The organism is Providencia sp., from assembly GCF_003533305.1.
Classification (GTDB): Bacteria; Pseudomonadota; Gammaproteobacteria; order Enterobacterales; family Enterobacteriaceae; genus Providencia.
This window is the reverse complement of the sequence record NZ_DOEH01000004.1, coordinates 1-57671: the sequence shown is the minus strand read 5'-3', so window position 1 is coordinate 57671 and position 57671 is coordinate 1. Positions and strand designations below refer to the sequence as shown.

General features: G+C 40.3%; 41 protein-coding genes (1 of these 41 running past the window's edge). 19 read left to right on the top strand and 22 right to left on the bottom strand.

All coding sequences use genetic code 11. The annotated features are described in order from the left end of the window. From DD649_RS00985 to nagK, 4 genes are all read right to left on the bottom strand, one after another. Window positions 1-4609 carry the 5' portion of a DNA repair ATPase gene (locus tag DD649_RS00985; RefSeq protein ID WP_294101576.1) on the bottom strand. 332 nt of this gene lie to the left of the window's left edge, so 4609 of the gene's 4941 nt are visible here — the first part of the coding sequence; its start codon is at window positions 4607-4609; the stop codon falls past the left edge of the window. A gap of 149 nt (window positions 4610-4758) precedes the next feature. Continuing rightward, window positions 4759-6960 (bottom strand): hypothetical protein, encoded by a 2202-nt coding sequence (locus tag DD649_RS00980; RefSeq protein ID WP_294101572.1) that lies wholly within the window; start codon window positions 6958-6960, stop codon window positions 4759-4761. Window positions 6961-7035: 75 nt separating this feature from the next. Next, the gene (locus DD649_RS00975; RefSeq protein WP_336428650.1) at window positions 7036-7686 is read right to left on the bottom strand and encodes a ubiquinone biosynthesis protein UbiH; all 651 of its coding nucleotides are present in this window, start codon (window positions 7684-7686) and stop codon (window positions 7036-7038) included. A 334-nt stretch (window positions 7687-8020) separates the two neighbouring features. Beyond that, window positions 8021-8932, bottom strand: a complete 912-nt coding sequence (nagK, locus tag DD649_RS00970) for an N-acetylglucosamine kinase (protein ID WP_294101568.1) — start codon at window positions 8930-8932, stop codon at window positions 8021-8023. Between the two features lie 279 nt (window positions 8933-9211). On the opposite strand from nagK, the gene DD649_RS00965 reads away from it, so the two are divergent. From DD649_RS00965 to ykgO, 3 genes are all read left to right on the top strand, one after another. Beyond that, window positions 9212-9772, top strand: coding sequence for a DUF1440 domain-containing protein (locus tag DD649_RS00965; RefSeq protein ID WP_294101566.1), 561 nt, complete (start codon window positions 9212-9214; stop codon window positions 9770-9772). A gap of 178 nt (window positions 9773-9950) precedes the next feature. Then, complete coding sequence (locus DD649_RS00960; protein ID WP_294101564.1) at window positions 9951-10211, top strand: type B 50S ribosomal protein L31; 261 nt, start codon at window positions 9951-9953, stop codon at window positions 10209-10211. 2 nt (window positions 10212-10213) lie between these two features. Then, the gene (gene ykgO / locus DD649_RS00955) at window positions 10214-10354 is read left to right on the top strand and encodes a type B 50S ribosomal protein L36 (RefSeq protein WP_294101561.1); all 141 of its coding nucleotides are present in this window, start codon (window positions 10214-10216) and stop codon (window positions 10352-10354) included. Between the two features lie 89 nt (window positions 10355-10443). On the opposite strand, the gene yidZ is transcribed toward ykgO, so the two are convergent. Together yidZ and DD649_RS00945 are read right to left on the bottom strand one after the other, a co-directional pair. After that, on the bottom strand, window positions 10444-11424 hold the full coding sequence (yidZ, locus tag DD649_RS00950; RefSeq protein ID WP_336428645.1) for an HTH-type transcriptional regulator YidZ: 981 nt from the start codon (window positions 11422-11424) through the stop codon (window positions 10444-10446). After that, window positions 11417-12601 carry an MdtL family multidrug efflux MFS transporter gene (locus DD649_RS00945; RefSeq protein WP_294101556.1) on the bottom strand — a complete coding sequence of 395 codons (1185 nt, stop codon included), beginning with the start codon at window positions 12599-12601 and terminating at the stop codon, window positions 11417-11419. Before DD649_RS00945 ends, yidZ begins: the two co-directional genes overlap by 8 nt. Before the next feature lie 335 nt (window positions 12602-12936). Here DD649_RS00945 and asd point away from each other — a divergent pair, with 335 nt between their 5' ends. After that, window positions 12937-14043 (top strand): aspartate-semialdehyde dehydrogenase, encoded by a 1107-nt coding sequence (asd, locus tag DD649_RS00940; RefSeq protein WP_294101554.1) that lies wholly within the window; start codon window positions 12937-12939, stop codon window positions 14041-14043. A 16-nt stretch (window positions 14044-14059) separates the two neighbouring features. Here the strand turns inward: asd and DD649_RS00935 are convergent, their stop codons facing one another. From DD649_RS00935 to dnaA, 6 genes are all read right to left on the bottom strand, one after another. Beyond that, entirely contained in the window at window positions 14060-15685 is a 1626-nt protein-coding gene (locus DD649_RS00935) for a phosphoethanolamine transferase (RefSeq protein ID WP_294101552.1), read from the bottom strand. A gap of 304 nt (window positions 15686-15989) precedes the next feature. Continuing rightward, window positions 15990-18893 carry an autotransporter domain-containing protein gene (locus DD649_RS00930; RefSeq protein WP_294101549.1) on the bottom strand — a complete coding sequence of 968 codons (2904 nt, stop codon included), beginning with the start codon at window positions 18891-18893 and terminating at the stop codon, window positions 15990-15992. 438 nt (window positions 18894-19331) lie between these two features. After that, a complete protein-coding gene (gyrB, locus tag DD649_RS00925) occupies window positions 19332-21746 on the bottom strand; it encodes a DNA topoisomerase (ATP-hydrolyzing) subunit B (protein WP_294101547.1) in 2415 nt (804 codons plus the stop codon). Window positions 21747-21764: 18 nt separating this feature from the next. Beyond that, window positions 21765-22859, bottom strand: a complete 1095-nt coding sequence (recF, locus tag DD649_RS00920) for a DNA replication/repair protein RecF (protein ID WP_294101545.1) — start codon at window positions 22857-22859, stop codon at window positions 21765-21767. Window positions 22860-22868: 9 nt separating this feature from the next. Beyond that, entirely contained in the window at window positions 22869-23969 is a 1101-nt protein-coding gene (dnaN, locus tag DD649_RS00915; protein WP_294101543.1) for a DNA polymerase III subunit beta, read from the bottom strand. A 5-nt stretch (window positions 23970-23974) separates the two neighbouring features. Beyond that, window positions 23975-25369 carry a chromosomal replication initiator protein DnaA gene (gene dnaA, locus DD649_RS00910; RefSeq protein WP_294101540.1) on the bottom strand — a complete coding sequence of 465 codons (1395 nt, stop codon included), beginning with the start codon at window positions 25367-25369 and terminating at the stop codon, window positions 23975-23977. Window positions 25370-26235: 866 nt separating this feature from the next. Between dnaA and rpmH the strand changes: the two genes are divergently transcribed. The 5 genes from rpmH (at window position 26236) to mnmE (ending at window position 30170) form a co-directional block, all read left to right on the top strand. Continuing rightward, window positions 26236-26379 carry a 50S ribosomal protein L34 gene (gene rpmH / locus DD649_RS00905; RefSeq protein ID WP_068437925.1) on the top strand — a complete coding sequence of 48 codons (144 nt, stop codon included), beginning with the start codon at window positions 26236-26238 and terminating at the stop codon, window positions 26377-26379. A 21-nt stretch (window positions 26380-26400) separates the two neighbouring features. Continuing rightward, on the top strand, window positions 26401-26760 hold the full coding sequence (rnpA, locus tag DD649_RS00900) for a ribonuclease P protein component (protein ID WP_336428639.1): 360 nt from the start codon (window positions 26401-26403) through the stop codon (window positions 26758-26760). Further along, a complete protein-coding gene (gene yidD / locus DD649_RS00895; RefSeq protein WP_294101523.1) occupies window positions 26724-26984 on the top strand; it encodes a membrane protein insertion efficiency factor YidD in 261 nt (86 codons plus the stop codon). Before rnpA ends, yidD begins: the two co-directional genes overlap by 37 nt. A gap of 2 nt (window positions 26985-26986) precedes the next feature. Next, window positions 26987-28636, top strand: a complete 1650-nt coding sequence (gene yidC / locus DD649_RS00890) for a membrane protein insertase YidC (protein ID WP_294101520.1) — start codon at window positions 26987-26989, stop codon at window positions 28634-28636. 169 nt (window positions 28637-28805) lie between these two features. Further along, the gene (mnmE, locus tag DD649_RS00885) at window positions 28806-30170 is read left to right on the top strand and encodes a tRNA uridine-5-carboxymethylaminomethyl(34) synthesis GTPase MnmE (RefSeq protein ID WP_294101517.1); all 1365 of its coding nucleotides are present in this window, start codon (window positions 28806-28808) and stop codon (window positions 30168-30170) included. Between the two features lie 277 nt (window positions 30171-30447). On the opposite strand, the gene DD649_RS00880 is transcribed toward mnmE, so the two are convergent. Together DD649_RS00880 and fdhD are read right to left on the bottom strand one after the other, a co-directional pair. Then, window positions 30448-31611, bottom strand: a complete 1164-nt coding sequence (locus tag DD649_RS00880) for a hypothetical protein (RefSeq protein WP_294101514.1) — start codon at window positions 31609-31611, stop codon at window positions 30448-30450. Between the two features lie 48 nt (window positions 31612-31659). Next, a complete protein-coding gene (gene fdhD, locus DD649_RS00875; RefSeq protein WP_294101511.1) occupies window positions 31660-32490 on the bottom strand; it encodes a formate dehydrogenase accessory sulfurtransferase FdhD in 831 nt (276 codons plus the stop codon). 175 nt (window positions 32491-32665) lie between these two features. Between fdhD and fdnG the strand changes: the two genes are divergently transcribed. The 3 genes from fdnG to fdoI are packed head-to-tail and all read left to right on the top strand — an operon-like array spanning window position 32666 to window position 37325. Then, window positions 32666-35713 carry a formate dehydrogenase-N subunit alpha gene (gene fdnG, locus DD649_RS00870; RefSeq protein WP_336428635.1) on the top strand — a complete coding sequence of 1016 codons (3048 nt, stop codon included), beginning with the start codon at window positions 32666-32668 and terminating at the stop codon, window positions 35711-35713. Between the two features lie 11 nt (window positions 35714-35724). After that, window positions 35725-36669 (top strand): formate dehydrogenase subunit beta, encoded by a 945-nt coding sequence (gene fdxH / locus DD649_RS00865; RefSeq protein ID WP_336428634.1) that lies wholly within the window; start codon window positions 35725-35727, stop codon window positions 36667-36669. Next, complete coding sequence (gene fdoI / locus DD649_RS00860) at window positions 36666-37325, top strand: formate dehydrogenase cytochrome b556 subunit (RefSeq protein WP_294101499.1); 660 nt, start codon at window positions 36666-36668, stop codon at window positions 37323-37325. Before fdxH ends, fdoI begins: the two co-directional genes overlap by 4 nt. A gap of 69 nt (window positions 37326-37394) precedes the next feature. Here the strand turns inward: fdoI and DD649_RS00855 are convergent, their stop codons facing one another. From DD649_RS00855 to manD, 5 genes are all read right to left on the bottom strand, one after another. Continuing rightward, the gene (locus DD649_RS00855) at window positions 37395-38048 is read right to left on the bottom strand and encodes a YoaK family protein (RefSeq protein WP_294101498.1); all 654 of its coding nucleotides are present in this window, start codon (window positions 38046-38048) and stop codon (window positions 37395-37397) included. 117 nt (window positions 38049-38165) lie between these two features. After that, a complete protein-coding gene (locus DD649_RS00850; RefSeq protein ID WP_294101495.1) occupies window positions 38166-39653 on the bottom strand; it encodes a fructuronate reductase in 1488 nt (495 codons plus the stop codon). Further along, window positions 39634-41043 carry an MFS transporter gene (locus DD649_RS00845; protein ID WP_294101492.1) on the bottom strand — a complete coding sequence of 470 codons (1410 nt, stop codon included), beginning with the start codon at window positions 41041-41043 and terminating at the stop codon, window positions 39634-39636. Before DD649_RS00845 ends, DD649_RS00850 begins: the two co-directional genes overlap by 20 nt. A gap of 60 nt (window positions 41044-41103) precedes the next feature. After that, entirely contained in the window at window positions 41104-42117 is a 1014-nt protein-coding gene (locus tag DD649_RS00840; RefSeq protein ID WP_336428630.1) for a Zn-dependent oxidoreductase, read from the bottom strand. A 26-nt stretch (window positions 42118-42143) separates the two neighbouring features. Then, on the bottom strand, window positions 42144-43358 hold the full coding sequence (gene manD / locus DD649_RS00835; protein ID WP_294101487.1) for a D-mannonate dehydratase ManD: 1215 nt from the start codon (window positions 43356-43358) through the stop codon (window positions 42144-42146). Window positions 43359-43635: 277 nt separating this feature from the next. Between manD and DD649_RS00830 the strand changes: the two genes are divergently transcribed. Then, window positions 43636-44382, top strand: coding sequence for an FCD domain-containing protein (locus DD649_RS00830; RefSeq protein WP_294101486.1), 747 nt, complete (start codon window positions 43636-43638; stop codon window positions 44380-44382). 17 nt (window positions 44383-44399) lie between these two features. Continuing rightward, window positions 44400-45593 (top strand): mannonate dehydratase, encoded by a 1194-nt coding sequence (gene uxuA / locus DD649_RS00825; protein ID WP_294101483.1) that lies wholly within the window; start codon window positions 44400-44402, stop codon window positions 45591-45593. 174 nt (window positions 45594-45767) lie between these two features. Here the strand turns inward: uxuA and DD649_RS00820 are convergent, their stop codons facing one another. Together DD649_RS00820 and fumC are read right to left on the bottom strand one after the other, a co-directional pair. Beyond that, window positions 45768-47561, bottom strand: coding sequence for an NAD-dependent malic enzyme (locus tag DD649_RS00820; protein ID WP_294101481.1), 1794 nt, complete (start codon window positions 47559-47561; stop codon window positions 45768-45770). 69 nt (window positions 47562-47630) lie between these two features. Further along, window positions 47631-49100: a class II fumarate hydratase gene (gene fumC / locus DD649_RS00815; protein ID WP_294101477.1), complete on the bottom strand. Its 1470-nt coding sequence runs from the start codon at window positions 49098-49100 to the stop codon at window positions 47631-47633. 727 nt (window positions 49101-49827) lie between these two features. Here fumC and fdhE point away from each other — a divergent pair. The 4 genes from fdhE to DD649_RS00795 all read left to right on the top strand — a co-directional run bounded on the left by fdhE (window position 49828) and on the right by DD649_RS00795 (window position 55788). Continuing rightward, window positions 49828-50763 carry a formate dehydrogenase accessory protein FdhE gene (gene fdhE / locus DD649_RS00810; RefSeq protein ID WP_294101472.1) on the top strand — a complete coding sequence of 312 codons (936 nt, stop codon included), beginning with the start codon at window positions 49828-49830 and terminating at the stop codon, window positions 50761-50763. 29 nt (window positions 50764-50792) lie between these two features. Continuing rightward, on the top strand, window positions 50793-52184 hold the full coding sequence (gene selA / locus DD649_RS00805) for an L-seryl-tRNA(Sec) selenium transferase (RefSeq protein WP_336428623.1): 1392 nt from the start codon (window positions 50793-50795) through the stop codon (window positions 52182-52184). Next, window positions 52181-54049, top strand: coding sequence for a selenocysteine-specific translation elongation factor (gene selB / locus DD649_RS00800; RefSeq protein ID WP_294101468.1), 1869 nt, complete (start codon window positions 52181-52183; stop codon window positions 54047-54049). Before selA ends, selB begins: the two co-directional genes overlap by 4 nt. 74 nt (window positions 54050-54123) lie before the next feature. Next, window positions 54124-55788 (top strand): LTA synthase family protein, encoded by a 1665-nt coding sequence (locus DD649_RS00795; protein WP_294101465.1) that lies wholly within the window; start codon window positions 54124-54126, stop codon window positions 55786-55788. 64 nt (window positions 55789-55852) lie between these two features. Here DD649_RS00795 and DD649_RS00790 read toward each other — a convergent pair whose 3' ends face one another. Continuing rightward, on the bottom strand, window positions 55853-56281 hold the full coding sequence (locus DD649_RS00790; protein WP_294101461.1) for a TOBE domain-containing protein: 429 nt from the start codon (window positions 56279-56281) through the stop codon (window positions 55853-55855). Window positions 56282-56600: 319 nt separating this feature from the next. On the opposite strand from DD649_RS00790, the gene DD649_RS00785 reads away from it, so the two are divergent. Further along, window positions 56601-57602, top strand: coding sequence for an NAD-dependent epimerase (locus DD649_RS00785; RefSeq protein WP_294101458.1), 1002 nt, complete (start codon window positions 56601-56603; stop codon window positions 57600-57602). Window positions 57603-57671: the final 69 nt, after the last annotated feature.

Here is a 57671-nt window from a genome sequence, read left to right as displayed (position 1 = left end):
GCTCAGTACGGTATTTATCAGATTGTGCAGCACTGGCAATATATTGCTGATTCACTTTTAATACAATATTACGCAAGGTTATTAAGTGGCTGATTACCGCAGTTATTTCATTAATTTCCGCATCGGAATAAGGGTAGCTTAGGGTATTTGTTGAGACTGATTTTCCCATTGCTTTATCCACTAAAAGATAAAGGTCGTTTAAATCACGTAGTGCAAGAGGGGCCAGTACAGCGTTGGATGTTAAACTATTTTCGATATAGCTTAGTGCAAACGCTTCATCCATTCCCCCGAGTACTTCACCTAAGTTATAAATATCGGCACGGTTAGCTAGCATATCAGGAATACGGAATACTTCCCCTGATTCGGTATACGGGTTACCCGCCATAACAACACAGAATTTCTTACCACGCATGTCATAGGTCTTAGTTTTGCCTTTCCAGATACCCTCAATTCGTCTTGTTCCATCACATAACGAAATGAATTTTTGTAAGAATTCAGGGTGAGTATGTTGGATATCATCCACATACAGCATGACATTATTCCCCATTTCTAAAGCTAGGTTGAGTTTTTCAAGCTCTTGCCTTGCTGTCGCGTTAGGGGCTTGTTCAGGATCAAGAGATAAAACATCATGGCCAAGTGCTGGGCCATTGATTTTCATAAAAATAAGACCCAAGCGGTCGGCAACATATTCCATTAAGGTGGTTTTACCGTAACCTGGCGGGGAGATCATTAGTAATAATCCCATTAAATCAGTACGTTTATTTTCACCAAGCGCACCAATTTGCTTCGCCATATTGTCACCAATAATAGGCAGATAAACATCATTGATAAGTTTGTTACGGACAAATGAGCTTAATGGATGAGCTTTAAATTCATGTAGTTTTAGTCGATCACGTTCTTCGGTTACGATGCGTTGGCGTAGTCCTTGATATTGACGAAATGCAGGAATGAACTGCTTTCTTTGCTTGCGCATACGACCAAAGTAGCTATCTAAACTTAATGAAAGTGTTTGGTTTTCAATGGTCGGGTGTTCACCTAATAATCCACTGACTTTAAAGTAGAGATCAACCTCACTGTAGCGAGCTGATGCGACTTTATCTAAGATAATAATAGCTATTGCCCCCGGTACATAAGGCATGAGATGTGCAAATTCAGGCACAGAGCATAATCCTTGTAGCCAGTTTTGAATCAATGCCCAGCGCTGTGCATATCGTTCGCCAAGGTTTTGCTGTGAACGATTAAAATCTACCCACATATGGGCCGCTTCTAGGCGATTTTGTAATGCTGCCACAAGGTCTCTTGCATACTTACTATAAACCAAGTCAATAGATGGCCTTGCTAAGGCAAAACTTAAGTATTCAGCCGCTTGATTTTGTTCATAGCTTTGGCATTCAATTGGATTATCTTGTAAAAACAAGCTGATATCCGCTTCAATTTCTGCTTGTAGGTCGAGCAAGGCATCATCATTGTGAAATAGCTGTTGAATATTCATCGCCGTTCTAGCGCGTTCAGGCCATAACGCAGGGTAGGTTGCATTTTGTACTTGATCCCAGAAAATCGCTGCAATTGCGCGTGATTTTGGGTTATAACGTAGCAAATCGGCACTTTCACCAATAGGAATTAATTTTTTCAATATGGCGATGGCATCATGGTCATGAATACCTTTTTCGTAGCCTTCTTTATAACGCGGTGCGGCAAAGTCTCTGACTAATTTGTCTAATTTATCCGGTGCAGATAACGCACTTTTTAACGAATCATAATCAAGGCCGTCTTGGCGTTTTGCCGCGGCATAGATAATAGAATAAGCAAGGTATTCAGCACGATAAACACTATCTGATTCAGATTCTAGGGTTGCAGACCAATAAGGTTGTAGCGCTGCCAGTTCTGTATTTTCGATTGGTTCTTGGTAGTCTGTACCAGTCAAATACAACCAAAGTTGGTTATTTTTAGGTAAGATAGTCAGGTCAAGTTCTTGGGTATTTACACTAAAGCGGTGGCGAGGCCCCAATTTAATGATATTACCGCCATCTTCAAAAATATCAGTTTTATCGCGTAAAGTACGAATAGCTTGGTCACGAGATGATTTTAGCCGTGCATCAATATCATCAGCCTTAACGTTATCATTAATTTCCCGTAATTTTTCAATGATTTCACGGGTTTTTAAGGCTAACGGATCGGATGCGAAAAAGGCATTCAGCTCATCTTGAGACTGTAAACGAAGCGTTCTACGTTGTAGGCTTTCTAATAGGCGATCAGCGGCAGTTAATAGATTCTGTGAACGACGTTGGCGCTCATCAATTAATATTTGTTTATGAGACTCAAAGGTTTCGAATAATTCATCTCGCTTTGCCAGTATGTCATCAAGAAATTCATCGTGATTGCTAAATTGGCTTTCAAGCTCTTCTAATTGAACTAATAATCGAGATAACTGATCATCGCAACGTTCCGGTGACGTGGCAAGAGACAGCGCATTGGTGATCCCTTGACTAAATAAGCGAAATTGCGCGCCAAATTGTGCCACTGACTCAACGCTACTTTGTGATTTTCGTTTTTGCTGTAAGCGGGCACGAGATTGGTTGAGCTGCGCATAGATCTGCGAAATTGAATCAATGATATGAGTTTGTTGGGTCACATCGTTGAACGAGAGGGAAGCCATTAAGTTAGACAGCATATCCAAATCGGCTGACATTTTTTCCATGTCATTCATTGGCACATCTAACTGGGCACTATTTTGTGCGTTTTCAGTTTGTTCTTCGAAGGTGACTAGTTGAGCTTTAAAAGGCTGTAAAGCTTTATCGCTAGCAAGGAAAACGGCGGTAGCTTGAGAAACTTGTTGCTGAGCATCCGTAATCTCTGTTTCCATTTCACTGAGTTTGGTTAAATCCATATAACGGAATTCACGCAGTGAAATTAAGTGCCCACGCTGTGCACTTAGGGCATTGAGCCCATCGACAAATTGTTGAATATCGATCCAGCTTTCAGGCAGTGTGATGGCAAGTAATGATTTTTGGCGACTAATCGCCTCATTCATTGATTTGGCTGATTGCTGGCGAATACTCTCTACTTTTTCATATTCGTCGAGTACAAGTTCGCTAGTTTGGGTAATTTCTTTGAGTAATTTCCCAATATTTAGGCACTGTTCATCATTAAACCAGTAATAAATATCTAACAGACTTTTAGGTTGCTGACTAAGTTGTTCATAACGGGAAACAGAAACCTGATTACCTTCGATTTCTTTGGCAATATGTAATATTTCAGAAATACCACGAACTAAATCTGCATTACCGATACGACCAAAAAAGCCGCCACGGGGAGGTTGTTTATCCGCAAACTCTTCAGAGTAAAATGGTGTTTGCCAAACCTGCATCGGATGCACTCGCGTTGCTTCGTCGCCTTCCCCTTCAAACAAGACCATTTTACCATCTTCTAACATGGCATAGCCGTGACCAATCAATGGGATAGCGAGTTTTCGTTCAATTAAATTATAATTGAAAAGCGCGAGTCGACCATGATTAGGGGAATAGAATACATACAGGACATCTTCACCATTAGGTGAACGGCGCAGGCGGCGAAAACGCATCCCATCCATAGGTTGTTCAAAGGTTTTGTATTCGCCGTTTTGTAGATAGTAGCCACCCGGAAAAATAATACCGTGATCTTCAGGTAACTGCACACAGGCTTGGCCGATGGCGTCGATACGTTGAACTGACTCGGTTAGCGTGTTGTAAACCAAGTAACGCCAGCTCTCTTCACGATAAGGAAGGATTTTTAACAGAATCAAACTGCCAGTATGGGCGTATTCTATTTGTGCATCATCGAGAGATTGGTTTTTATCCAGTACTGCTTCACGATAGATGCCTAATCCATCTTCGGTATTATTTTCACACTTGATGGTGAGGTCACCACCAATAGTCTCAACAAATACAGTGTCGAGTATATTGATATGAGGAAAACGACCGTTAACGGTATCTTCTCGAGTGGTTCTGGTCCAATCAAAATCATAGGCGGGGGGAAGTTCAATATCTCGCTCGCCACGATTATCAATATAGTCGATTTTGTTTTTATCGCTGGAAATTGACCAACGGAAAACACGCACATCGGTGATACGGTCGCCAATTTGGAAACTGGCAAGAAGTTTGCCATCACGTTCTACAAGTTGAAGTAATTGTGTATTTTTATAGTAGGTATAGAGCTCAGTGAAATCTTGAATAAAGCGGTTGTCATTGAGAAAAGTATCTTCATAAGGCATGGCTTCAACATCAAATTCACCCTCGTTTTCAATTAAACGATAAAGTGAAAAGACATCTTCAAGATGGGTCTCTTTTTTGAGGCCAAGAAAAACATTATAACCAAATAATAGCCATTCACCGACACGAACAATATCTCTTGCTTGGCAATTATTTTCAGTACGAATACGGATGCGGCCAATGATGTCCATTTGGCTTTGACCAAATTCATCTAACCGGCTTTGATTTAATTGCGCGGCTTTTTGATGGAGCTGTTGTCCTTGCTCGGTAAGACGCTTACGTAAGATTTCATAAGCGCCTCCTTCAGCTACAGCACTATCGAGTATTTCTTGTTCGCGGTTAGTATCCTGAATATCTGGCATGGTATAACGAATTTCCTTGGCTTTGAACGAGTCATACCCGTTAGTTGCAAGCTACATGTATTTAGTTATGTAGCTTGGATTGTTTTAGGTATAACTAAACATTAATACAAGGCATTCCCTAACGGGATATGCCTTTAAATATGCATTAATTAGAGTTGATCATCTGCCGGTGGAATTGGTTTTGCTGCCACCGTTTTTGCTAGCTGACCCACACCTTTTGCCGCCATAAATCCGTTGATTAAATCTTGAACCTCTGGATTTTTCAGTAATTCTGCAACATCAATTTTTTTACCTTCGGTGCTGCGATTGACTAGTTTTTCAAAATTTTCTTTGGCAAAGCTGCTTTTATCCATAAAGCCATCTACCGCTTTTCCTAAGCTAAGTGCTTTAGAGAAGGTATTGAAGAAGCTGCCATCGCCACCCACAATTTCAATATTGGTTTTGGTCAGTGCTGCCGCCAATACATCCGCTTGCTCGCGAGCAATTTCTTTATTAGCTTCAATTGAAGCCATAGATTGTTCAAATTCTTTCTCAAGGCGCATACGGAACTCTTCGTGAGCGCGTGCGGTATCACTGAGGTGATCCATTGATTTGAATTTATCGGTTAAACCATCTGCCTCAGCTTTCAAGCGCTGGCGGATAACTTCGGCTTGCGCTGAACCTAACTGGCCTTCACCGCGTGCTTGTGCTGCAAGTTTTTCTTCTAGTACTTTAGCGTCAGCAAGACCCAATTTTTCTTTCGCATTGGCTTGTTGTTCGTCCCCTCGAGCTTGGGCGATCAGTTTTTCTTCTAAAATTTTCGCTTCCGCAAGGCCTTGTTGCTGCTCGGCTTGCGCTTTGGCTTCCATGACTTGCGCTTCGGATAAGCCTTTCTCTTTTAATCCACGCGCTTCTGCTAATAATTTTTCAGCGGTGATATTGGCTTGAACTAAACCTTCTTTTTCTTCAGCTTCGGCAGTGACTTGGCGAACGCGAGCTTCTGCAAGGCCTATTGCGGCATGTTCAGCTTCAATACCTTCTGCTAAGCGTTTTTTGGCTTCGGCTTGTTTAGCGGAAGCTTCAAGTTCAGCTTGAGCCATGGTGCTGATTTCTTCGGCTCTGTGTTTAGCACTAGCTTCGTCTGCCTCAGCTTTTTTCACTTGGCGAACCATTAACTCTTCTGCTTCAGCTTGGGCATTAATAACAGTGACTTGTCTTAAACGGTCAGCTTCTGAAATTTCACGAACTTCTTTAATTCGTTCTTCTTCTTGTGCGACACTTTTTTCAACCACAACGCGCTCACGAATTACACTGGAAATATTTTTACGCTCTTCTTCCAATGCTTTTTCTTTTTCAATGCGTTGTAATTCGACTTCACGCTCACGTGCGACAATTTCAAGATCACGAGCACGAGTGACGCGTTCTTCTTCGATAGCGACAGCACGAGTCCGGTTTTGTTGAGCGACTTCAACCTCACGCATCCGATTTTCTTCACGAATATCAATTTCTTGTTGGGTTTGAATTCTAGCTTGCTCAGATTTTAAACGTTCTTCTTCTTGTACTCGTAACGTTTCTGCGGTTTCACGAGAACGAATATTGTCAATTTCACGTTTTTGACGCGCTTCTGCGTCTGCTTGTTGACGTTCTAATGCCAAGCTAGCTTCACGGGTCTCAACATTTTTCTTTTGAATAGCCAGTTCTTGGTCACGTTCTTTTTGGTTGGTTTCGATGTTATGAATAGCGGTAATTTCAGTAATCTTACGAATACCTTCAGAGTCAAAAATATTGTTTGGATCAAGCGCTGATTTTGGCGTTTGTTCTAAATAATCAATCGCCACATCTTCGAGCGCATAACCGTTTAAATCTTTACCGATGACATCGACAATACGGTCGCGAAAGTCTTGCCTATTTTCAAATAAGGTCGATAAATCAAGTTGTTTACCAACCGTTTTTAATGCCTCAGAGAATTTCGCACTAAATAGCGCGCTAACGGCATTGTGGTCTGATGCACGTTCGACACCAATTGCTTTGGCGACCTTAAGGACATCTTCTGTGGTTTCATTCACGCGTAAATAGAAGGCGACGGTGATATCTGCACGTAGGTTATCATGACAAATCAAACCATCTTTACCACGGCGGTCAACTTCTAATGTCAAAAGAGAAATGCGCATAAACTCTTTTTTATAGATAACCGGATAAACCAGCGCCCCTGTGAAGTGAACTTTGGGTTGCGATGACATATCGTTAACTATCAGCGCCGTGCCTTGTGGTACTTTAATATAGAAGGCTTTGAATAGACCAAAGAACCCTAAAATAACTAGGATTATCCCTCCAATAATGGTTAAAAAAGGCATTAAAGCAGCCAAATCCATGTTAATTCTCCGTAGGTTCTGACGAGATCGTCATTTTTAATATTATTTATGAGTGAGACGTTATTTCGTGTTTTATCAATGACGAAATTCATCTTCGGTCACAACTTGATAACTGTGAGATTGCGCGTCATAGCTAATGATAACGACGCGATCACCTCGTTTAATATTGTCTATTGATGAAGCGCGGATCTGTAAAATCAAACCTGCGCCTCCATCTTCTAAAATTGCTTCACCTTTGTGTTCAGTGACTTCTCCTGAGCGAACTGTGGCGAGTTGACCGATTAATTGATGGACGGTTTTAGGTTTGTTTAGGCTCTTCAATTTATTACGGACAGGTCTGAGGCAAAGTGCAGTCAGATGAAGAGCGATAAATAGCGTGATGGCAAAGACGGCGAAACCGACGAGATAGCGCAGCAAATTTGTATCAATAAATCGAATAAATAAATGCACACAGAAGTAGGTGATCGTCCAGCCAAAAAGCGTGAATAGCGTTAAAATAATGGTCACCGGGATACCGGCTAGCCCCAATTTAGTTAACCAACCAGCGAAGCCTGTGGCGTCTATGCTATTACCATCTAGTCCGCCATCGACTGCGGTATCGACGTTAAATAGGTCAATATCTAATAAGCCAAAGGCCGCACAAAGCCAGTAAAATAGGACAATAATTAGCAGGCCGCTAAAAATAATAGTGGGAAAAGCTAGGCTGTTTTGAAAAAACAAACTCATAGAATTTTTCTCTTAATTTAACGTGGACTTTATTTTATTAGGGCACCGTTAATTTAATCATATAACTTAATAATATCGTTTCTAATAATTTGCTGTATCGGACAAATCTCTAATGTTATCTCGATGATTTTAATCAATAATTAAAAGCTGCGATTTTGAGTTAAATGTTATGATTTAACGTGATTGATTGGCGTGATGTTAACACTGATTTAGTGCAAATGATAATCACTATCAATAAAGAGGGGCGCTTTATTTTATTTTCAGACGAAATTTCGTTATAAAAAATTGCACTCTGGCATTAAAAAATAAAACAGAGTGCATACTTATTTATTGATTAATCAATTAAATTTAAAAAAGCAGCTCCTCTTGCACCACCTGAATCACCATAGCGCGCTTTTTCAATGGCTGGTAATGTCGCAATGCCATAGAGATATTGTGGCAGGACTTCAGGGAGCAGTTGATAGATAGCTTCAAATTGAGATAGCCCGCCACCAATAACCACTAAATCAGGGTCAAAGACGGTAACAACTTGTCCCATAAACATGCCTAGTACTGACATGTAGCGTTCAACATGCTGTTTTGCTTGGGTCTCACCTTGCTTATAAAGCTGAATTATTTCGATGGCAGAGCGTTTTTCACCGGTAAATGCAGCATAAATACGTTCAAAGCCTGGGCCTGATAGATAGGTTTCAAAGCAGGCAGTTTGACCACAACCACAAGTGATTTCGGGTACAGTATCGCCTAACAGTTTTGAGGCGCGAACACTGAGGTTCATATGACCGATTTCACCGGCAATGCCATTTTTACCTGATAACACTTTGCCATTGATGATAAAACCACCGCCTACACCAGTCCCTAAAATCAGGCCAAGCACGGTTGGGTAACGTTTAAATTCGGGGTCCCAAGCTTCAGATAACGCAAAGCAGTTAGCATCATTTTCAACTTTAACAGGACGCTGCAATATATTGGCTAAATCATGAATCAAGGGTTTGTATTGAGCGGCGGGAACATTGGTTGTAAATACCGTACCTTCTGCTTGGTTTACGATGCCAGGAACGCCAATGCCAATTTTCCCTTGGCAATTGAATTTCTCATCTGCTTCTGCGGTTAAATCACGAAAAGTATTAAGAAGAGCATGATAGTCCTCTTTGGGTGTTGGTACGCGTTTTTGCCATACTTGATTTAGTGCTTGATCGAATACAGCAAGCTCGATTTTTGTTCCACCCATGTCAAAGCCGTAATACATTGTCATCTTCCCTTTATGGTTATATTTATCATGGATAGTTGTCTATCTATTTGATAAATAATAAATGATGGTGTGCAATCCTTCAATTATACAAAAGTTTTCCGTGGGTTAAATTATCGTTTTGATATTTATTTTAGTTATATGACAAGACCACGCTTTAAAACACCTCTTTTTATTTATTTTCAGTGATTATCTTTTTATTGATACTCGTCATTTGCCAATCATTTAAAAACGATGTTAAATAAATAACAATTAACTTAAGTTAAATAGTGGTGATTTATGTCAAATGGTTTTTTTTATACGACTGAAAAGTATCGTCGTCGATATGGTGTGGCTTTTTTTGTCGGCATTATCGGGGGGATTGTTTCCGCTTTTGTGAAATGGGGAGCAGAGGTTCCTTTCCCACCAAGAACTTTTACCGGAGGAAGGGATGAATTTAATCCCCCGTTCCTTTTTTTGCGTGACTACCTTGGTATTGATCCAACTGCAACGGTTTATACTTTTTCAGAACACATTATTAACCCTGTGATGATAACGCATATTTTATTTTCATTGGTATTTGCCATTGGATATTGTTTAGTGGCTGAGATTTTTCCAAAGGTGAAAATGTGGCAAGGGGCGATGGCGGGGTTGCTGGCAACCGTCGCGGTTCACGGTGTGAGCTTCCCATTATTAAATTTAACGCCACCGTTATCTGAATTGCCATTCGATGAATATTTTTCTGAGATATTTGGACACGTTGTCTGGTTTTGGTCGATTGAAATTATTCGAAGAGATTTAAGAAATCGTATTACTCATCAGCCAGATCCTGAAGTATCGCTATCACAGAGTTATCGATAATTTAAACGTTAGTCATGAAACTCATTAGCGCAAAAGGCTAGTTAATTGAAAAACTAGCCTTTTTTATTTTCTGTTTTGACCTTACCCAATATTATTTCATTATCTTTGACATAAAAAGATTGCGCCATCATTTTAAATTAGATATTGTTATATTATAACATTACATTTGGTGGTCATTATGAAACAAGGAATACATCCACAATATCGCACTGTTATTTTTCACGACACCAGTGTTGATGCTTATTTTAAAGTCGGTTCAACGATTCAAACGCAAAGAACAATTGAGTATGAAGGGGAAACTTTTCCCTATGTGACACTAGATGTCTCTTCACAGTCACATCCGTTTTATACCGGCAAACAAAAGATGTTTTCTCAAGAAGGTAAGACGGCTCAGTTCCAGAAGCGTTTTGCTCGCTTTCTATCAAAAGGGGATAAATAAACGTGAAAGTATTGAGCTCATTGAAAACAGCAAAGCAACGCCATCCTGATTGCAAAGTCGTTCGCCGTCGTGGTCGCGTGTATGTTATTTGCAAAACGAATCCGCGTTTTAAAGCAGTGCAAGGCAGCAAGAAAAAACGTTAGTTTTTGTTTTTTCAATTGAATATACCCTACCTTTATATTTGTCCTGTTCAGCCATTACAGGTTATTGGTTCTGTAGTGGCTTTTTTTTGTCAGTCAATAATTTGTTGCGGATTAATAAAAGCGGTGATGCCATTCTTAATTTGTTCTCTTAACCATTGTGTTTTCGAGTTATAAGAATTTCGTTTGTGCCAAAGCATTAAAAATGGAATTTCTAATTGTTTGTATAAAATTTCATCGATAGGTAGTGGGCGACAGACTAAATCCAAGTGGAATTCATTAACATAATGTTGGCAATAACCTGGAGAACAAGCAATTAATGAATGCCCTGAATGGGATGCCATTAATAACGATTGTTCAAATGATGAGTAAGATAAATGCACGTGGCGAGTTAATCCCATACTGTGTAATAAATCATCTAGAGCCCACGGAATGCGATTACCATATTCGGTACTAATATGCGGGTATTTCAATAGATTAGTTAAATTCCACTCTTCATCTAAAATGGGATGATCTTTTCGAATAAACGCCAAAGGTCTATCGATAAATAGTACTTCAAAGTTGAGAATATCAGGGATAGCATTGATGGATTCTTTCGATTTATGGTAGCTTTCTCGCCCTAAAACACCGATATCGGCATCCCCTGCCATAATACTGGCGAGAGAATTATATTCCCAATCCCGTACACTGACAGATGATTCAGGGTATTGATTCAAAATCTTCAATGATAAATCATGTAGCATAATGAGATTGAGCGGCGCTTCCATCATCAAGCGAAACTTGATCCCCCTCGGTTTTTCGGTATCACGAATGTCAGCAATATAATTCGATAAATTTAAAAATTCAGGCAATGATTTTTCAATACGGCTCATGAGTGGTGTTGGAACAAGTCCTTGCGGGCTTCGAATAAATAACGGGTCATCAAACCAATGGCGTAATTTTGCCAAAGATTTACTGACTGAAGACGGTGTAATTGAGAGGCGTTTTGCCGCTAAACTGACACTCTTTTCTTCAACCAGATATTGCAAAATAACCAGTAAATTTAAATCTAATCGATGCAATGACTTATTCACAGACGGCTACCTTTTCACTGGCTCGAGACGGTAATTTTAATAATGTGATACCGATAATACCTGTCGCAAGTAAGATAATGAACAGCATATTTACAGACTGTACCCCGACCCAGCCCATCAACCAAATATAAAATGACGCGAAGCTTAGTTGTGAAATGGCGAGCACCGAGCTGGCGATCCCCGCTCTTCTTGCAAAAGGGGATAGAGCTTGGCTCATGATGATGCCAAATTGCATCGAAAAGCCAACACCACAGAAAGCAAATACGATAAATAGCAGTCCAATATGGCTAAAGTAAAAAAGAAAAAGAAATAAAATAAAGGCATTAAGCAAAAAAAGGCTAAGCGCGAAATAGAGAATAGATTGACTGTTAAACAGCGAAATCAATTTTGGCATTAAGAACGACGTTGTCATACTGACCATCGCAAGCAAGGTCATTGCTGTAGAGTATTGGCCGGTCGTAAAATTGAGATTAGTCATTAGAATAATCGGTGACACGTTCACATAGGTCAGAATCACGGCCATCCCAAAACAAGAAATAACTAAGCGAGAGATAAAGAAATGACTCAATAAGCTTTCATTTGGTTCATCAATATTTATTTCTTCATTAATTGTCGTTTTATTAATAAGTGGTTTGGTTTCTTTAATTGCCGCTAAACAAAAAATAATACTCAGTACAGCATAAGCCGCCATAAAGTAGAACATGACGGACCAATGATAAAAAAGCAAAATGATAAAGCCAATGACTGGAGCTAAGACGGGAGCAATGCAGGTAATTCCATTCATTGCAGATAATACTTTGGTTCGCGTATTGGCTGATAAAACATCACGCAATAATGCGAATGTGACTACATAGCAGAATCCAGCCCCAATCCCCTGTAAGAAACGAGCCGCTAAAAATATCGTGGTGGTTGAGGATGAGCCTGCCATAACCGATGACAATGCAAATATCGCTGCACCGACTAAAGCTACAGGTTTGCGGCCAATGTGATCGGCACACCAACCAGCAATCAACATGGTGGAGGCCATACCCGCTAAATAGATAGAAAATGCCATATGAAGCTGACTTTCACTGGCATGTAATTCGGCAGCAATCAGGGGGATACCTGTTAAATGCAAATCAACCCCTAGAGGGTAAATTAGCACTATCCAAAAGCTAAAAAGGACATACTTGGTCATGGGGAAATTGCATCCTAAGAAGAGAAGATGTTAATTTTAATCACTATTAGTACATCAATATATTGAATAATCCCGAAAGGCATTTTTCCAATTTGGAAAACAGCATAGAACTGTTTTTCTATCATTATTAGCTTTATTACTAATCTTCTTACTATTAGTGATGAAATTCACTTGCACACTGGTTGATATTTTGTCAGTTTTAATACAGTTGAGAAATCTCCAGTGTCAATTTTAACGGTTGTCTAAAAGGTCAGTGACAATTGTCCCGAAGAAGGGCATAAAATTGAGTTTTGAGATTTTTTGGGTAAAAAATTTAATCAGACAGGGTGAATAGAATGAAAAATGTAGGTTTGATTGGCTGGCGTGGAATGGTTGGCTCCGTATTAATGCAAAGGATGGTTGAAGAAGGTGATTTTAATGTAATCCATCCGGTCTTTTTTTCTACGTCGCAACACGGTTCTGAAGCCCCTGTTTTTGGTGGGCATCGTAGTACATTGCAAGATGCATTTGATATTGATGCACTAAAAGCTCTGGATATCATTATTAGTTGCCAAGGTGGCGATTATACTAATGAAGTTTATCCTAAATTGAGAGAGTCAGGTTGGAATGGCTATTGGATTGATGCTGCATCTTCACTGCGTATGAAAGATGATGCGATTATCATTCTTGATCCTGTTAACTATCAACATATTCAAGATGGATTAAATAAAGGTATTAAAACCTTTGTTGGTGGTAACTGCACAGTAAGCCTGATGTTGATGTCTTTAGGTGGTTTGTTTACTAACAATCTAGTTGAGTGGGCATCGGTTGCGACTTATCAAGCGGCTTCTGGTGCCGGTGCACGTAATATGCGTGAGTTATTATCACAAATGGGCTCGTTGCATACCCAAGTGGTAAAAGAGCTACAAAATCCAGCTTCTGCAATATTAGACATTGAGAAAAAAGTCACTGACTTCACTCGTAGCGGTGCGATGCCAACAGATGCTTTTGGTGTTCCATTAGCGGGTAGCCTGATCCCATGGATTGATAAAGCACTTGAAAATGGCCAAAGTCGTGAAGAGTGGAAAGGGCAAGCAGAGAGCAACAAAATTTTAGCAACGGGAAGTAATATCATTCCCGTTGATGGCTTATGTGTCCGTATTGGCGCATTGCGTTGCCATAGCCAAGCGTTCACCTTGAAGCTGAAAAAAGATATCCCAATGAAGGATATTGAGCAGCTATTAGCCTCTCATAATGAATGGGTTAAAGTTGTACCAAATGACCGTGAAATCACCATGCGTGAACTAACACCTGCTGCGGTAACGGGTACTTTGAGTACACCAGTTGGTCGTTTACGTAAGTTAAATATGGGTCCTGATTTCCTATCCGCCTTTACGGTTGGTGACCAATTACTGTGGGGTGCGGCGGAGCCATTGCGCCGGATGTTAAGAATTTTATTGTAAACCCTTAAATTACGGTTTATTGAACCTGTGTTACCGTCTGGTGCACAGGTTTTTTATTGCTTTTTTGAGGCGCTGTTTTCTCTGATGGAAGCTGTTTAATTGATAGTGGAGCTCTATTACCATCAATGACTTTAATGTCCGACTGAGCTTGATAGCAGCTACGCAAAGGGGACTGACAAGCCGCTGATGTACGTTGTTGTATACCTAGCCAATCACTCATTAACCAATAATTGTTTACCGTTGAATAAGGTTCTCTGAGATTTTTTTCATTAAATACAGGCTTGGATGTTGTTGAGCTGTACCAAATAAACAGTGGAATTTCATAAGCTTCTTTTTTTGGACTATTAACGCCATGATGATAATGGACATTGTTATCGGCATTTAATCGTTGCAGTGCATGGTCTGAGAAATACAAAAGAGTCGCAGGTTTATTGTCGAGTTGTTGTAATAGGCTTTCTAGAAACTTATCTGTGTAGGCGATAGAACTGTCATAACAATCATCATCTTCTTGTCCGCTGAATTTTTTAAATTGTTCTTCTGGGAAACGGTTACAGGCAGGCTCATGGCTACCATAAGTATGTAAGACGATAAGTTTTTTCTGGTTTGTTTTATCGTTAATTGCTTCAGTAAAATAATCGAATAACTCTTCATCATAACCAACAAACTCGTTCCATTTTTTATTGTTCGCCATATTGGCGATAGCTGAAATCACACTGGTTCTTTTATTGGTTTTACCTTGATTACTGAGCCAATAGGTTTTAAACCCTGCATCATTTGCTAAAGAAATAATGTTATCGGCATAGTGTTTTTTGTCCTGCATTTGGTCAAAGCGAATATTTGCTAACGAAATAGGAACCGACAAAATGGTAACAGGTGCAGGTGAATAGGCATTATCAAAAACCAGCATTTGTGATTTACGGTTATTAAGATTTGGGGTCGTATCGTATTGATAGCCATACAAACTCATATGATCGCGGCGGAGCGATTCACCGATCACCAAGACATAAATTTCAGTGCCAACATCTTTTTTATCATAATTAAATGAAACCACTTCTGAGGATATTTTCTTGATCCCGCGATTTTCATAAAAAATCTTCACTAGTGCGCCAGCGTTATAAAATGGTGTATTGAGAAGATATTTTTCCCCGATCAGAAAATGACTGTCTGTTTTTTTTAATAATGATGTGTAATACAGTGGGATTGCGAGCAAGTAACCACATAATAGCACCGAACTGACTAAGGTTGTTCGACGGCTAATATATTTGGCACACTTATGAATGCTTAAAAAATAAATAGCAAAGGCAATGATATAAAAGATCACATAGCCAATGTTGTAAGACAGCATTCCTACAGTTTCGCTGCTGTTGGTATTAATAAATGTTTCCGCAATAGAGGACGAAAAGCGGATATCGTGTTTCTGATAAAAGAAAAATGAAACGGATAAATTGAGTGCCCATAATATCGTGATACTGACAGTCAGTAATTTACCCAATAGTGACTGATAAGCCCCAGCACAGAGCACCATAATCAGTGCGCCAGAGAGCGTAATGACAATTTTAGCAATTAAACTGACATCACCACTGAATAAAGCGGGTATCACTGATACCAATAAAAAATAAAATATAATAATGAATACACGCATTATTGTTTTTCACTTTTTAATTTGAATACCATGAATTGGGCTATTAAAGCCTTGTTGGTTTTGCTTTCAAAAAAGCGCAGTTTTCTATTTATTGTGGTTAGATGAGAAACTATCATAATGTGTTTATAACACGAAAAAAGGTAAGGTAATCAATTTAGTAGGGTAAAAAACTGTAAACTAGCGTGAGGTTAAGTCATCAAGAATAGAATATGCTATTTTAGTCTAGGTCGAAAAATGATTAACTTATTAATATATAACATAAACAAATGAGTAACCCTCATTAAGTATGAGGGTTTTAATTTAATTAAAACATAAGTGAAATTCTTGCGTCAATATTATTATCAGCGTAATTTTTAGCGGCGAGTTTGCTATAGTTTATCGATAACTTAGCATTATTATTTATATTAAGGTCTACCCCAGTCTTTATGATGGCACCGTTGCGAGCGGCTGACGAACCTTGCGAAATAAATGCAGGCTCAGCATCAGCAAACGTGAATTTCATACCTCGAGCTAAATTACCGTATTGGTGCTGCCAACCTAATTCACCATATAAATTAAGACTAGAGCGTGGATTCAATTTCCATTGATTATCGAGTCGAACGCCAAGCGTAGATAATATCCCGTTGATATGTTGTTTATCTGCTTTTAATGATGCGCGATTACCTTTCTCACGAATGGTATTATTGGTGGCGTTTATATAAGCGAGATTTGCAAATGGTTCGATGTTGATTATATTCGCTTTGAGCGGATAAGCGGCTTCGACAAAGGCTTGGCGAGTCTGTGTCTGATAGTTCCCTATCGATTGGCTAACTGATCTATGGGTATTGATATGATGCCATGCGTGTCCTGCTCCAGCTCGAAGTGTAATCGGGTCTAACTGTATGCCACCATAAATAGCCAGATGGTAATTATCACTACTGCCACTATTATGATGACCGGACAAAGTGTTTTTCGTAAAACCGGTGGCAAGCCCTAGAGCAACTTTGTCGTTATAAAAACGTTGATCCGCACCTAAGAACACACCATAAGTTGAGGTGTTATAACTTTCTGCATTACTATCACTAGCGGTATGATCCCAATCATGGAGAACTTTAGCCCAAACGTTACCTTTATTGTCATGGTGCTCTTTAGTTCTATTTAGTGATTCTGAAAAGCGAAGTTGCTTGAAAATAGTTTCCCTTATATGGCGGCTATTATTGATTTGGTTTGATAATACATCGGTGTGTACTTGCCCTGTTAGCGCATTAAAAACAGAAATCGCCTCGTCTTTTGAATCACTTTTTAAGATACTTTTATAGAGCGAATTTTCTGTGGGGAGTTTATCGAGTGCTTGAGCGACTGACTTTTGATTCTGAGTCGTCGCAACGCTGTCAAAAGAGGTGTTATTGCGACCAATATTTAGTGTGACCGCATTTGGTGAGTAGTTTAACGTCGTTCCTATAAAGAGATAATTAGGTTGTACGGTCTCGAATTTACCGCTGATACCTTTTTCGGCGCTTAATATCGTATATTGAGTATCGAATAAATTGTTAACTTGTTGTTTAGATAGCTTATTTTTGTCATTTTCAAATGAAACAGTGACAGTACCACCATTTAGAACAGCCGTACCTTGGCTCTTGATGGTATCGTGTTTCCCCTGTGCATTAATCTCTACTAAATAATGACTATCAGGCTTAAAAATAACAGAATCTGCGATATTGATTGTACCAATTGAATGCCCCGGCGACACCATGGCTTCCTGATTGACGGTTAAATGATTAATCTGACCATTACCAGTTAATAGTCCTGATTGATTAAGAGCGACTTGTGAGTTGATTTTTCCATTATCTAAAATTAATGCGCCTTTATTGACATCTAATGGCGAATTTAACTGACCTTTTATGAATAGTGAACCACCGTTTATTGATGACGGTTTTGAATAATGATTTTTTGCATTCAGTACTAAATTACCCTGATTAACTTCTATGCCAGCAAAGGTATTTTCGCCCGATAAAATGAGCGTGCCACTGCCTTTCTTGATTAATTGCCCTGTGCCTGTAATTGCATTTTTCCACTCATCAATTTCGCCAAAGTTTGCGAAATCAAATTCATTTGTTTTCTGAACAACGATAAAATTATCATATAAATGGGTAGGGCCTTGATAGGCTCTAGGTAAGTTAATGAGTCCCCAATAGGTCTCTGGTTTATCTTTTTTAACATCCCAACCGGCGAGAGAATTAATCGGATAAGCGGTACTGGCTAAAATACTTTGCCGCTGTTCTTTATTTAAATAAGAAAAACGTAAACGCAGTAAATGAGCCGCAGTATTAGGTAGCTCATTAGGGGTAATCATAGGTTTTTCTTCAGGTTCTTTTTTGCCGTAGTATCCAACTTCATCATTGATATGATGACTCGAAGCTGTGAGGCAATCCTTTATGTTTTTTTGGCAAGTTATGGCTGTTTCTTCACGAACATTTCTGGCTAATGTCACAAATGATTTAGCAATTTTATCATCAGCAAGTAATTGAGATAATAGGTAATAGTTGCCAATGCGAGAAGCGATAGTATCTGTTGGGAAATGGGCACCAACAATCACTCGACTTTCTCCATACTCAATCGCTCTTGCAAAGATTTCATCTCCTTTTTCAGGGAATAGGGTGGCTAAAACCGCTGCTTGTTTGAAACCATTCCAAGTATGTCCACTTGGAAAGGACGAACCCCGTATGGCAGTATAATTAGCAATATAGTTACCATCTTTATCGAGTACCTGATAGGGCCGGCCTCGTTGAAAATGCTCTTTAAGAATAAAGTCGATAGATCTAACTCGTTGGCGATTTTCGTCATAAGCTCGGGTACTGATGTCATACAAATCTTTAATCGTATGATAGTGATCATTCGCGGTTAAATCGATTTGATGATCACCAAAGAGTATTGTGTTGAAAGTACTAAAAACATAGTTTGAATTTTGTGACTTATCGGCTTTTGCTCTTTCTAGTCGCTCATCGGTTATTTGGGTATATTCATGACTGATTAGCCTATCCCACTGCGCTATTTTGGAGTCTTTTAAGGGGGAATTGCTAATGACATTATTTTTAATGTCGTTAAGCCAGCTATTTCGTTTATCAATAATATGTTTTTCAGTTGCCTCAATATCTATCTGAGCAAATGAAATATTTGTATACAATAAGGCGAGTAAACTTATCGCCGTAGGTATTATGACTGTTTTCATGACAGGCCTATAGGTTGCGTTAATTAATCTTGAATTTATGAGATGTTAATTACGCAATGTGACGTTTTTATGAAAAAACTCAGCCTTTATTTCGTTAACCTTATGATTTTTGTTTATTTTGTTATTGATTGCATTTACGAATTCAACTTCATTTTTATTATTTTAAAATTCAGATTCATTGTTGTTAAATGTATGCCTCATTACTGTTAATAATAAATTTAATTATTTTTAGTAACCTGAACTAATAAAAAATCGGATAGTAAATAATAGATGTTATTTTTTAAATAAAAAAATAATCAGATGTTTTAATTTAAGCATAATACAGGTGATTAAATAAAAAGGTGAGAGATATTCATAATGATACGCGTGATGACAACCGTTAAAAAAATAGCCTCATGCTTTCACATGAGGCTATTTCTACTAAGAAGCAACTAACGATTAAATATCGATATTAGCGGCTTTTAGTGCGTTCTCTTCGATAAATGCACGGCGAGGTTCGACTGCATCACCCATTAGTGTGGTGAAGAGTAAATCTGTTGCGATAGCATCTTTTACTGTGACGCGTAGCATACGGCGTGTATCTGGGTTCATGGTGGTTTCCCAAAGTTGGTCTGGGTTCATCTCACCAAGACCTTTATAACGCTGTACGTATAGGCCACGACGTGATTCACGGGTTAACCAAGTTAGAGCATCTTCGAAGTTTTCGATATTCTGACGGCGTTCACCACGTTGGATGTAAGCACCTTCTTCGATAAGACCCCCGATTAAATCACCTAAGTGAGTGATACGGCGATATTCACTACCATGAACAAAGTCAAAATCAAGGTTGTAGTCGGAATCAACACCATGAGTACGAATACGGATAGTTGGCTCAAATAGCTGACGTTCACGATTTTCTGTGATGATATAGCTATAAGTACTGCCCGCTTGTTCGTTATCCGTTAAGCGTTGGACTAATGATTTTGCCCACTCTTCAACTTGCTCGTTACTTTTTAGATTATCTTCTACTAAAGTAGGTTGATAAACTAAGCTATTCAGTAGTGCTTGTGGGTAAAGACGCTCAAGACGACGGATAATACGGTGCGCAGCATTATACTCAACAACGAGTTTTTCTAACTCTTCGCCTCTCATGGCCGGTGCATCTGCATTTAAATGCAGCTCAGCGCCATCAAGTGCGATTGAGATGAGGTAATCATCCATTGCATCGTCATCTTTAATATATTGCTCTTGCTTACCTCTTTTCACTTTATACAGTGGTGGTTGAGCAATAAAGATATGACCACGTTCAACAATTTCAGGCATTTGACGATAGAAGAAGGTCAATAGTAAGGTACGAATGTGTGAACCATCGACGTCAGCATCCGTCATGATAATGATGCTGTGATAACGTAGTTTGTCTGGATTATATTCATCGCGGCCGATACCACAACCTAAAGCGGTGATCAGCGTGGCAACTTCTTGTGAAGAAAGCATTTTATCAAAACGGGCTTTCTCAACGTTTAAGATTTTACCTTTTAGCGGCAAGATGGCCTGATTTTTACGGTTACGGCCTTGTTTTGCAGAGCCGCCCGCTGAGTCCCCTTCCACGAGGTATAATTCTGATAATGCAGGGTCGCGTTCTTGGCAGTCAGCCAGTTTACCTGGTAGACCTGCTAAGTCTAAGGCACCCTTACGGCGAGTCATTTCACGTGCTTTACGTGCAGCTTCACGAGCACGTGCTGCATCAATAATTTTACCCACAACGATTTTAGCATCGCCCGGGTTTTCCAATAAATACTCAACCAATTTTTCATTCATCATGGTTTCAACTGCGGTTTTCACTTCAGATGAAACTAATTTTTCTTTGGTCTGAGAGGAGAACTTAGGATCTGGTACCTTAACCGAAATAACAGCAATCAGACCTTCACGTGCATCGTCACCGGTTGCACTGACTTTGGTTTTTTTCTGATAACCTTCTTTTTCCATGTAGTTATTCATGGTTCGGGTCATTGCTGCACGGAAGCCGGCAAGGTGGGCACCACCATCACGCTGAGGGATATTGTTGGTGAAGCAGTAAACGTTTTCTTGGAAACCGTCATTCCACTGCATTGCAACTTCAACACCAATACCGTCTTTCTCAGTTGAGAAATAAAATACATTTGGATGAATCGGAGTTTTATTTTGGCTCAGATATTCAACAAAGGCTTTGATACCGCCTTCATAATGGAAGTGGTCTTCTTTACCTGTACGTTTGTCAATCAGTCGAATTGAAACGCCAGAGTTCAGGAATGACAGTTCACGTAAACGTTTTGCCAAAATATCATATTCGAATTCAGTGACACCTTTAAAGGTATCCATGCTTGGCCAAAAACGTACGCGTGTACCTGTCAGGTCAGTTTCACCCACGACAACTAAAGGCGCTTGAGGCTCACCATGTTTGTAGATTTGTTCGTGAACTTTACCGTCACGACGGATAACTAATTCAAGTTTTTCAGATAGGGCGTTAACGACTGAAACACCAACTCCGTGCAAACCACCGGAGACTTTGTAGGAGTTATCATCGAATTTGCCGCCGGCGTGCAGAACAGTCATGATAACTTCTGCCGCAGATACGCCTTCTTCTTCATGGATACCCGTTGGGATACCACGCCCATCATCCTGAACGGAGACAGAATTATCAGCATGGATAGTGATAACGACGTCATCACAAAAACCTGCGAGGGCTTCGTCGATAGCGTTGTCGACAACCTCGAAGACCATGTGATGAAGACCTGTTCCATCGTCGGTATCACCGATATACATGCCCGGGCGCTTACGCACCGCATCCAGTCCTTTTAATACCTTGATACTTGAGGAGTCATATGTATTCGTCATCAACGTTTCCTGCTCTTTCTATTCCTGAGGTTGAACTTGTATTTTGCCATGTTCTACGCTAAACATCTTGCTGTTTACATCAATCATGTCATTTACTTGCTCGGATGTTATGGCACTAACAAACACCTGAGCTTGCGTAGCCTTGAGACGAGTCGCCAATAGTTGGCGGCGACCTGCATCAAGTTCTGAGGCAAAATCATCCAGTAGATACAGGCATCGTTGCCCGCTCTGTTGAGTGAAAAACTCACCCTGCGCTAACCTTAATGCACACATTAAAAGTTTCAGTTGACCGCGTGAAAGCATATCTTCAACAGGGGTGCCATTTGCCCTAATTCGCAAATCAGCTTTATGTGGCCCGGAGGCGGTATAGGTTAGTGCTCTATCACGCTCAAATTGGCGTTCTAGTTGCTCTGAATAATCAATTTCTTTATCCCAACCACGTTGAAAGGATACGGATAATGAAAATTCAGGTAAAAACTGTTGGCAAGTTTGCTCTATATTTTCAGCAATACCTGCAATATATTCATGACGCCATTGGCTTATTTGCTCTGAAAGTGGCGCTAATTGCTTATCCCAATGACGAATTTGGTCATAACGGGTAACTTGTCGTAATGCAGCATTTCGTTGTTTTAGTAAGCGTTTTAAGTCAGACCAAACTGAAAAAAATAATGGCTCACTGTGAAAACAGCCCCAGTCAATAAACGCGCGTCGGTATTTTGGACCACCGTTTAACAGTGTAAACCCTTCAGGGGTTATTAGCTGCATAGGTAATAATTTTGCAAGCTCTGCAATTTTATGACCATCGGTGCCATCAATCCTGACTTTACTTTCACCTTCTCTATTTTTACTTAATCCAAGAGAAAGGTCTTTACGTTGCTCATCGGCATGACTGAGTTTTCCATGCAGAATAAACTGTTCTTGCTCATGGCGGATAACGCGATTCGCTTGAATACTGCGAAATGCACGACCATGACCTAAAGTATATATTGCTTCCAGTATACTGGTTTTGCCGCTCCCATTTGGGCCAATTAAAAAATTGAACCCAATAGCAAGGGAGAGATCGGCGTCTTCAATGTTACGAAAGTCGCGGATCAATAAACGCGAAAGGATCATATAAAGTGATTACAAACGCATTGGCATGACAACATAAACAGCGGCGCTGCTCGCAGAGTCTTCAATTTGTACACTGGAAACGGCGTCAGTTAAAAGCAATTTAACATTTTCGCTTTTTAGTGTGTTTAAGACATCTAAGATATAACTGACGTTAAAGCCAATTTCCATTTCGGTACCTTGGTAACTGACATCAACAATTTCTTCTGCTTCTTCTTGTTCCGGGTTATTGGCGGTAATACGCAATTGATTTTCGCTAAAATATAAACGAACACCACGGAATTTTTCATTGGATAAAATCGCTGCGCGTGAAAATGCTTGTTTTAATAAATCGCAGCGCGCTTCTAAGGTTTTATCTGGGCTTTTCGGTAGCACTCGACGGTAATCAGGGAAACGGCCATCAACCAGTTTAGAGGTGAAAATAAAATCGCCAACGTGTGCTCGAATATTATTGCTACCGATTTGTAATTGCAAAGGCGCATCGCCGCCATCTAACAAACGCATGAGTTCCATGACCCCTTTACGCGGGACAATCACAGAATGCGATGGGAGCTCTTGACCGATATCCATTGCGCAAACAGCCAGTCGATGGCCATCAGTCGAAATGGTTCTTAGTAGTTGCCCCTCAGTTTCAAACAGCATTCCGTTGAGGTAATAACGGACATCTTGATGTGCCATTGAAAACTGGGTTGCTTCAATTAAGCGCTTCAGTATTGATTGTGGAAGTGAGAATTCAACTTCACTTTGCCAATCATCTAAATTTGGGAAATCAGTCGCCGGTAAAGTCGATAATGAAAAACGGCTGCGACCCGAACGAACGAGTAACCGATCATCATCAAGTTCTACTCTAATTTCAGAACCTTCGGGCAAACCACGCCAGATATCAAAAAATTTGCGTGCGGGAACCGTCGTTGCGCCAACTTCATGTTCTTGAGTCAGAGGGACATTGGCCATCATCTCCATTTCTAGGTCGGTTCCGGTAAGTTGGAGTGCGCCTTCTTTTACCTGTAATAAAAGATTACCTAAAATAGGCAGAGTTGGACGACCACCTAAAGGGCCACTAACCTGCTGTAATGGTTTTAATAACTGCTCGCGTTCTATAGTAAATTTCATAGCAATTAAGATGATAATGTTCTGATTAGATTAGAAAAATCTTCTTTGATGTCATGGCTCTCTTCTCGTAATTGTTCAATTTTACGACAAGCATGAAGGACCGTTGTATGGTCGCGACCGCCAAAGGCATCCCCGATTTCAGGTAAACTGTGATTTGTCAGTTCTTTTGCGAGTGCCATTGCCATCTGACGCGGACGGGCGACAGAACGAGAACGACGCTTGGAAAGCAAATCAGCTACCTTAATTTTATAATATTCAGCCACTGTTTTCTGAATGTTATCAATAGTGACTAATTTTTCTTGTAGTGCCAGTAGATCACGCAGTGCTTCTCGAACAAAGTCGATAGTAATAGCACGACCGGTAAAATTAGCATTGGCAATAACACGGTTTAATGCGCCTTCAAGTTCACGCACATTAGAGCGTAAACGTTTAGCGATGAAAAAGGCAACTTCACCCGGCAGCTGAATTTCATTTTCATCTGCTTTTTTCATCAAAATGGCAACACGTGTTTCTAGCTCGGGCGGTTCTATCGCGACAGTCAAACCCCAACCAAAACGCGATTTTAAGCGATCTTCCACCCCATTGATTTCTTTAGGGTAGCGGTCTGAGGTCAAAATAATTTGTTGATTGCCTTCAAGTAATGCATTGAATGTATGAAAAAACTCTTCTTGTGAGCGTTCTTTGTTAGCAAAAAATTGAATGTCATCTATTAGTAAAGCATCAACAGAACGGTAATAGCGCTTGAACTCTTCAATCGCATTATTCTGTAAAGCTTTGACCATATCTTGAACAAATCGTTCAGAATGCATGTAAACCACACGGGCATTTGCTTTGTGTTGCATAATGCTGTTACCAACCGCATGCAGTAAATGCGTTTTACCTAAACCCGTACCACCATAAAGGAATAATGGATTATAGGCGCTACCTGGATTTTCTGCGACTTGTCTTGCCGCTGCACGGGCTAATTGGTTTGATTTACCTTCAACAAAGTTATCAAAAGTATGCTTAGGGTTCACATTTGAACGATAAACAACGTCTGGTAGTACTTTGTTTGAGTTGTCCCAACTTGGCCTAATGGGTGCGGATGGCATGACAAAAGCCGGTTTTTCGTGTGTGGGATTACGTGTCTGAGTGCTAGTCGGCGCCGCTGACATAGGCTTATTACCGACTTCAAAATGCAGTGCGGGTGCATTAGAGCCACAAAAATCATTCAATAATTCGTTGATATTATTGATGTACTTGTCCCTTACCCAGTCAAGGACAAAACGATTTGGGGCATAAAGTGCCAGAGTGTTACCGTTCAATTCAGCTTGAAGGGGGCGTATCCACATACTGAATTCGGTGGTAGGCAGTTCATCCTGCAATCGGGCAAGACATTGCTGCCAAAGCGAAAGTGACACGTTGGGCTCCCCTAAACAAGGTCAATGAAACAAGAATTACGGATTTAGCTCAGAATTTTTTACTGGCTGCTTTGTTTTACAAAGAAAGCCAGAGAAGTATTTTGGTTAACTTTATTATTTCTTTATTATTTATCTCTAATTCGCTATTACTGACTTAATACCAACAAAGCCAACGAAATAGTGGCGATCGTCGGATCAGCAACACGACCTAGGATCATACCGTAAAATTAATAAGAGATCTCACTCTTTTACACAGTTTTTATGCTTTTTATCCACAGGCAATTGTGTTAAGGATGCTCTTTGAGGGGTGAAGTCCTCTGGTTGATCCCGATTAGCTCTGTTTTTTCCACATGGCTGGGGATAACTTTAGATGATTTCTTGAAAAAATTCTGCACCCATAAAAAATATATTTAGATCGAGTTAAGATCCTTGCGCTTTAGGGTGGAGTCCGTATAATCTTCCTCCCTGTGTACAGTGCTAATGTGGTTTTTTAACAAGCTGCGATCCGTTAGCCTTGCATTGTGATTTTTGCCTATGCTCTAGTGAATGACGTAGAGTTCGCGTTTTTTACGGCTCAATGTTCAGGGCTAAAGTTAGCAATAATCTCAATCTAGGTCAGCCCACAGTCAGTTTGAAAATCGTGTCATTAGCAGATTGTCACGGTATATGTCAGCGAACCTGTCAGCCAGGCAATAAATAAAAGTGGTTTGATTGCGTCATCTTATTGACGTGACCCCCTATGTTTTATTACAATCCTGCTTCTTTCTATATTGTTGCGATAGAGGCACAGGTGTAAATCAGTTTTCACTGGTTGCCAACGCGTTTACTGAATCAGTAATAAATTTAAAAGTTAGGTAGAAATCGTTATGAAACGCACTTTTCAACCGTCCTTACTGAAGCGCAACCGTTCACACGGTTTCCGCGCTCGTATGGCTACTAAAAATGGTCGTCAAGTTCTGGCTCGCCGTCGTGCGAAAGGCCGCTCTAGTCTGACCGTTTCATCTAAGTAATAAAGCTAGCCCTCTATTAAAGTGGTTACGCTCGCTTTTACCCGGGAGTTACGTTTGTTAACTCCCAGGCATTTCGACAATGTCTTTAAGCAGCCGCAGAGGGCGAGTTCCCCAGAGATAACAATCCTTGGTCGCCTAAACGAGCTGGGGCATCCCCGCATCGGTCTTACCATCGCTAAAAAAAATGTTAAACGAGCTCATGAGCGAAATCGTATTAAACGATTAGCGCGTGAATACTTTCGTTTGCATCAACACGACTTGCCCCCAATGGATTTTGTGTTATTGGTAAGGAGAGGGGTCGCTAATCTCGACAATCGACAAATCACGGAAGCGTTGGATAAGTTATGGCGTCGTCATCGTCGCTTGGCTCAAAACTCCTGATTATGCTGATCAGAGGCTATCAACTGGCGATTAGTCCGTTGTTAGGACCTCGTTGTCGCTTCAATCCAACATGCTCTAATTACGGAATTGAGGCATTGCGCAGGTTTGGTATGTTAAAAGGTAGTTGGTTAACAGCGAAACGCATATTAAAATGCCACCCTTTACACGCTGGTGGAGACGATCCTGTTCCGCCTAAAAAAACTGATGATAATAGAGAATTATAACGATGGATTCGCAACGCAATCTTCTACTCATCGCTTTGTTGTTCGTATCGTTCTTAGTTTGGCAGGCCTGGGAGAGCGATAAAGTTGCTCAGGAAGTAAAAACTGTTCAGACTACGCAACAAGCGGATATGCCAAGCAGTGATGCTCAAGCTGTAACCAGCTCAGGGCAAGGTAAGCTCATTTCGGTAAAAACTGATGTATTAGATATTCGTATTAATACACGTGGTGGTGATATCGATGAGGCTGACCTGTTAGCCTACCCTGCGACCCTTCATTCGGAAGACCCTTTCCGTTTACTGGAAACTACACCAGGTTTTGTTTATCAGGCTCAAAGTGGTCTGATTGGTCCTCACGGTCCAGACAATCCAGCAAATAACAATGGCGTGCGTCCTCTTTATACTACTGAAGCGACAAGCTTTACGTTAGCACAAGGGCAAGATGAATTACGCGTACCAATGACGTTTACAGATAGCAACGGCGTTGTGTACCAAAAAACGTATATCATGAAACGTGGCCGCTATACTGTTGATGTTGAATACAGTATTCAAAACTCAACCGCTCAGCCGTTAAGCCTCGCTTTCTTTGGCCAGTTGAAACAGACTATCCAATTACCAAGCGATCGTGATACTGGTAGCAGCAACTTTGCATTGCACACTTATCGTGGTGCAGCATACTCTTCTGATGAAACTAACTATAAAAAATATAGTTTTGGTGACATTGAAGACAAAAATCTTAGCTTGACCACTAAAGGCGGCTGGATTGCAATGTTGCAGCAATATTTTGCAACAGCATGGGTGCCTGCAAGTTCTGAGAAAAGTACGTTCTATTCCATCGATTTAGATAAAAACTCCGCTATCATTGGTTATAAGAGTGAACCAATGACTATCGCTGCTAATGGTGTGGGTACGTATTCATCAACTCTCTGGATTGGGCCTGAAATCCAATCTGAAATGGTTGAAGTTGCACCTCATTTAGATTTAACCGTTGATTACGGTTGGTTATGGTTTATCTCTCAGCCACTGTTTAAATTACTGAAATTTATTCATGATTATGTTGGCAACTGGGGCTTCTCCATCATCGTTATCACCTTTATCGTTCGTGGTATCATGTACCCGCTGACTAAAGCGCAGTATACCTCGATGGCGAAAATGCGTTTACTGCAACCTAAACTGGCTGCAATGCGTGAGCGTATTGGTGATGATAAACAACGCATGAGCCAAGAAATGATGGCAATGTATAAAGCAGAGAAAGTAAACCCACTCGGTGGTTGTTTACCTCTGGTTATCCAAATGCCAATCTTCCTTGCACTTTATTATATGTTGATGGGTTCTGTTGAACTACGTCACGCGCCGTTTATTGGTTGGATTCAGGACTTGTCAGCACAAGACCCGTACTACATCCTGCCAGTGCTAATGGGTGTGACCATGTTTGTTATTCAGAAGATGTCGCCAACGGCGGTGACAGACCCAATGCAGCAGAAGATTATGACTTACATGCCAGTCGTGTTCACTATCTTCTTCCTGTGGTTCCCATCAGGTCTGGTTCTGTATTATATCGTGAGTAACTTAGTGACCATCATCCAACAACAGGTTATTTACCGTGGATTGGAAAAACGTGGTCTACATAGTCGCGATAAGAAAGAAAAAAAATAATAAAGTCTTAGGGTAACCTAAGAGGATATCCCCAAAATAAGTCGAGTTGCTAGGCGAAGCTAGCACGGGTAACTTGAAGTATGATGGGGATATGCATAATATTAAGGCGACCAATTAGGTCGCCTTATTCTTTTCAAAAAAGTGTTCCAGTCAAAGACAGAGAAACATCATGCAAATTAACGATACGATAGTCGCACAGGCAACACCTCCCGGACGTGGTGGTGTCGGTATTTTACGTGTATCAGGCCCGAAAGCTGCTTTGATTGCAGAAACGGTGCTTGGTAAACAGCCAAAGCCACGTTATGCCGATTATCTGCCGTTTCGTGATGTAGATGGCTCTGTTATTGATCAGGGTATTGCGATTTACTTTCCGGGACCAAATTCTTTTACGGGTGAAGATGTTCTTGAACTTCAAGGGCATGGCGGTCCTGTTATTCTTGATCTATTACTGAGAAGAATTTTAACCGTTGATGGTATTCGTATCGCCAATCCGGGTGAGTTTTCTGAGCGTGCATTTTTAAATGATAAATTGGATTTAGCTCAAGCTGAAGCCATTGCTGATTTAATTGATGCCAGTTCCGAACAAGCAGCTCGCTCAGCGATGAACTCATTGCAAGGAGCGTTTTCTGCCCATATCAATCAATTAGTGGAAGCACTCACTCACTTACGGATCTATGTGGAAGCTGCGATTGATTTTCCAGATGAAGAAATTGATTTCCTTTCTGACGGAAAAATTGAAGCCAAATTAGATGAAGTGGTTGCGGATTTAGAACAAGTTCGCTCACAGGCTCGTCAAGGAAGTCTGTTACGCGAAGGCATGAAAGTGGTTATCGCGGGTCGACCAAATGCGGGCAAATCAAGCCTATTAAATGCATTAGCAGGTCGAGAAGCTGCGATTGTAACGGATATTGCGGGCACAACCCGTGATGTTTTACGTGAACATATCCACATTGATGGTATGCCATTGCATATTATTGATACCGCAGGCTTGCGTGAAGCTAGTGATGAAGTTGAACGTATTGGTATTGAACGTGCTTGGAAAGAGATTGAGCAGGCAGACCGCGTGCTATTTATGGTGGATAGCACGACAACAGATGCTACCGAACCTCAAGCAATATGGCCCGAATTTATGGCGCGTTTACCTGAAACGCTGCCAGTTACGGTGATCCGTAATAAAGCAGATATGACTGGCGAGCAAATCGAGCTTGTTGAAGATACTCGTCATCCGGTTATTCGTATTTCAGCTCGTGAAGAAAAAGGGATTGATTTGCTGCGCGATCACCTGAAAGAAGCGATGGGGTTTAGTGGTAATACCGAAGGTGGTTTTCTTGCTCGTCGTCGTCACTTACAAGCCTTGAATGCAGCAGCAATACATTTAGCACAAGGTCATGAGCAGTTAGTAGGTGCTCGCTCCGGTGAGCTATTGGCTGAAGAGTTACGCTTAGCTCAGCAAGCACTGAGTGAAATCACCGGCGAATTTACATCCGATGATTTGTTAGGCAGAATTTTCTCGAGCTTTTGTATTGGGAAATAAATAAACTTCATCTACTGAGTATTGCGATGGTGTTCTATACTCAACGTTAATGTTTGAAGGGTATGTAAAACAAACTGATAAAGGTATTGAGTATTTTTATCACTCTATGGTGATAATGTTATCGCTGCTCTTCGTTAAAAAATTGATGAGGTTTGCTGAAGTTCCTCTCGTCGTGCAATAAATGCCCAGTCGTTACCGAACAGCGGCTGGCATAGTCAGAGGGCGGGGTGGATGTTCACTTTGGGTTACATATGAACCATGTAACCCAAATTAATATTTAATAAGCTTGTCCTACACGATTACGACCCACTAACATGCAACCTTCTCTATTGCCCATATCACAGGCCTTATTGAATAGAAAATTCGCTTTATTGAGATCATGAGAAACACCTAGACCGGCTTTATACATTCGTCCTAGTGCAACCATAGAGTTATCACCTCCTTGTATGGCGGCTTTTTCATACCATTTTGCGGCTTGAGTATAATCTATAGGGACACCCTGCCCTAAAAAGTAAATCACGCCCATCGCTTGCTGAGCATTGGGGTCTCCCTGTAATGCCGCCTTTTCTAACCAATATTTGGCTTTTTGTTTATCTGCTGAAATTTGGTCGCCATTAAAATAGAGCATACCCAATCGTAGTTGCGCTATCATCGAACCATTATTCGCCGCTTTTTCTAACCACTCGATACCCTTATCAAAAGATTTTGCCATCGATACTGATTCACCTGACTCGTCACGTAAATAAAGTTCTGCCACAGCAGTTTGAGAAAGTGTATCTCCTTTATTTGATGCTTTAATAAACGCATTTTTTGCTTTTGTCTGCCATTGAGCTCGGTCAGGGTCATTAAACATAATCTCAGAGGCTTTTTCCAGATACATATATCCTAGCGCGCGATCCACTTTTGGGGATGGAGTTGCATCCATCTGGCTAAAATATTTTATTGCTTTATCAATATCCTGCGTACCCTCAATACTCAAATAGCTCATGACACCGAGTAAAAATAAGGCTTGCTGGTCACCTTTCTCAGCTGCTTTTTCATAGTCTGCTTTGGATAAGGTAAGGTCTTCTTTAGCTTTAAGATCAAAGATGGTAAACCACTTTAACCACTGATTGGCAATTTGGGGGGATTTGGCATTAGCCGCTTTCAAATGTGTAATAGATTTAGCGAGGTCACGGTGTTTTAGATCGGAGGTGAGGTAGATAATTCCTAAAAGATAATCACTGTTATTATTGCCATTTTTTACTGCCTTTTTATGCCACTCGATGGTTTTATCTAAACTCTTTTCAACCTCATCACCTGATCGGTATTTCTCGGCAAGGTAAAATTGATATTCTGCATCACCTTGGTTAGCTTTGGTCATCACTTCATCAAGGGAAGGCTTAGCAAATGCCGAAAAACATACTGACAATAGAAACACTATTAAGATCCGTTTTATCATTTTCATCTCCTTGATGAAGGGGCTCAGTAAAAAATATTAGCAGTGCCTCTAATCCTTTACTCTACTCGCATGGGTAAACACGGTCGCTTTTCCTTGTCGGCAGAATCCGACTAGCGTTAAGTTAGCTTTCTCGGCGACTTCGATAGCTAAAGAGGTGGCTGCTGAAACGGCAAATAAAATTTCTGCTCCGCAGCTCGCGGCTTTTTGAACCATTTCATAACTTGCACGACTCGAAACCAATACTGCACCTTGCTGCCAATCGTTGCGGTGTTTCATTCCTAACAGTTTATCTAGCGCTACGTGACGGCCGACATCTTCACAACCGCCGACTAATATGCCCTCAGGGGAAATCCATGCAGCCGCATGGGTACAGCCAGTTAATGCACCGATTTCTTGTACTTTTTTGAGTTCATGCAAGGCATTATCGAGATATGACAGAGAAAAAGTCTGGGTAAACGGCAGTGGTGCGATGGGTTTAAAGATTTCATCAAGTTGCTCAGTGCCACAAATACCACAACCTGTGCGACCGGCTAAATTACGTCTGCGTTCTTTTAATCCACTAAAACGGCGGCTAGATAATTCAACATGAACTTCAATGCCTCGGTGGCAACCTTGGACAATATCAATTCCACGAATTTCATCGCCCGATTGTATTATTCCTTCAGATAAAGAAAATCCAAGGGCAAAATCCTCTAAATCTTTCGGTGTAGCCATCATTACTACATGGGATATACCGTTAAAAACTAAAGCGACAGGTATTTCTTCTGCAACCCAGTCATCAATGGGCTCACCAAGGTTGCTTTTTTGTTGCACGCTTGTGTGATTTGCGCCGATCATTTTGACTAATCTCGCTTCATTTGTAGCATTTGTTTCATACATTAGATGAATTCCTAGCGCTAATGATACATAATATTGATTATGGGTAAAAAGAATTTACACCATTTGCCGGGCAATGAACCTGGATACGATAGGGAAGACGTTAAATAAAAACAGTTTACCTGATTATCAATATTGAAGTTAGGTAAACATGAGCAATGTAAATGAGGAGATCCCCATGCAAGTCAGCAGAAGGCGGTTCTTTAAGATCTGCGCTGGCGGTATGGCAGGTACGACGGTAGCGGCGTTAGGTTTTGCACCTTCCATCGCGTTAGCGTCAACACGTCAGTATAAGTTACTGCGTGCTAAGGAAACCAGAAATACCTGTACCTACTGTTCTGTCGGCTGTGGGCTGTTAATGTACAGTCTTGGCGATGGCGCGAAAAATGCAAAAGAGAGTATTTTTCACATTGAAGGGGACCCGGATCATCCGGTAAACCGTGGTGCACTTTGTCCTAAAGGTGCAGGCCTTATCGACTTCATTCACAGTGAAAGTCGCCTAAAATATCCTGAAGTACGCGAACCCGGTACCAATGAGTGGAAACGTATTTCTTGGGATAACGCGTTTGACCGTATTGCTAAGCTAATGAAAGAAGACCGTGATGCTAACTTTATTCCAAAAAATAAAGATGGTGTGACAGTCAATCGTTGGCTAACTACCGGAATGCTTTGTGCATCAGCGGGTAGTAATGAATCAGGTTTTGTTACTCAAAAATTTACTCGCGCCCTCGGCATGCTTGCCGTTGATAACCAAGCGCGTGTCTGACACGGACCAACGGTAGCAAGTCTTGCTCCAACATTTGGTCGCGGTGCGATGACCAACCACTGGGTTGACATTAAAAATGCAAACCTAGTCGTCGTTATGGGTGGTAATGCAGCAGAAGCGCATCCAGTCGGTTTCCGATGGGCGATGGAAGCTAAAATCCATAATAAAGCCAAACTAATTGTGATTGACCCACGCTTTACCCGTACAGCGGCAGTGGCGGATTTTTACACGCCTATTCGTTCTGGTACTGATATCGCATTTTTATCTGGCGTCATTAAATATTTACTGGATAACGAAAAAATTCAACGTGAATATGTTGAAGCTTATACCAATGCAAGTTTGGTTATCCGTGAAGACTATGGTTTTGATGATGGTTTATTTACAGGCTACGATGCTGAAAAACGTCAATATGACAAAACCACGTGGAATTATGAGTTGGATGAAAACGGCCTTGCGCTGCGCGATCCTACGCTGAAAAACCCGCGTTGTGTCATGAATTTATTGAAAGAGCACGTTAGTCGTTATACACCAGAAGTGGTTAATAACATCTGCGGTACGCCAATTGAAGACTTTTTACAAGTCTGTGAGCTGCTAGCAGAAACCAGTGTTAAAGATAAAACAGCAACATTCCTGTATGCGCTCGGTTGGACACAACATACCGTCGGTGCACAAAATATTCGTACTATGGCAATGATCCAGCTATTGCTAGGTAACATGGGAATGCTAGGTGGTGGGGTTAACGCACTTCGTGGTCACTCAAATATCCAAGGTTTGACTGACTTAGGCTTGTTGTCACAAAGTCTGCCGGGTTATATGACTTTGCCATCAGAAAAGCAAACCACACTTGAAAGTTATTTAGCGGCTAATACGCCAAAAGCCACCGTCGAAGGCCAGGTGAACTATTGGGGTAATTACCCGAAATTCTTTGTCAGTATGATGAAGACTTTCTTTGGTGATAAAGCGCAAAAAGAAAATGATTGGGGCTTTGATTTATTACCTAAATGGGATCAGGGCTACGACGTACTGCGCTATTTCGAAATGATGGATAAAGGAGAAGTGAATGGCTATATCTGCCAAGGCTTCAACCCATTAGCCTCATTCCCGAATAAAAATAAAGTCTCGAAATCGCTTTCTAAGCTTAAATTCTTAGTAACGATTGACCCGCTGAATACAGAAACTGCAAATTTCTGGCAAAACCACGGTGAAATGAATGATGTGAAACCGGAAGATATTCAAACTACTGTATTCCGTCTGCCATCTTGCTGTTTTGCTGAAGAAAATGGTTCGATTGTAAACTCTGCGCGTTGGTTACAGTGGCACTGGAAAGGTGCTGATGCCCCGGGTGAAGCTATCAGTGATGGTGAAATCTTATCGGGTATTTATCATCGTCTACGCCAAATGTATGAAACCGAAGGCGGTGCAGTACCTGAGCAGGTTCTGAGTATGACTTGGAACTACTTTGACCGTGATAATCCAACTCCGGAAGAAGTGGCACAAGAAAACAACGGTTATGCGCTGGTTGATCTTAAAGACGCCGATGGCAATATTATCGCGAAAAAAGGTGAACTGCTTAGTTCGTTTGCACAACTACGCGATGACGGCACAACCTCAAGTGGTTGCTGGATTTTTGCTGGTAGCTGGACGCCGAAAGGTAACCAGATGGCTAACCGTGATAACTCTGACCCAACAGGTCTTGGTAATACACTTGGTTGGGCATGGGCATGGCCGCTGAACCGTCGTGTTATTTATAACCGCGCATCAGCTGACCCAATGGGTAAACCATGGGATCCGAAGCGTCAAATTCTTGAGTGGAATGGTAGCAAGTGGATTGGTATGGATATACCAGACTACAGCAATGCCGCACCAGGAAGTGGCGTAGGACCATTTATCATGCAGCCAGAAGGTATGGGGCGTTTGTTTGCTTTGGATAAAATGGCCGAAGGCCCATTCCCTGAGCACTACGAGCCAATCGAAACGCCGCTTGATACTAACCCACTGCATCCAAACGTGGTGTCTAACCCTGCTGCTCGCATCTTTAAAGATGATTGGGCTCAAATGGGTAAAGCGACAGAATTCCCTTATGTGGGAACGACTTATCGCCTGACAGAGCATTTCCACTATTGGACAAAACACGCATTGTTAAATGCCATCATTCAGCCACAGCAATTTATCGAAATTGGTGATCGCTTGGCGAAAGAGAAAGGTATTGAGCAAGGTGATACGGTAAAAGTCAGTTCGAAACGAGGTTATATCAAAGCGAAAGCCGTGGTAACCAAGCGTATTAGAACCCTGAAAGTGGCTGGAAAAGATGTCGATACTATCGGTATTCCTATTCACTGGGGCTTTGAAGGTTTGGCGGTGAAAGGCTTTATTGCAAATACGCTAACGCCATATGTGGGTGATGCGAATACTCAGACGCCGGAATTTAAGTCATTCCTTGTCAATGTGGAAAAGGTGTAAGGAGATAAATTATGTCAATGCAATCACAGGACATTATTCGTCGCTCTGCCACCAATTCCCTGACCCCCGCACCTCAGGTGCGGGATTATAAGGAAGAGGTTGCAAAGCTTATTGATGTGACGACCTGTATTGGCTGTAAAGCCTGTCAGGTCGCGTGTTCAGAATGGAACGATATTCGTGACAAAATCGGTACTAACGTTGGGGTATATGATAACCCAACGGATTTAACCGCTAAGTCATGGACGGTGATGCGTTTCTCTGAAGTTGAAGAGAACGATAAATTCGAATGGTTGATCCGTAAAGATGGCTGCATGCACTGTGCTGACCCCGGTTGCTTGAAGGCTTGCCCTTCTGAAGGCGCAATCGTGCAGTACAAAAATGGTATCGTGGATTTCCAATCAGAGCATTGTATTGGTTGTGGTTACTGTATTGCAGGTTGCCCATTTGATGTGCCACGTATCAATAAAGACGATAATCGCGCATACAAATGTACGCTTTGTGTTGACCGCGTTGAAGTGGGTCAAGAGCCTGCCTGTGTAAAAACATGTCCAACGGGTGCTATTCATTTTGGTAGCAAGGAAGACATGATTAACTTGGCGGGTGAGCGTGTTGATGAGTTGAAAACGCGTGGTTATGACAATGCGGGTTTATATGACCCAGAAGGTGTGGGTGGTACGCACGTGATGTATGTTTTACATCACGCAGATAAACCTCAGTTGTACCATGGGTTGCCAGAAAATCCGACTATCAGCCCAACAGTTACTTTCTGGAAAGGTATCTGGAAGCCGTTAGCAGCGGTAGGTTTTGCTGCAACATTTGCGGCGGCCATCTTCCACTATGTGGGTATTGGTCCGAACCGCGTCTCCAAAAAAGATGAAGAAGAGGCTCTGGAAGATTTGCATAACGCAATGTCATCTGACACTTCGAAATCAAAAGAAGGGGAGGATCAGAAATGATACCAGATGATAATGACAAAATTATTCGCCACAAGCCAATAGAAAGGATTAATCATTGGGCGGTTGTGATTTGCTTTTTGTTCACTGCAATCAGCGGATTGGGCTTCTTTTTCCCGTCGCTAAATTGGTTTATGAATATTTTAGGCACGCCACAACTGTCTCGGATTTTACATCCATTCGTGGGTACGGCAATGTTTTTGCTGTTTGTCTTTATGTTCTTCCGTTATTTCCACCATAACTTCGTTAACAAAGAAGATATCAAGTGGGCAAAAAATATCGGTAAAGTACTTAAAAATGAAGAAGCTGGCGATGTTGGTCAATATAACCTCGGTCAGAAAGGGGTGTATTGGGTAGTCTCTATCTGCTTACTGCTATTGGTTGTTAGCGGTGTGATAATGTGGCGTCCATATTTTGCCGATTATTTTCCTATCCCGTTATACCGTGCCGCTATTATGGTGCATTCACTTTCTGCTATTGCACTGATCATTATGATTATTGTACATGCTTATGCGGCAATGTGGGTGAAAGGTTCTGTGCGTGCGATGGTTGAAGGATGGGTAACACGTGGTTGGGCGAAAAAGCATCACCCACTGTGGTACCGTGAGCTTGTCGAAAAAGAGAAGCAGCAGCAACAACAGAAACAAGATAAAAGTTAGTTTTTTGGGTTGCTGAAATCGAGCCCATCATCAATAAATATTGGTGGTGGGCTTTTTTGTTTTTAGTGATTAATTACGTACTTTTAAGCTATAAATGAAAGCAATAAACAGCAAAATTAATACAAATGAGAACCCAGCAAAGTGGTATTTAACGGATAAAATACTGCCTGTAAGACCACCTAGAATAAAAAAGAGTACAGCAAGAAATAATACTTTTTTGCTGTTATCACCTTTAACATTTTTAAGAAATGCATTAATACAAGATGTTGTCATTCCTGTCACATAGGTTGAGTGAATACCGACGCTTCCCACCTTATTAAAAAATCCATTCTGAATTCCCATTGATAAACTAATAATAAAAATAACAAGATTAGGGGAATAGAGGGCATGTAGCAGGAAATAAAGTATGAAAACACTACTAAATAAAAGAAAAACTAAGCCAATAACTAAACGATAGCATGATAACTGATTGTTTTTTATCCTAAACCATGACCCAGAAAGGGTACCCGTGAAAAATCCGGCAATTGAAATTGCGGATAAAAGCAACATGGAGAAGTCCATCTGTGCCAGATAGACCATGCTTAAAATACTGTTTCCGGTGAGGTGCCCCGTAAAAACTTCAAAAATAACAAATGAGCTCGCATCAACGAAGCCACCAATAAAGGCTAACAAGAGAAAGAAAGGAGTATGCGAATTAGGTTCAAATTTAAATAATGATGTCATTTTTTAGCCTTTATTGGAGATAATTCTTTTAATCAATATAGATAATAACAAAAAACCTGATACCAGAGTTACAGTATCAGGTTTTGTGATTAAATGAATCGGGTAAAAATTGAACCGTTATAAGGAATGAAGATTGTTGAGTGTTTCAATCGTCTTTTTAGCACCATTATCTCTGAGTGACAGATAGAAATTTGTCACTTTTTCAGTAAATAATGCATTGTTAACAAGCTCTGCACAGAAGAGTGAGTCTAATGATAGCAATGAAGTTACTCGGCTTTCATCATCTTCACTTTGTGCTACAAGCTCAGCGAGTTTAGTTGCTAGTGGGTCACTAATTTGAATTTGAGCTTGATTATCATCTTTACCGCTGACATACCTCATCCAGCCTGCAACAGCTAATGCTAAATAATCAAATGAGCTTCCATTATTGAGATGGATTTGAATGGAATCAAGTAATCGCTGGGAAAGCTTTAATGTGCCATCCATGGCGATTTGCCATGTACGATGTTTAAGACCGGTATTTTTAAAGCGTTCAATTAATGCATTGGCGTATTGAGGTAAATCGACATTTTTGATTGATAAAGTCGGTGCTTGCTCATTCACCATTAGATAATAAGCGGCTTTTTCATAAGCGCTATCTTGCATACATTCATTAATGTATTGATAGCCAGCGAGATACCCTAAGTAAGCCAGAAATGAATGGCTACCATTTAACATGCGCAGTTTCATTTCTTCAAAAGGAATAACATTGCTAACAAGTTGAGCTCCCGCTTTTTCCCATTCAGGACGACCTGCAACAAAATTATCTTCAATTACCCATTGTTTGAAGGGTTCACAGGCTATTGCGACGTTATCGACGATTTGGCCTAGTTGTGACTGAATTTTAACTGCGGTCTCAGGCGTCATAGCGGGCACAATTCTATCCACCATCGTTGATGGAAAAGTCACGTTGTCTGCTATCCATTTCGCTAGTTCGGGATCACGCTTATTTGCCATCGCGAGGATAACATTTTTAGTAATATGGCCATTTTCAGGCATATTATCGCAAGACATCACCGTAAAGGGCGCAATACCTTGTTCTTTGCGACGTTTGAGCGTTTCAACAATCAAACCGGGCAGTGACTTGGGTGTTTCTGGTGATTGTAAATCATGGGCAATGGCTGCATTCTCAAAGTCAATAGAACCGGTTGCTGGTACATAGCAATAGCCTTTTTCAGTCACTGTCATTGAAACAATCGCGATATTAGGGTCTAACATGCGATTAATTACAGCATCTATCCCATGAATTTCAGGATGTAAGGCTTCCTTTACTACCCCAACAGTCCGAGTTTGCCAGTTATCACCTTGCATCTCACAGACATTGTATAAATAATCTTGTGCAATTAAGTCATTAATTTGCTGCTCACCACCGACTAAATTAACTTCACAAAATCCCCAATCACTTTGATGCTCCGATGCTAATATTTCTGCAAAGATGGCTTGGTGGGCGCGATGAAACGCGCCGAATCCAAGGTGCAGCATTTTTGTCTTAACCTGATTTCTATCATAGCTCGGTACTTTGATAGATTTTGGTAATTGATTTAGGTTATTCGTTGACAGTTGCATATTTGACTTTACCTTTTTGTTGCTCAAGTTCTTCAACGGCATCTAATGGGCTAGTTAAATCACGATCTTTGACTTCAGGCATAATGATTGCAGTAATTAAAGAGATTGCAGAGTAGACAATAATCATGATAGCAATTGGCCACCAACTGTCTGTAATACTACAGAAAATACCTGCTAATACCGGGCCTAATCCAGAAGCAATTAATCCACCAATCTCTTTTGCGACAGCCATACCTGTAAAGCGATTACGTGAATTAAACATCTCAGCCATCGTAATATTTTCTAAGGCAAATAATCCAAGTACCGCACTATTATGAATGACAATGATACAAATGGTGATCATGTGGACACTGTTCGCGCCATTAACAATAACGGACAGCATCGGGTAGGCTAACAACATGGCTGAGAGGCTGAGGATAATATAAGGAATACGGCGACCAAATTTATCCGAGAGCAATCCAATTAATGGAATAGTTAAGAAACCAACAGCAGAACTTATCATGATGGCATCTGTTGGAATGCTTTTATCAAATAATAAGCTTTGTACTAAATAACCTGCTAAGAATGTTTGAATTAACCCTGAGTTACCAGCTTGACCAAAACGAATACCCGTGGCTAACCAGAAAGCTTTGGTTTTAAACATCGCGAAAAAGCTTTCTTTTGCTGGTGTTTGAGTAGAGGCCTTACTTTCTTGCTCTTCAATATTTTGTACTTTTTCAAATACTGGGCTTTCTTTTAAGTTCAGTCGTAACCATACAGCAAAAAGCATGACGACAAAGCTTGCTAAGAAAGGCACACGCCATCCCCAAGCCAGTAACTCTTCTTTATCTAACCAAAAGAACATGAGAGCCCAAATTGCAGTTGCACTTAGTGTCCCACAGTTAGTACCTAGACCAACTAAGGATGCCACGATACCTCTGCGACCTTTTGGCGCGTATTCAGCAAGCATAGTACCCGCACCCGAAATCTCAGCACCAGCGCCTAGCCCTTGAATAATCCGCAACAATACTAAGAGTAGCGGTGCGAGTATCCCTACTTGGGCATAGGTTGGGAGGAAACCGATTAGCGTGGTACAAATTCCCATCATGGTGATGGTAATAAACAAAACTTTTTTACGGCCAATCCTGTCACCCATTTGGCCAAAGAAGACGGCACCAACGATACGCGCGACATAGCCTGCACCGTAGGTTCCCATCGCTAAAATTAAAGCCATCGATGCGGACTGTTCTGGAAAAAATACCTGATGAAAAACAAGTGCTGCGCCTAATGAATAGAGCTGAAAATCCATAAATTCTAGAGCGGTTCCAAGCCAACCTGAAACCGCAGCTTTGGTTAAATCACCAGAGCTGCGTTCAACCTTCCCTGTAGGGTCTATCGACTGAGTGTTCATATTATTATCCTATTAATCGCGTAGGGTACTGTGTAAGGTGTTGTTATATTTTTAATTAAATCAAAATGTTAAAAGAATTTTACAGCAGGTTTTTTGGTCTTTCTCAAAGGTTAAAATGGCGTCTTGTGCATCAGTAAATGCAAACTGATGTGTTAGTATTTTGCTTGGATCGATTTTTTTATTGGCAATCCAATCAATAACCTCTGGGAATTTTTTAGCATTCAAGCGCGAAGAAAATAAGGAGATTTCTTTGCTGGTAATGCTTTGTTGTGTTACTGAACTTGCCTCACTCGAGAATCCCATAATAGAGACTCTTGCAGCAGGAGATGCAATAAGAATTGCCTCTTGCATGATAGAAGGATGACAAGCAGCATCTAACACGAGTGTTGGCCGAATATTTAATGCTTTGAGCTGTTCTGGAAGTGGAATTTGTGAATTATCAATGACGATATCAGCGCCGCAAGCTGTTGCTCTTGCTAAGCGTTCAGCAACACGGTCAACGACAATCAAAGTCTTAACTTGATAAACACCTTTTAATACTTGAGCACAGGTCAAACCAATGGTTCCTGCTCCATAGACAAGTGCAATATCCGCATTATTTGGTTTAACGTGAGAAGTGACATTTGCTGCGATTGAGTAAGGTTCAACAGTCACCGCATGTTCATCAGGGATATTATCTGGGATGGTATAGGCATTATCAGCAGGAACAGTCACATATTCAGTAAAGCCACCATCCGTATGAACGCCTAACACTTCTAGCGTTTCACACACATTGGGTTTACCAATTGAACATGGATAACAATGGCCACAGCTCAGTACTGGGTCAATCGATACGCGTTCACCAATGCGTTTACTATCTACAGCATTGCCTACTTTATCGATAATACCGAAAAACTCGTGTCCAATGATCCGTGGATATTTGGCAAAAGGGTTGTGTCCACGGTAAATATGGCTATCTGAGCCACAAATACCCGCTAGACGTACTTTGATTCTAACTTGATGCGCTTGCGGTTCTGGGATAGCACGTTCTTCAATGAGTAATGTATTTGGTTCTTTAATTACGACAGCTTTCATGTTGAACTCCAAAAATTAAATAATATTTACCAATTCCACAAAGTCCCGTCTTCTAAACGAGCGACAGGCAGGTATGCAGGTTTGTAGGGATATTTTGCTGCGAGCTTTTCATCAAAATCGATACCAAGACCCGGCTTATTTCCTGGATGCATGTAGCCATCTTTAAATGTCCAGTTAATTGAGAACACCGAAAGCATCTCTTCTGAGTAGCCCATAAACTCTTGTACTCCAAAGTTAGGTACCCAGAGGTCAAAATGCAGCGCCGCAGCATGGCAAATAGGCGAGAGGTCAGAAGGGCCATGTGAACCTGTTCTAACTTGATAAAGTGAGGCGAAATCAGCGATACGACGCATACCTGTAATACCGCCTGCATGAGTAATCGTTGTGCGGATATAATCGATAAGTTGTTCTTCGATGAGTTGCTTACAGTCCCAAATGCTATTAAAAACTTCGCCAACCGCAATAGGGGTGACTGTGTGTTGGCGTATTAATCTAAAGCAAGCTTGGTTTTCTGCGGGCGTCGGGTCTTCCATCCAAAATAGACGAGCATCTTCAATACTTTTACCAAAGCGCGCAGCTTCAATGGGGGTTAAGCGATGATGAACATCATGCAGAAGATGTTCATTGAAACCATATTTGTCTCGCACAGCGTCAAACAGTTTTGGCATAAAATCGAGGTATTTTTCGGTTGACCAAAGTTGTTCTTCAGGGTGATGACCTTTAGTCGCTGGCTCATAAGCGAGGTTCTGTCCTTTGCTTTGGCCATAAGTGGTTGCCATTCCTGGAATACCGCATTGAACACGAATTGCTTTGAAGCCCTTTTCTTTGTACTTCGCGTAGTTATCAAGCGCTTCAGGAATATCTTTACCCGTGGTATGACAGTAGACCATCACGCCTTCGCGAGAGGCACCACCGAGCAACTGGTAGACCGGAAGATTGGCAATTTTCCCTTTGATGTCCCATAGCGCCATATCTATCGCTGAGATAGCCGACATCGTCACGGGGCCTCTTCGCCAATAAGCTCCTTTGTAAAAAAATTGATGAATATCTTCAATTTTATGCGGATCTCTACCTATTAATTGTGGGCAAAGATGATCTTGCAGATATGAGGCTACCGCGCATTCTCTACCGTTTAGTGTGGCATCGCCTAGCCCATAAACACCTTCATCTGTTGTAATTTTCAGTGTGACAAAATTACGACCGGGACTACAGATGAAGACTTCCGCTTTTATTATTTTCATTGTTTACTCCAATGTTTGGATACTCAACTGATCAACCAAAACCGACATATTTAGCTTAATTGGTTTATCTATTGGTTGACCAGATTTGCTTTTTTTCACTCTACCAATCAAAAAAATAAAAGACAATGGCTAAAAAGCCGGCAATAAGTGAAGGTGATCACAAATTGGTTAACTTGTTAGCGGAGAATATTCAATAAATTGGTTGACCATTGTGATTTAGGAAGATAGTCTAGAGTGGAAGAAATAAATTTAATTCGACAACGCGTTGTATATATATATGAAAACTCAATACCGCTCGTACCAGTACCTAGGTCAGCAGTTAAAAGAGCTCATCGCCTCTGGTGAATATCCGATAGGAAGTCGGTTAATGCCTGAGCGTGAGATCGCTAAAAAATATGATGTTAGTCGCTCATTGGTACGTGAAGCGCTCATCATGCTTGAAATTGAAAAGCTGGTTTCTATCAAAAAAGGCTCAGGTGTTTATGTTATTAATCACCCTGACTTATTGATTGATGAAGTCAAAAACTTGGATCATGGTCCTTTTGAAATCCTGCAAGCTCGTCAGGTTATTGAAAGTGCAATTGCGGCATGTGCAGCACAATATGCGACAAAAGCCGATATACAAGAGATCCGAGCGCTATTAGAAGATGAACGAATTAAAGTCGCTAACAATGAAAGTGACGATGCAAATGATCATAAATTCCATGTGTTAATAGCTCGCGCAAGCAAAAACGACATGATGGCAAAGATCATTGATGATATTTGGGCTGTTCGACGAAATAGCCCGATGTGGGACAAGTTGCATGAGCACATCGATAACACAACTTACCGAAAGAAGTGGTTGATTGATCATGAAAATATTTTAAATGCACTACAAAAACGTGATCCAGAATTGGCCAAAAAAGAGATGTGGCAACATTTAGAGAATGTTAAAAATACTTTAATGGAGCTTTCTGATTTTGATGATCCCAATTTTGATGGTTACTTATTTGAGACAATTCCTTATCAGACTATTTTTGAATAATCGAAGGAGAAGTACCCATGGAGCATACGTGGCGTTGGTATGGACCTAATGACCCAGTTTCTTTGAGCGATGCAAGACAAGCAGAGGCGACAGGCATTGTCTCTGCACTTCATCACATTCCAAACGGTGTAATTTGGAGTGTTGATGAGATTCTTAAACGCAAAGCTATTATTGAAGAAGCGGGCTTAGTTTGGTCTGTTGTAGAAAGTATTCCGGTTCACGAAGATATTAAAACTCAGCAAGGTAATTTTGAGCAATATATTCAAAACTATCAGCAAAGTATTCGTAATTTGGCATCATGTGGTATTAGAACGATTTGCTACAATTTTATGCCTATTCTGGATTGGACACGTACTGACTTAGCTTATACGTTAGCGGATGGTTCCAAAGCACTACGTTTTGATAATATTGCTTTTGCAGCATTTGAGATCCACATATTAAAACGTACTAATGCCCAAGCAAGTTATTCTACTGATGAAGTTAAACAAGCCGATGCATATTATGCACAGATGACATCGGACGATATTGATAAACTGATTAAAAATATTATTGCTGGCTTACCAGGCGCAGAAGAAGGATATACGTTAGAACAATTTCGCCAGCGTTTAGCCATATATAATAATGTTGATAAAAATCAGCTACGCGAAAATTTACGTTATTTCTTGCAGAAAATCGTACCTGTTTGTGAAGAAGAAAATGTCGTCTTGGCTATTCATCCAGATGATCCACCTCGTCCAATACTCGGCTTGCCACGTATTGTATCCACTATCGAGGATATGCAGTTTATTAAAGAGAGCTGCGATAGCATTCATAATGGTTTTACTATGTGCACGGGGTCTTATGGGGTAAGAGCAGATAACGACCTCGTGAAAATGATAGAAACATTTGGTGATCGCATTCACTTTACCCATTTACGTTCAACAGTAAGAGAAGATAACCCAAATACTTTCCATGAAGGAAATCATATTGCGGGTGATGTTGATATGTTTGCCGTGGTTAAAGCTATTTTAGGAATTGAACAAAAACGTTATTCAGCAGGGTTGCCACCAATACCGATGAGACCTGATCATGGACATCAAATACTTGATGACCTGAAAAAAGTAACCAATCCAGGTTATTCTGCTATTGGTCGTCTTAAAGGTTTAGCTGAGGTTAGAGGCTTAGAACTCGCTATTAAGCGTATTTATTATCCTGACCTTTTGAAAGTTTAAATAAGTATATAAACAATATTATATTTGGTATTCACTGTTATGCCAAAGGTACGGTTGTATCTTTAAGAATAATATAATGATTATGGCGGGTTATTTGTGATGGGTATTTTTTTAAAATATCCCATCACAGAACCCGCCTTTTATTTATTGCGTTTTATTTGGAATAAAAATTAATTAGATTGCTTCAACAGGGACATAAACTGGCCACCATGCTGATGTTCTAACAATTTCAATTTCAGATGCTTTAGGATCTACTTTTGCAACACCTTGTGATTTTGCAACTCTCATGACTTCTAACGCAACAATACTTGAGGTAATACGTAAATCTTCGTTAGACGGTAACAAAGATGCCCCTTCAGAGCCTAAGGTTGCTTGGCTAGCAACAGCTTGTACTGCCGCAAAAATCATTTCATCTGTAATTTGCTCTGCTTTTGCCACAATCGCGCCAAAACCAAGTCCTGGATATAATGCGGCATTATTAGCTTGGCCAATTTTGTAATTCACATTTTTATACAGCACGTCAGCAAATGGTGCACCTGTTGCGACGAAAACACGACCATCAGTCCACTCAATGAGGTGTTGTGGAGTAGCCTCATGTAGCAAAGTTGGGTTTGATAATGGGAAAATAATTGGGCGTTCAACATGGCTGGCCATATTACGCACAACATCTTCTGTAAATGCGCCAGGTGTTGTTGATGTGCCAATTAAAATGGTTGGTTTAACTTGATCAACGACTGATGCTAAGTCAATAATTCCTTTATCTTTATTAAGATTCGCTAGTATGTTAGCCATATCTGGCCAGCGTGTTTGTGCTTCTACAGAGACATCCACTTTCGTTCTTTTGTAGTTTGCAACTTCTTGGCTGTTTCTTGCGTAATCTTTTTGGAAATAAAGTAAATTATCGGTCATATCTGCGGTCAGCAAGCCCGGTAAATCAATTAGCCAGATACGGGATATCGCTTCTTCGCGAGAAAGACCGCTGCGGATCATTTGGTCACGAATTTGGTCTGCAATACCACAACCTGCTGTACCTGAACCAAATATGACTACGCGTTGTTCCGTCCAAGGGGTTTTACTTAATTTAACCGCGTTGAGTAAGCCTGCAAGTACAATGGCGCCTGTACCTTGAACATCATCATTAAAGGTTGCAAAGTTTTTACGATATTTATCGAGAATACGGCGTGCATTAGTTGAGCCAAAATCTTCCCAGTGCAACACGGCGTTAGGAAAGAGTTTTCTTGCAGCTTTAACATAAGCGTCAACAAAATCATCGTAGACTTTACCTTGAATGCGTTCATGGCGATTTCCGACATACGATGGGTCATTTAACAATTTCTCATTATTGGTACCAACATCTAACACAACAGGAATGACACTGTGCGGATCAACACCAGCTGCCGCAGTATAAACCGCCAGTTTACCCACAGAAATATCAATGCCGTTAGAACCCCAGTCACCGATACCTAGTATTTCTTCTGCATCTGTCGTGACGATTAAGCGAATATCTCCGCCTTCAGCGCCAAACGCGCGTAGTTTTTCTTCTATCAATTCAGGTTCATTAATACTTAAGAATATTCCACGTGGTCGAGTAATGATTTCACTGTAGTTTTCAATGGCATCACCTACTACTGGGTCATAAACGACAGGCAGCATTTCTAACATATGACGTTGTAATAAGGCATAAAATAAAGTCACATTATTATCATGTAGACGCCACATATAAATATGTTTATCAAGATCTGTTCGGCATGAACTATAGGCACGGTAAGCGCGATTTAATTGTGTTTCCATATCCTCTGTGACAACGGGAGGTAAAATACCATTTAAATCTAATGCTTTTCTTTCTTCTGCGGTAAATGCAGTACCTTTATTTAGAGAAGGATCTCTTAATACTTGATACCCTCTTGCAGTTGTTTTTATTTTTCGAATATTATTTTCAACAATAACTTTAGCTTGGCGACTATACATAAACTTCACCTATTCAATTTAAGATGTTCAATTTAAGATATATACTTTAATTAATCTGAATTGGATTAATTAAGCTCCCGATAATCCATTTCCGGTCATATCAATAGGATTAACATATTTATTAAAATCTTCTTCAGATATTTTTCCTGAAGAAATTGCAGACTCTTTTAATGTGATATTTTTGGCAATTGCGTTTTCTGCAATATGCGCTGAATTTTGATAGCCAATAATAGGCGATAATGCGGTGACTAACATTACGCTGTTATCAACGTATTGTTTTATTTTTTCATTATTTAATTCAGTTCCTTCAACAGAAAACTCTCTAAACTTATGGCAACCATCAGCTAAGATACGAATAGAGTGAAGTAAATTATTAATAATAATAGGGCGCATCGCATTTAATTCAAAATTACCTTGGCTACCCGCTATCGCAATTGTGGAGTCATTGCCCATTACTTGAATGCCAATCATAACAATAGCTTCACATTGTGTTGGATTGACTTTACCGGGCATAATTGAAGAACCAGGTTCATTCGAAGGCAGTATCAGTTCACTGAAGCCACAACGAGGTCCGGATGCTAACCAACGCATATCATTGGCTATTTTTATTAATGCGACTGCAAGACCACGAATAGCTGCATGCCCACGTACTAATGCATCAAGTGACCCTTGAGCAGTAAATTTATTAGGGGCAGTAATAAAAGGTTTTTGTGTTAATTCCGCTATTTTATCTGCAACATCTTTTGAAAAGCCTTTTGGCGCATTTAAGCCTGTTCCTACGGCAGTGCCCCCGACGGCAAGTTTATAAAGATCAGTTTTACTACGGATAATGTCATCTAAAGAATCGCGGAGTTGACCTGCCCAACCATGCCATTCTTGGCCTACGGTGAGCGGTACGGCATCTTCTAAGTGAGTACGACCAATTTTAACGACACTCATCCATGAGTCTGCTTTTTTTTCAATTACTTGAATAAGTTTTTCAATGCTTGGAATTAATTGCTCATCAAGTGCAAAAATAGCTGCGATATGCATTGCAGTAGGGAATGTATCGTTCGAAGACTGCCCCATATTAACATCATCATTAGGCCCCACGGGTATTTGAGAACCTAATTGACCACCTAATAATTGGATAGCACGATTCGATATAACCTCATTCACATTCATATTTGATTGTGTGCCTGAGCCCGTTTGCCAAACGTAAAGAGGGAAATGTTCGTCAAGTTTTCCACTAATGACTTCATCAGTGGCAAAAATAATTGCCTCTTTTTTCCAATCGGGAAGTCTATTTGCATTAAAATTCACTAAAGCGCAGGACTTTTTAATATAACCGTAGGCATGATATATTTCTTTTGGCATTAAATCATTGCCAATATTAAAATGTTGTAATGAGCGTTGTGTTTGTGCTCCCCAATAATATTGGGCAGGGACATCCACTTTACCCATACTATCAAATTCTTCTCGAGATCCTTTTTCATTAATACCAATTTTGATGTTTGTATTTAGAGTATACAATTTAGAATCTGTATTAGCGTTGGGCATGAATTTTAACCTCAAATATATCTGAAAAATATAATAATGTTAGCCATCTAATTCAGTGTAGATTAAATATATGGAAATAGACAAGTGTTAATTCGGTGAATTTTTATTTTTATTTATAATAAATATTAATGTGATTATCTCTTTTTGATTTGTTTTTATTTATTATATTAATACATAGGGTTACAATGCTCGTAATTAGATTTTCTCTTAAATTTAAAATATTAAATTTTTAATACAAAATAATATAAATAAAATAGAGCCATACTATGGCTTAAATGTCATTCCTACTATAACTGACTGAATGCCATGTTAAACTTATAATTATTTATACTTTAGTTATGACTTGGAATTTTTTAAGCTTGATTTTCATTACATATGAAATAGCTTTGGTTTCTATTCATTTAATTTATTTAAAATCAACTTAACTGATATTTAATTTTGATTTAGCACTTTAGGCCATTCTTATTACTTTTTTTAATTTATCGTTATATTTTATTACAAATTTATTTTGTAATACTTGGAATCGAGAAAAATTTGATCTGGTTAGCTTTATTACCCGTACCTACGCAAGGGTTACAGTAGCCTATCTGCTGCTTTTGTTTTATCCTAAGTGCTAGATAAGACGCTTTTTCGCTGATTAAAAATTATGAACTTAGACACCTCAATAGAGTATAAAAAGTGATTTACTCGGGCGAGTTGTTATGAAAAATATAAAAGAGAGAACGCAATGGGTATTCGTATCGTTCCTAAAGAAGAGTTAGGACAAGAAAGATTGAAAGAAAAAGGAATAGGTTTTATTCCTCCTGTTCTATTTCCTAACCTAAAAAGTCTGTATCAAAGACGAGCTGAAAGACTCAAAGAACTGGGTATCGGAGAACATCCTTTTGCAGATTATCTTAATTTTGCCGCTGAAGTCGCAACCGCACAAAATAATGCGCAACATGATAATCCGTTAGATGTCGATATGACGGAAGTGCTTGAGCGTGCAATTAATTCAAACAATCCACCGTTAGATATCAAAACGTTTCCACGTACAGCACATTGGCATAAATTGTTGAGATCAATTATTGCTGAGTTAATGCCAGTAGTCCCCGAGTCTGTTCGCCCTGCATTAGAAAATATCGAAAAAGCGTCAGAGACTGAACTTGAAGAAATGGCAACAGCGTTATTAAACCAACAGTTTGAGAAGGTTCCTGCCGATAAATCTATGTTTATTTGGGCTGCATTGTCTGTGTATTGGGCTCAAATGGCCGCCAATATTCCAGGTAAAGCTCGTGCAGAACATGGTGATCATCGTCATTTTTGCCCTGTTTGTAACAGTATGCCGGTTTCAAGCATTGTACAAATCGGAACATCTCAAGGTTTACGCTATTTACACTGTAATTTATGTGAAACCGAATGGCATATGGTGCGTGTGAAATGCAGTAACTGCGAGCAAACTCGAGACTTAAATTACTGGTCTCTCGATGATAAAAATGCGGCAGTGAAAGCTGAAAGTTGTGGTGACTGTGGTAGCTATCTGAAAATCTTATATCAAGAAAAAGAGTCTAAGGTTGAAGCCGTCGCAGATGATTTAGCCTCAATTATACTAGATGCACGGATGGAAGAAGAAGGATTTGCACGTAGTAGTATTAATCCATTCTTATTTCCGGGTGAAAAATAAAAAGCAGTAGATAAGAGAGAATAGTGACTATGGCACAATCGCATCTTGCTTTGTATCGTCAACTTCCGGCTATTGATAAATTGCTACAGTTCGATGAAGCTCAAATTTTGGTTGAACAATCGGGGCTGCATTGGGTAACGGAATGTTTACGTGAAATGCAGGAACAAGCTCGAACTTGTATTGCTCAAGAAGAACGACTGCCTTCATGGCATGACGATTGGTTAAATGAGCTATCAGTGCGCCATGATGCATTAAAACAAAGTGCCTTAAAGAATGTGTTTAATCTCACGGGGACTGTTTTGCACACCAATCTTGGGCGAGCTGTTATGTCGAAAGCTGCGATTGATGCAGTAGGTCAGGTCATGGGATCGCCAGTTACATTAGAATATTCTCTCGATGGTGCGATGCGAGGTCATCGTGATCGTGCTATTGCTGACTTACTTTGTGCATTAACTGGGGCGGAAGATGCTTGCATTGTAAATAATAACGCCGCCGCTGTTTTATTATTATTAGCAACAGTCGCACCAAATCAGCAAGTGATCGTTTCCCGTGGAGAGCTCGTTGAAATTGGCGGCGCTTTTCGGGTTCCTGATGTTATGGCGCAAGCGGGTTGTCAGTTAGTTGAAGTGGGCACAACGAATCGTACTCATTTACGTGATTATGAAAATGCCATTAATGAGCAAACTGCATTATTAATGAAAGTTCATACCAGTAACTACAGTATTGAAGGTTTTACCGCTGAGGTTGAAGGTGACGAACTCGCTGCGCTAGGTAAAAAATACCAATTGCCCACTGCGATTGATTTAGGCAGCGGTTCAATGATTGATATGACCGCTTATGGTCTGCCTGCTGAACCAATGCCCCAGATGTATTTATCTCAAGGTATTGATTTAGTTTCAATTTCTGGGGATAAGCTGCTTGGTGGTCCGCAAGCGGGTATTATTTTAGGTAAGAAAAAGTGGATTGATGCAATTCAAAAACATCCCCTTAAACGCGCTTTACGTGTTGATAAAATGGTATTAGCGGCGTTAGAAGCCACGTTAAAAATGTACCTCACACCAGAAAAACTCACGACTGATTTACCAACATTGCGCTGGTTAACTCGTTCCCCTGAAACCATCAAAAATAGTGCTGATAATGTATTAGTGACATTGCAGGCATTTTACGGGGATAAGTTTATTGTTGAAATAGAGCCGTGTCTTTCTCAAATTGGGAGTGGGTCATTACCGATTGATAGGTTACCGAGTTTTGCAATTACCTTTGCGCCTTTAGATGGAAAAGGGGGCTCATTAGAGCGTCTGGCGGCAAATTGGCGACAATTACCACAACCTGTTATTGGGCGCTTTAAAGAGGGAAAACTCTGGTTAGACTTACGTTGTCTTGATGATGAACACGCATTATTACAGGTTTTACTTTCATGATTTTTGCGACCGCAGGCCATGTAGATCATGGTAAAACATCCCTAATTCAAGCAATTTCAGGGATAAATACCGCGCACCTTCCAGAAGAAAAAAAACGAGGAATGACCATTGACCTTGGCTATGCTTACTGGCCACAGCAAGATGGTAGTGCAATTGGTTTTATTGATGTGCCTGGTCACGAAAAGTTTTTAGCCAATATGCTTGCGGGAATTGGTGGTATTAATCATGCCCTGTTAGTTGTGGCATGTGATGATGGTGTAATGGCCCAAACACGCGAACATCTTGCCATATTAAGACTTGCTGGTTGTCGAAACATTACTGCTATTTTAACTAAAGCGGATCGTGTGGATGCTGAGCAAATCTCATTTGTTACTGAGCAGGTTAAATTAGAATTACGTCAACAAGGCTGGACTGATACAGCCTTGTTTGTCACATCGGTGAGTGATGAACGTGGTATCGAACCGTTACGGCTTTACCTTCAACAGCTTCATCAACAAAGTGAAACTAATGAAAATAGGCAACGTCGCTTTCGCTTAGCGATCGACCGTGTTTTTCACGTTAAAGGTGCAGGCATTGTGGTGACCGGAACTGCATTGGCTGGCAAGATAGATGTGGGTGAAACCTTGTGGGTGACTGGCGCGCAGAAGCCGGTGAGGGTAAGAGGCATTCATCGCCAAAATCAAGCCGCGCAGTTTGCGCAAGCAGGGGATCGTGTTGCATTAAATCTCACGGGTGACATTGATAAAGAAGATATTACTCGAGGTGATTGGCTGCTCGCAGAACAGCCTGCTTTTGAGGCTACACGTGTCATTGTGGAGCTTACTTGCGATTTGCCAATTAAACATTGGCAGCCAGTGCATTTATATCATGGCGCTAGTCATATTACAGGGCGAGTTTCTTTGCTGGTGGATCATGGTGAAACGCCTGTTTTAGCTGAATTGATTTTGGATACGCCACTTTGGTTGGCTGATAATGACCGCGTAATTATTCGTGATATCAGTGCAAGGCAAACGCTGGGAGGCGCTAGGGTCATTCGCTTAGTTTCACCTCGTCGAGGTAAAAGACTTCCTGAATTTCTAGATTGGTTATCTCGTCTTTGTGCTGCAGATGATGAATTAGCGCAATTTAAGCTGCAATTACCTCAGGGTGAGTTGAATCTGCATAACTATAGTTGGGCTCGACAATTCACCCACCTCCAATTAGAAACATTATTAGCGCAAATTGATATTGAACGTGTTGGTGATAGCGTTTTATCTCTATTTAAAGCGCAAGTTGCGAAAACGCGCTTAGTGGATGTTCTTGAAAACTTTAATGAAATTCACAGCGACCAAATTGGGGTAGGTAAAGCGCGGTTAAAACGTATGGCGCTACCAACCATGAGTGAAGATTTGGTATTTAAATTTATTAACGATCTCATTAATGATGAGTCTATCAAGCAAACCCGTGGCTGGTTGCATATGCCACAACATGGGTTGGTGTTTGATACTCAACAACAGCAGATATGGTTGCAAATTCAGTCACTCTTTCCTCGTTTAGAAGCCTGGTGGGTGCGCGACCTTGCCGCAGAAATTGGACACAGTGAAGATGTTGTAAGACGTGTGTTAAAAAAAGCCGCTCAGATGGGACTAGTCACAGCCATTGTACGAGATAGGTATTATAGTAGTGAACAAATGCATCAATTTGCTGAGTTAATACTTCGTTACTGCATTGAAAAAGATGTTATCTTTGCTGCGGATTTTCGTAATGAACTTGGAATTGGCCGTAAATTAGCCATTCAAATCCTTGAGTTTTTTGATAAAAGTGGATTTACCCGTCGTAAAGGTGATGGTCATCATTTACGTGATAAAGGCATTTTTATTGAATAAACAGATAGATTAGATCCATTACAATACAACTTTGCATCAACCCTTATATCTATATTGGATTTGTGGTCACGCTAATGAAGAAAAAAATATTTGCAGGCGTCTATCTGGCGCTAATTTTTATTGGATCGCTTTTTTTAGTTTTTGAAAAAAGTGAGGTGATTTATCCAGCGCTGATTTCTATTAGTGTCTATGCCATTTTCTTTGGCGCGTTATTTGCACTCACCACCCGTTGGCTATTTTCTGCAATTGTTACTAGTACTCTGTTCATTGTTATTAAATTTTTTAATCAGTTAAAAGTACATTATTATAAAGAACAGCTCTTTTTTTCTGATATTAATCTTATGACAGATACCTCGAATATGGGGACATTAGGTCACTATTGGTTAGCAGGAGTAGCACTGATTGGGCTTCTCATTTTACTGGTTGTCAATGCAATCATTAGTTGGCGCTTACTTCGTCCTTGTAAATCCTTTGCTTTGCGTATTGTGAGTTTGTTGCTCGTGGTAGGCGGATATTACGGAGCAAATTGGTCAAGTACACATTATTATGATGAATGGACACAAACGCTGCCAAAAGGGCGTGGTACAGTCACAAATTTAGTCATGTCCGCGAAAAATTCGACGTATAAATCCCCGCAATTTGCCAGCTCTTCTGATTATTTTATACAACAAGCAGCGGCAGTATCCCTCGCAAATAATAAAACCGAAGTAACAGAAAAACCTGATATTGTCCTGTTATTACAAGAGTCTACCGTTAACCCTAATATTTATGATTTACCGGCTGGAACAAAACTGCCTGAACTGTTTATGTTTCAGCAAGATAAAAATGTGGTTGCTTATAGCCCGATGCGCGTGCAAACCTTTGGTGGTGGGACATGGTTGTCTGAGTTTTCTGCGTTAACAGGCCTGAATAGTGATGATTTTGGTTCTCAAAAAAGCGGTGTATTTTATTTCATTGTTGATCATCTCAATAATAGCTTATTTAAAGAAATGAAAGCCAATGGCTATTATACCGTTGTGCTGACGCCATTTAATAAAGGGGCATACCATTCAGGACACGCTTATGAAACACTCGGTGTTGATAGAATTATTCAACCGCAAGAGCTAGGTTATCCAGGGAAATTACAAGATAACTTATGGACAATAAGCACTGAAGATATGCTCAAGTATGCAAAGGAAATATTGGCAACGGAGACAGATAAACCGGTATTTATTTTCTCTTTAACCATGTATGAGCACGGCCCATATAAAGAAAGTCACAGTGATGATTACGATATAAAAGATAAAATCAGTAATAAAGATGCGGCAGGCGAATTTAGTCACTATATGGAAAAAATAGTAGCATCAGATAATGCAATGCGTGATTTTGCTGATTTTATTGAAAAACGCGATCGTCCGCTGATGTTCTTGTATTTTGGTGATCATCAGCCAGGTATTAGCTTAAATAAATATAACTCATCGTTTTCATCACCATCTTATATAACCCAATTTACATTGCGTGATAATTTGAAATCAGGCACGAGTGTCAAAACAGGTGAGTTGACGGATATTTCATTTTTAGGGGGGTTGCTACTCGAGCGTGCAAATCTGAAAATATCGCCATTTTATGAGGCGAACATTAAAATGCGTCACTTATGTGATGGAAAGCTAAATGATTGCGAAGATAAGCAGTTACTTGATAGTTATCGCCATTATATTTATCAGACACTTCAAGTGGCAGATAAAGCTGTAGCCGAATAAATAATCGCGGGGGAGACCCCGCAATTATTCGATTTTGATAATTATTCGATTTTGGTATAGTTGGCTATTTTCTAGTGGCTAAAATAACGCTTGATGCCTTAATTAATGCGGTAATACCGGCACCCTTCACGAGATTCATTTCTTTAAGACTTTCATTAGTAATAATGGCAGTCAGCTCAATACCTTTACTTGTCACTAAATGAATAGTGCTGTTGACCGCACCCTCAACAATTTGACTAATTTTACCGTTAAATTGATTTCTTGCTGAAAACTGTAAGTCACATTCAGGTTTGATTAAAACAACCCATGGTGCTTTGATAATTGCGATAGCTTCTTTACCGATTTTGAGGCCAAGAGAGTGGCAACTTTCACGTGTAATAACAGTTGTTAATTCTTCACCATTTCCTAAAGATAAAATAATCTCATTATTGACAGCTCCTTCTTTGATTTGGCTAACTGTACCTGTGAGTTGATTACGTGCTGAAATTTGCATGATTTACCTCATTGAGCTTCATAGAATAAAGAATTAAAAATAGAATAAATGTAAATTGCTATTTTAACGCAATTAAACATTAGGTTCGTGGGCGTGATCACGTAATAATAGGGTTTGAACTTATGATTATTATTCTGTTTAATCGACGAAAATGGATAAAATTGTGTGTAATTATTTAAATTTTTTACTTTATTTTTATTAATAATAAAACCAATGAGTAAAATCTCTGTCTTAAGTTCAAGTCAATTATTCTATATGACATCATCGCAGGCTCAAAATAGAGCTTTGAGAACGGTTTAACACTAGAAAGACAATTAATATGAAATATTTAGTCACTGGAAGTGCCGGTTTTATTGGTTTTAGGCTGTGCCAGCGTTTGTTAGAAAGTGGGCATGAGGTTGTTGGAATAGACAACATGAATGCTTATTACGATCAGGGGCTTAAACAGTCTCGATTGCATCTTCTTGAGCAGCATCCTCAATTTCGTTTTATTCCTCTTGATATCACTGACCGAGAAAAGGTCTTAGTCTTGTGTACTCAAGAAGGTTTCGACCGTGTGATTCACCTTGCGGCACAAGCTGGCGTGCGTTATTCACTGCAAAACCCTTTTGCTTATGCAGATAGTAATCTTAATGGCCATCTTGCCATTTTAGAAGGGTGCCGTCAGGCAAAAGTAAAACATTTAGTTTATGCTTCTTCCAGTTCGGTGTATGGCATCAATGATAAAACGCCATTTACCACTGATATGCCAACAGATCATCCAATTTCACTGTACGCAGCAACTAAGAAAGCCAATGAATTGATGGCTCACTCTTATTCACATCTTTATCAGTTACCAACAACCGGTTTGCGTTTTTTCACGGTGTATGGCCCTTGGGGTCGCCCAGATATGGCGCTCTTTAAATTTACCAAAGCGATTTTGGCGGGTGAACCGATAGATGTTTATAATAACGGCGATCTCAGTCGTGATTTCACTTTCATTGATGATATTGTCGAAGGGGTTATACGTATTTCGGATATAATTCCACAGGCAGACCCGCAAAATGACTCAAGCTCCCCTGCGCAAAGTAGCGCGCCTTACCGTATATACAATATTGGTAATGGGAAACCCGTTAAATTAATTGAGTTTATTTCGGCATTGGAAAAATCGTTAGGCAAAGAAGCGATTAAAAACTTTTTACCGATGCAAGCAGGGGATGTTTATACCACTTGGGCTGACACGGAAGACTTATTTAAAGCTACCGGCTATCGTCCACAAGTTTCGATTGAACAAGGTGTGCAGGCATTTGTTGATTGGTATCGTGAATATTATCATCAATAATATCCCCATCATGGTCATCTCCGTTGAAAGATTTGAGAGGCAAGTTTGAAAATAGCAATTGCAGGTACA

Bases quoted from the DNA above. Each gene is read 5' to 3' on its own strand.
- DD649_RS00830 (WP_294101486.1), top strand. From the start codon at position 43,636: ATGAAAACTCAATACCGCTCGTACCAGTACCTAGGTCAGCAGTTAAAA.
- fumC (WP_294101477.1), bottom strand. From the start codon at position 49,100: ATGCCCAACGCTAATACAGATTCTAAATTGTATACTCTAAATACAAAC.
- selB (WP_294101468.1), top strand. From the start codon at position 52,181: ATGATTTTTGCGACCGCAGGCCATGTAGATCATGGTAAAACATCCCTA.
- DD649_RS00850 (WP_294101495.1), bottom strand. From the start codon at position 39,653: ATGCAACTGTCAACGAATAACCTAAATCAATTACCAAAATCTATCAAA.
- fdhE (WP_294101472.1), top strand. From the start codon at position 49,828: ATGGGTATTCGTATCGTTCCTAAAGAAGAGTTAGGACAAGAAAGATTG.
- DD649_RS00975 (WP_336428650.1), bottom strand. From the start codon at position 7,686: ATGAGTTTGTTTTTTCAAAACAGCCTAGCTTTTCCCACTATTATTTTT.
- DD649_RS00855 (WP_294101498.1), bottom strand. From the start codon at position 38,048: ATGACATCATTATTTAAATTTGAACCTAATTCGCATACTCCTTTCTTT.
- asd (WP_294101554.1), top strand. From the start codon at position 12,937: ATGAAAAATGTAGGTTTGATTGGCTGGCGTGGAATGGTTGGCTCCGTA.
- DD649_RS00785 (WP_294101458.1), top strand. From the start codon at position 56,601: ATGAAATATTTAGTCACTGGAAGTGCCGGTTTTATTGGTTTTAGGCTG.
- fdoI (WP_294101499.1), top strand. From the start codon at position 36,666: ATGATACCAGATGATAATGACAAAATTATTCGCCACAAGCCAATAGAA.
- DD649_RS00930 (WP_294101549.1), bottom strand. From the start codon at position 18,893: ATGAAAACAGTCATAATACCTACGGCGATAAGTTTACTCGCCTTATTG.
- gyrB (WP_294101547.1), bottom strand. From the start codon at position 21,746: ATGACGAATACATATGACTCCTCAAGTATCAAGGTATTAAAAGGACTG.
- DD649_RS00960 (WP_294101564.1), top strand. From the start codon at position 9,951: ATGAAACAAGGAATACATCCACAATATCGCACTGTTATTTTTCACGAC.
- dnaN (WP_294101543.1), bottom strand. From the start codon at position 23,969: ATGAAATTTACTATAGAACGCGAGCAGTTATTAAAACCATTACAGCAG.
- yidD (WP_294101523.1), top strand. From the start codon at position 26,724: ATGGCGTCGTCATCGTCGCTTGGCTCAAAACTCCTGATTATGCTGATC.
- DD649_RS00980 (WP_294101572.1), bottom strand. From the start codon at position 6,960: ATGGATTTGGCTGCTTTAATGCCTTTTTTAACCATTATTGGAGGGATA.
- manD (WP_294101487.1), bottom strand. From the start codon at position 43,358: ATGAAAATAATAAAAGCGGAAGTCTTCATCTGTAGTCCCGGTCGTAAT.
- yidC (WP_294101520.1), top strand. From the start codon at position 26,987: ATGGATTCGCAACGCAATCTTCTACTCATCGCTTTGTTGTTCGTATCG.
- DD649_RS00845 (WP_294101492.1), bottom strand. From the start codon at position 41,043: ATGAACACTCAGTCGATAGACCCTACAGGGAAGGTTGAACGCAGCTCT.
- DD649_RS00840 (WP_336428630.1), bottom strand. From the start codon at position 42,117: ATGAAAGCTGTCGTAATTAAAGAACCAAATACATTACTCATTGAAGAA.
- uxuA (WP_294101483.1), top strand. From the start codon at position 44,400: ATGGAGCATACGTGGCGTTGGTATGGACCTAATGACCCAGTTTCTTTG.
- DD649_RS00795 (WP_294101465.1), top strand. From the start codon at position 54,124: ATGAAGAAAAAAATATTTGCAGGCGTCTATCTGGCGCTAATTTTTATT.
- fdxH (WP_336428634.1), top strand. From the start codon at position 35,725: ATGTCAATGCAATCACAGGACATTATTCGTCGCTCTGCCACCAATTCC.
- DD649_RS00880 (WP_294101514.1), bottom strand. From the start codon at position 31,611: ATGATAAAACGGATCTTAATAGTGTTTCTATTGTCAGTATGTTTTTCG.
- nagK (WP_294101568.1), bottom strand. From the start codon at position 8,932: ATGTATTACGGCTTTGACATGGGTGGAACAAAAATCGAGCTTGCTGTA.
- recF (WP_294101545.1), bottom strand. From the start codon at position 22,859: ATGATCCTTTCGCGTTTATTGATCCGCGACTTTCGTAACATTGAAGAC.
- DD649_RS00965 (WP_294101566.1), top strand. From the start codon at position 9,212: ATGTCAAATGGTTTTTTTTATACGACTGAAAAGTATCGTCGTCGATAT.
- mnmE (WP_294101517.1), top strand. From the start codon at position 28,806: ATGCAAATTAACGATACGATAGTCGCACAGGCAACACCTCCCGGACGT.
- rpmH (WP_068437925.1), top strand. From the start codon at position 26,236: ATGAAACGCACTTTTCAACCGTCCTTACTGAAGCGCAACCGTTCACAC.
- DD649_RS00820 (WP_294101481.1), bottom strand. From the start codon at position 47,561: ATGTATAGTCGCCAAGCTAAAGTTATTGTTGAAAATAATATTCGAAAA.
- fdhD (WP_294101511.1), bottom strand. From the start codon at position 32,490: ATGTATGAAACAAATGCTACAAATGAAGCGAGATTAGTCAAAATGATC.
- DD649_RS00790 (WP_294101461.1), bottom strand. From the start codon at position 56,281: ATGCAAATTTCAGCACGTAATCAACTCACAGGTACAGTTAGCCAAATC.
- DD649_RS00935 (WP_294101552.1), bottom strand. From the start codon at position 15,685: ATGCGTGTATTCATTATTATATTTTATTTTTTATTGGTATCAGTGATA.
- selA (WP_336428623.1), top strand. From the start codon at position 50,793: ATGGCACAATCGCATCTTGCTTTGTATCGTCAACTTCCGGCTATTGAT.
- DD649_RS00945 (WP_294101556.1), bottom strand. From the start codon at position 12,601: ATGACCAAGTATGTCCTTTTTAGCTTTTGGATAGTGCTAATTTACCCT.